At 62.9% G+C, this 57,671-nt stretch carries 52 protein-coding genes and 1 riboswitch (1 of these 53 running past the window's edge); of the genes, 15 read left to right on the top strand and 37 right to left on the bottom strand.

What is annotated here, in order from left to right; genetic code table 11:
- From ACFRFQ_RS21115 to ACFRFQ_RS21035, 17 genes are all read right to left on the bottom strand, one after another.
- Positions 1-206 carry the 5' end (the start) of a YggS family pyridoxal phosphate-dependent enzyme gene (locus ACFRFQ_RS21115; protein WP_378661784.1) on the bottom strand. It extends 553 nt beyond the left edge of the window, so only the first 206 of its 759 coding nucleotides appear in the window; the start codon lies at positions 204-206; the stop codon falls past the left edge of the window.
- Positions 207-215: 9 nt separating this feature from the next.
- Entirely contained in the window at positions 216-971 is a 756-nt protein-coding gene (gene pgeF / locus ACFRFQ_RS21110; protein WP_378662481.1) for a peptidoglycan editing factor PgeF, read from the bottom strand.
- 144 nt (positions 972-1,115) lie between these two features.
- Complete coding sequence (ftsZ, locus tag ACFRFQ_RS21105; protein ID WP_138869098.1) at positions 1,116-2,303, bottom strand: cell division protein FtsZ; 1,188 nt, start codon at positions 2,301-2,303, stop codon at positions 1,116-1,118.
- Between the two features lie 244 nt (positions 2,304-2,547).
- Entirely contained in the window at positions 2,548-3,354 is an 807-nt protein-coding gene (locus ACFRFQ_RS21100) for a cell division protein FtsQ/DivIB (protein ID WP_378661780.1), read from the bottom strand.
- Entirely contained in the window at positions 3,351-4,868 is a 1,518-nt protein-coding gene (murC, locus tag ACFRFQ_RS21095; protein WP_378661778.1) for a UDP-N-acetylmuramate--L-alanine ligase, read from the bottom strand. The genes ACFRFQ_RS21100 and murC overlap by 4 nt, the downstream gene beginning before the upstream one ends.
- Positions 4,865-6,055 (bottom strand): undecaprenyldiphospho-muramoylpentapeptide beta-N-acetylglucosaminyltransferase, encoded by a 1,191-nt coding sequence (gene murG, locus ACFRFQ_RS21090; RefSeq protein WP_378661775.1) that lies wholly within the window; start codon positions 6,053-6,055, stop codon positions 4,865-4,867. The genes murC and murG overlap by 4 nt, the downstream gene beginning before the upstream one ends.
- Positions 6,052-7,428, bottom strand: a complete 1,377-nt coding sequence (gene ftsW / locus ACFRFQ_RS21085; RefSeq protein WP_378661772.1) for a putative lipid II flippase FtsW — start codon at positions 7,426-7,428, stop codon at positions 6,052-6,054. Before ftsW ends, murG begins: the two co-directional genes overlap by 4 nt.
- Positions 7,425-8,948 carry a UDP-N-acetylmuramoyl-L-alanine--D-glutamate ligase gene (murD, locus tag ACFRFQ_RS21080; protein WP_378662478.1) on the bottom strand — a complete coding sequence of 508 codons (1,524 nt, stop codon included), beginning with the start codon at positions 8,946-8,948 and terminating at the stop codon, positions 7,425-7,427. The genes ftsW and murD overlap by 4 nt, the downstream gene beginning before the upstream one ends.
- On the bottom strand, positions 8,945-10,027 hold the full coding sequence (gene mraY / locus ACFRFQ_RS21075; protein ID WP_378661769.1) for a phospho-N-acetylmuramoyl-pentapeptide-transferase: 1,083 nt from the start codon (positions 10,025-10,027) through the stop codon (positions 8,945-8,947). The genes murD and mraY overlap by 4 nt, the downstream gene beginning before the upstream one ends.
- On the bottom strand, positions 10,024-11,523 hold the full coding sequence (gene murF, locus ACFRFQ_RS21070; protein ID WP_378661766.1) for a UDP-N-acetylmuramoyl-tripeptide--D-alanyl-D-alanine ligase: 1,500 nt from the start codon (positions 11,521-11,523) through the stop codon (positions 10,024-10,026). The genes mraY and murF overlap by 4 nt, the downstream gene beginning before the upstream one ends.
- On the bottom strand, positions 11,520-13,151 hold the full coding sequence (locus tag ACFRFQ_RS21065) for a UDP-N-acetylmuramoyl-L-alanyl-D-glutamate--2,6-diaminopimelate ligase (protein ID WP_378662475.1): 1,632 nt from the start codon (positions 13,149-13,151) through the stop codon (positions 11,520-11,522). Before ACFRFQ_RS21065 ends, murF begins: the two co-directional genes overlap by 4 nt.
- A 153-nt stretch (positions 13,152-13,304) precedes the next feature.
- A complete protein-coding gene (locus tag ACFRFQ_RS21060) occupies positions 13,305-15,248 on the bottom strand; it encodes a peptidoglycan D,D-transpeptidase FtsI family protein (protein ID WP_378661764.1) in 1,944 nt (647 codons plus the stop codon).
- Positions 15,245-15,913 carry a hypothetical protein gene (locus ACFRFQ_RS21055; RefSeq protein WP_378661762.1) on the bottom strand — a complete coding sequence of 223 codons (669 nt, stop codon included), beginning with the start codon at positions 15,911-15,913 and terminating at the stop codon, positions 15,245-15,247. Before ACFRFQ_RS21055 ends, ACFRFQ_RS21060 begins: the two co-directional genes overlap by 4 nt.
- On the bottom strand, positions 15,910-16,923 hold the full coding sequence (gene rsmH, locus ACFRFQ_RS21050) for a 16S rRNA (cytosine(1402)-N(4))-methyltransferase RsmH (RefSeq protein ID WP_378661759.1): 1,014 nt from the start codon (positions 16,921-16,923) through the stop codon (positions 15,910-15,912). Before rsmH ends, ACFRFQ_RS21055 begins: the two co-directional genes overlap by 4 nt.
- 158 nt (positions 16,924-17,081) lie before the next feature.
- Positions 17,082-17,513 carry a division/cell wall cluster transcriptional repressor MraZ gene (gene mraZ / locus ACFRFQ_RS21045; RefSeq protein ID WP_033231007.1) on the bottom strand — a complete coding sequence of 144 codons (432 nt, stop codon included), beginning with the start codon at positions 17,511-17,513 and terminating at the stop codon, positions 17,082-17,084.
- A gap of 534 nt (positions 17,514-18,047) precedes the next feature.
- Positions 18,048-18,491 (bottom strand): DUF3040 domain-containing protein, encoded by a 444-nt coding sequence (locus ACFRFQ_RS21040; protein ID WP_378661755.1) that lies wholly within the window; start codon positions 18,489-18,491, stop codon positions 18,048-18,050.
- 239 nt (positions 18,492-18,730) lie between these two features.
- Positions 18,731-19,288: an SAV_6107 family HEPN domain-containing protein gene (locus ACFRFQ_RS21035; RefSeq protein WP_378661752.1), complete on the bottom strand. Its 558-nt coding sequence runs from the start codon at positions 19,286-19,288 to the stop codon at positions 18,731-18,733.
- A gap of 181 nt (positions 19,289-19,469) precedes the next feature.
- Between ACFRFQ_RS21035 and ACFRFQ_RS21030 the strand changes: the two genes are divergently transcribed.
- Genes ACFRFQ_RS21030 through ACFRFQ_RS21015 form a run of 4 tightly spaced genes read left to right on the top strand, consistent with a single transcriptional unit; the run spans position 19,470 to position 23,241 of the window.
- Positions 19,470-20,066, top strand: a complete 597-nt coding sequence (locus ACFRFQ_RS21030; protein ID WP_378661749.1) for a GNAT family N-acetyltransferase — start codon at positions 19,470-19,472, stop codon at positions 20,064-20,066.
- Positions 20,063-21,652 carry a phytoene desaturase family protein gene (locus ACFRFQ_RS21025; protein WP_378661746.1) on the top strand — a complete coding sequence of 530 codons (1,590 nt, stop codon included), beginning with the start codon at positions 20,063-20,065 and terminating at the stop codon, positions 21,650-21,652. The genes ACFRFQ_RS21030 and ACFRFQ_RS21025 overlap by 4 nt, the downstream gene beginning before the upstream one ends.
- On the top strand, positions 21,649-22,470 hold the full coding sequence (locus tag ACFRFQ_RS21020; RefSeq protein WP_378661743.1) for a carotenoid biosynthesis protein: 822 nt from the start codon (positions 21,649-21,651) through the stop codon (positions 22,468-22,470). Before ACFRFQ_RS21025 ends, ACFRFQ_RS21020 begins: the two co-directional genes overlap by 4 nt.
- Positions 22,471-22,497: 27 nt before the next feature.
- Positions 22,498-23,241: an LppM family (lipo)protein gene (locus ACFRFQ_RS21015; RefSeq protein ID WP_378661741.1), complete on the top strand. Its 744-nt coding sequence runs from the start codon at positions 22,498-22,500 to the stop codon at positions 23,239-23,241.
- A gap of 24 nt (positions 23,242-23,265) precedes the next feature.
- On the opposite strand, the gene ACFRFQ_RS21010 is transcribed toward ACFRFQ_RS21015, so the two are convergent.
- Entirely contained in the window at positions 23,266-24,255 is a 990-nt protein-coding gene (locus tag ACFRFQ_RS21010; protein WP_138869111.1) for a methylenetetrahydrofolate reductase, read from the bottom strand.
- A 181-nt stretch (positions 24,256-24,436) separates the two neighbouring features.
- Between ACFRFQ_RS21010 and ACFRFQ_RS21005 the strand changes: the two genes are divergently transcribed.
- Together ACFRFQ_RS21005 and ACFRFQ_RS21000 are read left to right on the top strand one after the other, a co-directional pair.
- The gene (locus ACFRFQ_RS21005) at positions 24,437-25,540 is read left to right on the top strand and encodes a polyprenyl synthetase family protein (RefSeq protein ID WP_378662472.1); all 1,104 of its coding nucleotides are present in this window, start codon (positions 24,437-24,439) and stop codon (positions 25,538-25,540) included.
- Between the two features lie 257 nt (positions 25,541-25,797).
- On the top strand, positions 25,798-27,354 hold the full coding sequence (locus ACFRFQ_RS21000) for an alpha-(1->6)-mannopyranosyltransferase A (protein WP_378661738.1): 1,557 nt from the start codon (positions 25,798-25,800) through the stop codon (positions 27,352-27,354).
- Between the two features lie 176 nt (positions 27,355-27,530).
- Here the strand turns inward: ACFRFQ_RS21000 and ACFRFQ_RS20995 are convergent, their stop codons facing one another.
- The gene (locus ACFRFQ_RS20995; RefSeq protein WP_138869113.1) at positions 27,531-27,899 is read right to left on the bottom strand and encodes an Rv2175c family DNA-binding protein; all 369 of its coding nucleotides are present in this window, start codon (positions 27,897-27,899) and stop codon (positions 27,531-27,533) included.
- Between the two features lie 149 nt (positions 27,900-28,048).
- Here ACFRFQ_RS20995 and ACFRFQ_RS20990 point away from each other — a divergent pair, with 149 nt between their 5' ends.
- Complete coding sequence (locus tag ACFRFQ_RS20990) at positions 28,049-30,106, top strand: PASTA domain-containing protein (protein ID WP_378662469.1); 2,058 nt, start codon at positions 28,049-28,051, stop codon at positions 30,104-30,106.
- A 53-nt stretch (positions 30,107-30,159) separates the two neighbouring features.
- Here ACFRFQ_RS20990 and ACFRFQ_RS20985 read toward each other — a convergent pair whose 3' ends face one another.
- The 8 genes from ACFRFQ_RS20985 to ACFRFQ_RS20950 all read right to left on the bottom strand — a co-directional run bounded on the left by ACFRFQ_RS20985 (position 30,160) and on the right by ACFRFQ_RS20950 (position 36,744).
- Positions 30,160-31,545 (bottom strand): class II 3-deoxy-7-phosphoheptulonate synthase, encoded by a 1,386-nt coding sequence (locus ACFRFQ_RS20985; RefSeq protein ID WP_378661734.1) that lies wholly within the window; start codon positions 31,543-31,545, stop codon positions 30,160-30,162.
- 90 nt (positions 31,546-31,635) lie between these two features.
- Positions 31,636-32,127, bottom strand: a complete 492-nt coding sequence (locus ACFRFQ_RS20980) for a polyadenylate-specific 3'-exoribonuclease AS (protein WP_138869115.1) — start codon at positions 32,125-32,127, stop codon at positions 31,636-31,638.
- 66 nt (positions 32,128-32,193) lie between these two features.
- Complete coding sequence (locus tag ACFRFQ_RS20975; RefSeq protein ID WP_378661730.1) at positions 32,194-32,991, bottom strand: lysophospholipid acyltransferase family protein; 798 nt, start codon at positions 32,989-32,991, stop codon at positions 32,194-32,196.
- Between the two features lie 107 nt (positions 32,992-33,098).
- Entirely contained in the window at positions 33,099-34,097 is a 999-nt protein-coding gene (locus tag ACFRFQ_RS20970) for an ROK family glucokinase (protein WP_378662466.1), read from the bottom strand.
- Positions 34,098-34,167: 70 nt separating this feature from the next.
- Complete coding sequence (locus ACFRFQ_RS20965) at positions 34,168-34,584, bottom strand: hypothetical protein (RefSeq protein ID WP_378661727.1); 417 nt, start codon at positions 34,582-34,584, stop codon at positions 34,168-34,170.
- Positions 34,581-35,807, bottom strand: a complete 1,227-nt coding sequence (locus tag ACFRFQ_RS20960; protein WP_378662463.1) for an ArsA family ATPase — start codon at positions 35,805-35,807, stop codon at positions 34,581-34,583. Before ACFRFQ_RS20960 ends, ACFRFQ_RS20965 begins: the two co-directional genes overlap by 4 nt.
- 29 nt (positions 35,808-35,836) lie before the next feature.
- Complete coding sequence (locus ACFRFQ_RS20955; protein WP_378661724.1) at positions 35,837-36,274, bottom strand: SRPBCC family protein; 438 nt, start codon at positions 36,272-36,274, stop codon at positions 35,837-35,839.
- A 77-nt stretch (positions 36,275-36,351) separates the two neighbouring features.
- Positions 36,352-36,744: a polyketide cyclase / dehydrase and lipid transport gene (locus ACFRFQ_RS20950; RefSeq protein WP_033231019.1), complete on the bottom strand. Its 393-nt coding sequence runs from the start codon at positions 36,742-36,744 to the stop codon at positions 36,352-36,354.
- A gap of 161 nt (positions 36,745-36,905) precedes the next feature.
- Between ACFRFQ_RS20950 and ACFRFQ_RS20945 the strand changes: the two genes are divergently transcribed.
- Positions 36,906-38,717: an AMP-dependent synthetase/ligase gene (locus tag ACFRFQ_RS20945; RefSeq protein ID WP_378661720.1), complete on the top strand. Its 1,812-nt coding sequence runs from the start codon at positions 36,906-36,908 to the stop codon at positions 38,715-38,717.
- Between the two features lie 96 nt (positions 38,718-38,813).
- On the opposite strand, the gene ACFRFQ_RS20940 is transcribed toward ACFRFQ_RS20945, so the two are convergent.
- The 4 genes from ACFRFQ_RS20940 to ACFRFQ_RS20925 form a co-directional block, all read right to left on the bottom strand.
- Entirely contained in the window at positions 38,814-39,941 is a 1,128-nt protein-coding gene (locus ACFRFQ_RS20940; RefSeq protein WP_378661717.1) for a glycosyltransferase family 4 protein, read from the bottom strand.
- A 45-nt stretch (positions 39,942-39,986) separates the two neighbouring features.
- Positions 39,987-41,357, bottom strand: coding sequence for a hypothetical protein (locus ACFRFQ_RS20935; RefSeq protein WP_378661714.1), 1,371 nt, complete (start codon positions 41,355-41,357; stop codon positions 39,987-39,989).
- 69 nt (positions 41,358-41,426) lie between these two features.
- Positions 41,427-42,479, bottom strand: a complete 1,053-nt coding sequence (locus tag ACFRFQ_RS20930; RefSeq protein WP_378661712.1) for an NlpC/P60 family protein — start codon at positions 42,477-42,479, stop codon at positions 41,427-41,429.
- A gap of 328 nt (positions 42,480-42,807) precedes the next feature.
- On the bottom strand, positions 42,808-43,383 hold the full coding sequence (locus ACFRFQ_RS20925; protein WP_138869124.1) for a C40 family peptidase: 576 nt from the start codon (positions 43,381-43,383) through the stop codon (positions 42,808-42,810).
- Between the two features lie 15 nt (positions 43,384-43,398).
- A riboswitch (cyclic di-AMP (ydaO/yuaA leader) is annotated at positions 43,399-43,576 on the bottom strand.
- 525 nt (positions 43,577-44,101) lie between these two features.
- On the opposite strand from ACFRFQ_RS20925, the gene ACFRFQ_RS20920 reads away from it, so the two are divergent.
- Together ACFRFQ_RS20920 and ACFRFQ_RS20915 are read left to right on the top strand one after the other, a co-directional pair.
- Entirely contained in the window at positions 44,102-45,886 is a 1,785-nt protein-coding gene (locus tag ACFRFQ_RS20920) for a DEDD exonuclease domain-containing protein (RefSeq protein ID WP_378661708.1), read from the top strand.
- Between the two features lie 40 nt (positions 45,887-45,926).
- Positions 45,927-46,202: an Lrp/AsnC family transcriptional regulator gene (locus ACFRFQ_RS20915; RefSeq protein WP_033231456.1), complete on the top strand. Its 276-nt coding sequence runs from the start codon at positions 45,927-45,929 to the stop codon at positions 46,200-46,202.
- Between the two features lie 4 nt (positions 46,203-46,206).
- On the opposite strand, the gene trpD is transcribed toward ACFRFQ_RS20915, so the two are convergent.
- Together trpD and ACFRFQ_RS20905 are read right to left on the bottom strand one after the other, a co-directional pair.
- Positions 46,207-47,298 carry an anthranilate phosphoribosyltransferase gene (gene trpD / locus ACFRFQ_RS20910; RefSeq protein ID WP_378661705.1) on the bottom strand — a complete coding sequence of 364 codons (1,092 nt, stop codon included), beginning with the start codon at positions 47,296-47,298 and terminating at the stop codon, positions 46,207-46,209.
- Positions 47,299-47,394: 96 nt separating this feature from the next.
- A complete protein-coding gene (locus ACFRFQ_RS20905; protein WP_378661702.1) occupies positions 47,395-47,883 on the bottom strand; it encodes a hypothetical protein in 489 nt (162 codons plus the stop codon).
- A 128-nt stretch (positions 47,884-48,011) separates the two neighbouring features.
- On the opposite strand from ACFRFQ_RS20905, the gene ACFRFQ_RS20900 reads away from it, so the two are divergent.
- The 4 genes from ACFRFQ_RS20900 (at position 48,012) to ACFRFQ_RS20885 (ending at position 52,350) form a co-directional block, all read left to right on the top strand.
- Positions 48,012-48,626, top strand: coding sequence for a heme-copper oxidase subunit III (locus ACFRFQ_RS20900; protein WP_378661699.1), 615 nt, complete (start codon positions 48,012-48,014; stop codon positions 48,624-48,626).
- 63 nt (positions 48,627-48,689) lie between these two features.
- Positions 48,690-49,541, top strand: a complete 852-nt coding sequence (locus tag ACFRFQ_RS20895) for a c-type cytochrome (RefSeq protein WP_378661696.1) — start codon at positions 48,690-48,692, stop codon at positions 49,539-49,541.
- On the top strand, positions 49,538-50,680 hold the full coding sequence (locus ACFRFQ_RS20890; protein ID WP_378661694.1) for a ubiquinol-cytochrome c reductase iron-sulfur subunit: 1,143 nt from the start codon (positions 49,538-49,540) through the stop codon (positions 50,678-50,680). Before ACFRFQ_RS20895 ends, ACFRFQ_RS20890 begins: the two co-directional genes overlap by 4 nt.
- Positions 50,681-50,739: 59 nt before the next feature.
- Entirely contained in the window at positions 50,740-52,350 is a 1,611-nt protein-coding gene (locus tag ACFRFQ_RS20885; protein ID WP_378662460.1) for a cytochrome bc complex cytochrome b subunit, read from the top strand.
- Positions 52,351-52,427: 77 nt separating this feature from the next.
- Here ACFRFQ_RS20885 and ACFRFQ_RS20880 read toward each other — a convergent pair whose 3' ends face one another.
- The 4 genes from ACFRFQ_RS20880 to ACFRFQ_RS20865 form a co-directional block, all read right to left on the bottom strand.
- Positions 52,428-53,405, bottom strand: coding sequence for a helix-turn-helix transcriptional regulator (locus ACFRFQ_RS20880; RefSeq protein ID WP_378661691.1), 978 nt, complete (start codon positions 53,403-53,405; stop codon positions 52,428-52,430).
- Positions 53,402-53,710 (bottom strand): antibiotic biosynthesis monooxygenase family protein, encoded by a 309-nt coding sequence (locus tag ACFRFQ_RS20875; RefSeq protein WP_378661688.1) that lies wholly within the window; start codon positions 53,708-53,710, stop codon positions 53,402-53,404. The genes ACFRFQ_RS20880 and ACFRFQ_RS20875 overlap by 4 nt, the downstream gene beginning before the upstream one ends.
- A gap of 108 nt (positions 53,711-53,818) precedes the next feature.
- On the bottom strand, positions 53,819-54,235 hold the full coding sequence (locus ACFRFQ_RS20870; protein WP_033231032.1) for a cytochrome c oxidase subunit 4: 417 nt from the start codon (positions 54,233-54,235) through the stop codon (positions 53,819-53,821).
- Between the two features lie 39 nt (positions 54,236-54,274).
- A complete protein-coding gene (locus tag ACFRFQ_RS20865; RefSeq protein WP_378661684.1) occupies positions 54,275-55,339 on the bottom strand; it encodes a cytochrome c oxidase subunit II in 1,065 nt (354 codons plus the stop codon).
- Positions 55,340-55,660: 321 nt separating this feature from the next.
- Between ACFRFQ_RS20865 and asnB the strand changes: the two genes are divergently transcribed.
- Positions 55,661-57,586, top strand: a complete 1,926-nt coding sequence (asnB, locus tag ACFRFQ_RS20860) for an asparagine synthase (glutamine-hydrolyzing) (RefSeq protein ID WP_378661681.1) — start codon at positions 55,661-55,663, stop codon at positions 57,584-57,586.
- Positions 57,587-57,671 lie beyond the last annotated feature (85 nt).

Below are 57,671 nucleotides of genomic sequence, written 5' to 3'. Positions count from 1 at the left end.
TCCTGCTCGCGCGACTCACCGAACTCCCGGCAACCCAGGTCGTACAGAATCCGCGCATCCGACGCTGGGAAGAACTTGGTCACCGGGAGAAGTGTCACCTCGGACACCGGCCGCCCGGCCGCAACACACGCCGCGGCCAGGCGGAACCGAACCGAATCCAGTGCAGCCGAGATCTCGGCCACTCGTGCAGAATTGTCGCCGTTCATGCGAGTGGCCTAGTTGTCTTCCGCAGCGACGATCGGATCCATCCAGATCACCGCAGCCTGACGCCCGGTGAGGGAATCCCGGCGGTGACTGAACAGTGCGCGGTCCTCGATCGTGCAACGAGGATCCTCGGCGACACCCGAAACACCGGCATCGAGAAGTTGCTTGCGGATTCCGGCCCGCAGATCCAGACCGGGCGTGCCCTTTGCAGTGCGAGTTGCACTGCCAGGCAGATGCTTTTCGACATCGGCGCGCATGTCGGCAGGAACCTCGTACTGCCGGCCACTCGCTGCCGGGCCGAGGAAAGCTCCGATCCGAGACACGTCGGCGCCCTGGCGAACCATCTCGGCCAGAACCCGCGGCACGATACCGATACGCGCACCGATCCGGCCGGCATGCACAGCGGCAATGACGCCGGCCTGCTCGTCGGACAGGAGAACCGGTACACAGTCTGCGCTGAGTGTCGCGAGCGCCAAACCGGGGACGGTGGTGACCAAGGCGTCTGTCACCTCGATGACGTCGTCGGTCGGCTCGGTGACCACGGTGACGTTTCTGGAGTGGATTTGTTCCATCCAGACAAGGTGATTCGGCTCGACACCGATCTCACGGGCGAGGCGTCGACGGTTTGCGTCGACGGCTTCGGCGTTGTCGCCGACGTGATCACCGAGATTGAACGAATCGTACGGCGCTTCCGAAACACCGCCGGCGCGACTGGTCACGACACGGCGGACTCGGAAATTGGCGGTCGAGTTCTCGGTACTCAAAATTTTGTGCTCACAAACGTCGAATGTTCACTGCTGCACGGGACATGATCCCGAGGCAGCTTCCGGACAGAGTTAAGGGATCAATCAAGAACAGGGTACCCAGAAAAACTGGATACCCTGCTCTCGAAACCCTGCGCGACGCTCTACTCAGCGACGCATGAAGACGGGAACGTCGACATCGTCATCGCCGTCGTCTTCCTGGGGTGCAACATGGCGCGGTGGAGCAATCGGCGGCAGCGATGCCGACCCGATGGGCTCGCGCGCAACCGGAACCTGCTGCTCCACAGGCGGTTCCGCAGCTACCGGTGAACGTCCGACCTCGCCGGCGCGCCCTGCTCCGATAGCTCCACGGCCGGGCGCCGTGGACTCGACGGGACGACGCGCGGGCGCTCCCCCATCGAAACCGGCAGCGATGACCGTCACACGAACTTCGTCGCCGAGTGAATCGTCGATCACCGTTCCGAAGATGATGTTGGCGTCGATGTGCGCGGCTTCCTGCACGAGCGATGCCGCTTCGTTGATCTCGAAGAGACCAAGGTCACTGCCACCGGCGATGGACAGCAGAACGCCGCGGGCACCTTCCATCGACGCTTCGAGAAGCGGTGAGTTGATAGCGGACTCAGCAGCTTTGATCGCACGACCTTCGCCTCGCGAGGAGCCGATGCCCATCAGTGCACTGCCGGCTCCGGACATGACACCCTTCACGTCCGCGAAGTCGACGTTGATCAGTCCGGGAGTGGTGATCAGGTCGGTGATGCCCTGAACGCCGTTGAGCAGAACCTCGTCAGCGCTGCGGAATGCGTCCATCAAACTGACAGCCGCGTCCCCGAGCTGAAGGAGTCGGTCATTGGGGATGACGATGAGCGTGTCACACGACTCACGCAACGCCTGGATGCCCGTATCTGCCTGGCCACCACGACGCTTACCTTCGAAGGAGAACGGTCGGGTCACGACGCCGACGGTGAGGGCACCCAACTTCCGGGCGATGCTTGCGACGACCGGGGCGCCACCGGTTCCGGTGCCACCACCTTCGCCTGCGGTCACGAACACCATGTCGGCGCCCTTGATGACCTCTTCGATTTCGTCCTTGTGATCCTCGGCGGCCTTGCGGCCGACCTCGGGATCTGCACCGGCGCCGAGGCCTCGGGTCAGTTCACGACCGACGTCGAGCTTGACGTCGGCATCGCTCATCAGGAGGGCTTGCGCGTCCGTGTTGACCGCGATGAACTCGACTCCCTTGAGTCCCTGTTCGATCATGCGGTTGACTGCGTTCACGCCGCCGCCGCCGATGCCGACGACCTTGATTACGGCGAGGTAGTTGTGCGGGGGCGTCATCGGCTCTCGCCTTCCGTGTCGTATTACGCGCTGTTGTCTATTGCTGGGTAAAGCGGGTGAATCTCAACTCTCAACCTCAACCACAGGGTTAGAGTTATGTCAAGTATTCGATCTGAAACCAAACGCTATGCATCGTCGTCACGATCCGCCATTAGGCGCGCCGAAACTTCGGGAAGTATTTGACGTGAGTTCGCACATTCTGCTTCTGAACTAACGCACCGCCTGAACTAACGCACCGCCAGAACTAACGCACCGTCGGAAGGTCGGGACTCGACACGTCGTACGTCTGGCCCGGCTGTGTCAGCAGCGGCAGCGTTACGACCGCTTTGCGATCCGACTTCTCGACACCACCCCAGTTGACGACGCGTCCGTCCACCAATGTCATGGAGACATCCGAAATGGACCGGGCAGCAACCTCTCCCACCTGCATCCGCAACTCCGGCGGCAACGTCCCCAATACCTCGAGCGCTGCCAATGTCGGCGGGTCGTTCCATCCGGGTGTTGCCGTCACCAGCCGGGGCACGCCGGGCGGCGGAACGCCGATCTCGAAGTCGACGCCCTTCTCGTCCAGCAGATGGGTACCTTCCGGCGAATCCACGAACACCAAGGGAACTCGCTCGGTCACCGTCACCCGAATGGTCGACGGATACATCCGCTGAACCCGCGCGGACGCAACCTTCGGAATCGCGGCGACACGTGCCGCCGCTGAACCTGCGTCGACGCGCATCAACGGGGTGCCGGCAGGGATCGCCAATAGTTCCAGGATCTGCTCCTCGGAGACGGTGGTCGCGCCCCTGATTTCGGTGCCGCGGACCGAGAGAACAGGCGACAACCATGCCGTCAGAAAGAGCCCCACCACAACGACAGCCGTCAACGGCACCATCACTACCGGCCGTTTGTACCACGGCGATTTCGGTGTCGGCGCCGGCTTCGGCGTCGTGGTGCGGGACGAGTAGCGCGATTCCGTGCGGGTACTCCGCCGCCGAGTGTTGGTAGCACGCCGGGCTGCCGGATCACGACGACCGCGGCGGCTCCGTGCATCCGAACTCATCGCGACTGCGTGCGCGAAGCCTGATGAGGAACTGCGCGCAACGCGTCGAGGATCTGCTTGCCCAGCATGGTCACGTCGCCGGCGCCCATCGTGATGACGATGTCACCGGGACCGGCGAGACCAGCTACCTGACGCGGCGCGAGCGACAGATCAGGCTGGTAGTGAACGGGTTTGGTGACAGCCTGCGCTACCAATGCCCCGCTGACACCGGGCAGTGGTTCTTCGCGCGCACCGTAGACGTCAAGAACAACGACCTCGTCGGCGAGGTCCAACGCTGCCGCGAACTCGTCGGCAAACGTCGCCGTGCGCGAATACAGGTGCGGCTGGAAAACCACGATCACGCGGCCGGCAGCGGAGTTCGCCACCGACGAATCATCTTGTGGTCGAACAAGATCCGCGGCCGCGCCGAGAACCGCTCGCACCTCGGTGGGATGGTGGGCATAGTCGTCGAACACACGCACACCACGCTCACGACCGGTGAACTGGAACCGCCGGTGTACTCCCCCGAATCCGGCGAGTCCTTCGACGATCTCGTCGATCTCCGCACCGGCATCACGCGCAGCGAGCAGCGCTGCCAGTGCGTTCAACGCCATGTGACGACCAGGGACAGCCATCCGAACAGTTCGCGCGGCTTTTTCGCCGGCCAGTTGGAACTGCAGAACGCCGCCTACGTCATGCGCCCGGAAATCGAGTAGTCGCACACCCACCTCGACCCCGTCTACCGGTTCGAACGCGGCATCGGCAGTATCCGCGGCATCGGCACTGCCGTACCCGATGACTCGAATATCGTCGCGGCCGGCGGCAACGATCCGCTTGGCCAGATCCGCCGAACCCGCATCGTCGAGGCACGCGATCAGCAGGCCACCGGGAGCCAGTCTGTCGACGAAATCGTCGAATACCTGCACGTACTTCTCGACGCTTCCGAAGTAGTCCAGGTGATCGGCTTCGATGTTGGTGACGACAATGACGTCGGGGTCGTATTGCAGCAGCGAGCCGTCACTCTCGTCGGCTTCCGCCACGAAGACGTCGCCGCTGCCGTGATGCGCGTTGGTTCCGGCCTCGTTGAGTTCGCCTCCCACCGCAAACGACGGATCGAATCCACAATGCTGCAGGGCGACAACCAACATCGACGTGGTCGACGTCTTACCATGCGTACCCGACACCAGGAACGTGCGGTTTCCCTCCATCAACGACGCGAGAACCGCCGGCCGGAGAATCACCGGGATCCCACGACGCGCTGCTTCGACCAGTTCCGGGTTGTCCTTGGGGATGGCGGCGTGCGTGGTGACGACCACCGTGGGGCCGCCGGGAAGGAGATCAAGAGCGTCGGCGTCATGGCCGATCCGGACCTGCGCTCCGCGCGCCCGCAGAGCCAACACGCCGCGGCTCTCCTTGGCATCGGATCCTGATACAAGTCCGCCGCGGGACAACAGAATTCGTGCGATGCCGGACATGCCGGCACCACCTATACCCACCATGTGTACTCGCTCGAGGTGGGCGGGCAGCGCGGTCATCGGTTTCCCCTATTTGTGTTGCGTACTGCGGTGTTGTTGCGTGCTTCCGTGTTGCTGATCCGGGCTGTGTCCAGAACGATCCGCGCGATCTCGGTCGCCGCCGTTCGGTGTCCGACACCGGCGGCGGCCTCGCTCATCGCCTGCAACCGCGGCGCATCGGTGAGCAGCGGCACCACGGTGTCGGCGACAAATGTCGGAGTCAGGTCGGCGTCACTGACGATCACCGCGCCACCTGCTGCGACGACGGGCTTTGCGTTCAATTCCTGCTCACCGTTTCCATGTGGCAACGGAACGTACACGGCCGGCAGTCCGACGGAGGACACCTCAGCCACCGTCATCGCGCCGGAGCGGCAGATCGCGGCATCGGCTGCGGCATACGCAAGATCCATGCGCGAGAGATACGGCACGGCAACGTACGGCGCAGCCTCCGAGAACTGCGGGGCGTCGAGAGTGTTCTTGGGTCCGTGCGCGTGCAGCACGGAAATCCCCGCGTCTGCCAATTCCCGGGCAGCGCCGGACACCGCGTCGTTGAGCGACTTCGCTCCTTGCGAACCGCCGAAGACGAGAAGAACCGGACCGCCTTGCGGAAGTCCGAAATACTCACGTGCCTGAGCCCGCAGACCGGCCCGGTCGAAATTCGCGATGGATGCCCGCACCGGAATTCCCACGACGTCCGCATCACTTGCGCCGCGATTCTTCACTCCGGACCCGGGGACCGCAGCCAGAACACGTGTCGCCAGCCGCGCACCGATCTTGTTCGCGATACCGGCACTGGCATTGGCCTCGTGAATGACGATGGGGATGGTGCGACGGCGGCGCAACACCCCACCGCGAGCGGCGAGGTACGCGGGAAGAGCCACATACCCACCGAAACCCACGATGACGTCGGCGTCGACCGCGTCGAGCACCTCACGTGTCTTACGCACCGATGCTCGAATGCGCAGGGGAAGTTTCACCAGGTCCATCGTCGGCTTACGCGGCAACGGGACCGGTGGAATCAGTTCGAGCGTGTATCCCCGGGCAGGAACCAGTGTTGTCTCGAGCCCACGGGCGGTTCCCAACGCGGTAACTGTGGTGTCGGGTGCCAGTGCCTTCACGGCGTCCGCAACTGCCAGAGCAGGCTCGATATGACCAGCGGTTCCTCCACCTGCCACCACTACCGACAGAGCTGAATTATTACCGCTCACCTACGAATTCCTCGCTCTCGAACTTCATGTGCATTGTGTGTCTTGCGCGTCGGCGCCTGCCGACGTCGTCCATTCTGCCCTGCTGGGGCCCTGCGCTTCGATTCCGCGCTGCCGCGGGAGCGGTTCGATTCCGCACTGCCGCGAGGCCGGCTCGGCCTGACCGACTGAAACGGCACCGGCATCGGTAGCCGCAGCAGCTTGGAAATCCTACCGTCCTGACCGGAGTGCAGGGCAGCGATCGCTTCCGGCTCGTGACGCGCAGCGTTGGCGACGACACCGAACATGAACAGCGTGGTCGCCGTCGACGTTCCGCCCGCAGACACCAGAGGCAGCTGCAGACCCGTGACGGGCAGAAGCCCGACGACGTATCCGATGTTGATGAACGCCTGCCCGGTGATCCAAGTCGTCACCGTCGCGGTCAGGATTCGCAGGAACGGATCCGACGACCGCGACGCGATCCGCAGACCGGTGTAGACGAACAGAGCAAACAGGCCGATGACGGCAGCGCCACCGACAAATCCGAGTTCCTCACCGATGATCGCGAAGATGAAGTCGTTGTGCGAGTTGGGCAGGTAATTCCACTTGGCCACACTCTGGCCGAGTCCACGTCCGAACAGGCCGCCGTCGGCCAGCGAGTACATAGCCTGACGGGCTTGATATCCGGAACCCTGCGGATCTGCATCCGAATCGAAGAACGCGCGGACTCGGTCGGAGCGGTAACCCGCGGTCAGCGCAAGAATTGCCACCGACACCACGCCGGTTCCGAGAATCGCGAGGAATAGTTTGACTGGCAATCCGCCGTACCAGAGCAGTGCAAAAAGAATGATGATGAGCGAGACGGTTGTACCGAGGTCGGGCTGCAGGATGATCAACACGAAGACCACCAGCGCTGCCGGAACCAACGGGACGAGGAGTTCCTTGATGGTGGTGATCTCGCCGCGACGCGACGCCAACACATGTGCGCCCCAGATCGCGAACGCGATTTTTGCCAACTCCGACGGTTGCACCGACAGCGGACCGACGACAAACCACCCGCGGGTGCCCTGCGACTCGGTCCCGATTCCCGGAACGAGAACAAGGACAAGCAGCACGACGGTGGTCACGAACACCGGGAACGACATCGCCCGCATGGAACGAATCGGCAACCGCAACGCGACGTAGAACAACACAAAACCCAAGGCGGCAAACATCGCCTGCTTCAAGAACATCGAGTACGCCGACTTGTTTGCGGCATAGGCCTCGACGCTCGACGCCGAGAGAACCATGACCAGTCCCAAGACCGTCAGCATCACTGCGACGGTTACCACCAGGTGGAATGACGCCAACGGCCGCGCCAGCCAGGCACCGATTCGGGTCTTGGGACCCTTGGTCATTCCGCGATCCCAGCCTTGTTCGCGCTTCCCGGCGGACCCGACAACGCGCCGACCGCGGCGGCAAAACTGTCCCCGCGATGACCGTAACTGTCGAACATGTCCAACGACGCCGCGGCGGGAGCAAGAACCACCGCACTACCCGGCGATGCCATTGTGGCGGCTTCTCTCACCACCGCAGTCATCACGGCATCGGCATCCGATCCGGACGGCAGCCGAATCACCCGCGTCGACGAGCTGTGATTTTCACTCACCTTTGCATCGTCCCCCGTCACCACACGAACGACGGGAACCTCGGGCGCGTGTCGCGACAATGCCTGCTCGATGTCGCCGGCGTCGCGTCCGAGGAGCACCACACCGGCAAGTCGGCTGCGGACCTCGGTCACCAAAGCGTCGACACTGGCCCCTTTGAGCAGACCACCCGCCACCCACACGACTCGATCGTGGGCGAGGATCGACGGGCGGGCGGCGTGCGGGTTGGTTGCCTTCGAATCGTCGACGTAGCGCACCGACCCGACATCGCCGACAACTGCGCCGCGGTGCGGCCCGACCTTGTGGGCTGTCAATCCGGCCCGCACAGCGTCGGCGCCGAGTCCCACAGCCCGTGCGAGAGCGGCTGCGGCAAGCGCATCCATGACGCCGGCCGGGCCAGGCGGATCGATATCTGCGGCCTCCGCCAACTGCACGGCGTCGCCGAAGGCGTTGTCGACCAGATTTCCCTCCGCCACCCCCAGCTCACCGCGGGCCGGAACTCCTAACCGGAATCCCGCCACGATGTCGGCCTCAGCGGCAGCACCGAGTTCCGCGGCAATCGCGTCGTCGAGTCCGACTACTGCGACCTTTCCACTGAGAGCCCGGGCCTTGGCTTCTGCGTACGCAGCCATCCCGCCGTGCCAGTCGAGATGATCTTCGGCCACATTGAGGACAACACCGGCGTCCGGGCGAACCGACGGCGCCCAGTGCAACTGGAACGACGACAGCTCGACAGCCAGGTACTCGACCCGCGGGGACGTCTCCGTCAGCGCCGCCAGCACTGGAAGTCCGATATTGCCGCATGCGCGCCCGGCGAGACCCGCAGCCTCCAGGATGGACGCAAGCATCGATGTGGTGGTCGTCTTGCCGTTGGTACCGGTGACCACAAGCCACTTTCGCGGTGGACCGTAGAGACCGGAGTGGTCAACGCGCCACGAGAGTTCGACGTCGCCCCAGATCGGGATCCCGTGTCCGGCCGCCGCTGCCAGAATCGGGGCGTCCGGCCGGAACCCTGGACTCGTGACTACCAGCGCGAACCGCGTGATCGAATCACGATCTTCCTCGATCGAACTGGTCGTGACGGTGGTGTCTGCACCGAGTTCGGCGCAACGATCGGCAAAATCGAGGGTGGAGTCGGCGACCGTCACCGAAGCACCCAGTGCAACCAGAGGTTCGATGGTGGCCTGCCCGGATACCCGGCCACCGGCCACCAGAACACGTTGTCCGCGTAGCCAACTCAGGTCGTTCGCTTCAGCTGCGGTCACGGTCAGCCTCCGATAGCTGCGAGGAATTCGCTGTAGAAGAGTGCAAGACCGATCGCCGACGCAATCGCGGCGAGCAGCCAGAACCTGATGATGACCGTGGTTTCCGCCCACCCGGCAAGTTCGAAGTGATGGTGGAACGGTGCCATCCGGAATACCCGTCGACGGCTGGACTTGAACACTGCTACCTGGATCACCACCGACGCTGCCTCAGCGACGAACAGCGCGCCGATGACAACCATCAAGAGTTCCGTGTTGGTGGTGATCGAGAGTCCGGCAAGCATGCCGCCGAGGGCCAGCGAACCGGTATCGCCCATGAAGATCTTTGCGGGAGCGGCGTTCCACCACAGGAATCCGATACACGCACCGGCACCGGCCGCGCAGATCAAAGCCAGATCGAGCGGGTCACGAACGTCGTAGCAGCCCTTGACCGGACTGGTCTCGCACGAGTTCCGGAACTGCCAGAACGTGATGATGACGTAGGCCCCGAGAACGAAGCTCATTGCGCCGGCCGCGAGTCCGTCGAGGCCGTCGGTGAGGTTGACGGCGTTCGACCACGCGCTGACCAGCAAGTAGCAGAAGGCGATGAAGACAACCGAGCCGAGCGAGACCGTGGCGATGTCACGCACGTAGGACAGGTGGACACTGCCCGGAGTGAGGCCGTCTGCGCCGCGGAACTGCAACGCGAGGATTCCGAAGATCACGGCCGCGACAAACTGCCCGACGAGCTTGGCTGTCTTGTTCAGCCCGAGGTTGCGCTGCTTGCGGATCTTGATGAAGTCGTCGAGGAAGCCGACGCCGCCGAGTGCTGTCGTCAGACCGAGAACCAGCAACCCGGACGCGGTCGGACCCTCGGCCCCGTCGATTCCCATTCCGACGAGGTGAGTTCCGAAGTAGCCCGCCCAGATTCCCGCAAGAATGGCGACGCCACCCATCGTGGGTGTGCCGCGCTTCGCCTGATGACTGGCCGGGCCCTCGGTCCGAATCTCCTGGCCGAATCCCTGCTTTGCAAACGCCTTGATCAGAATCGGCGTGAGCATGATCGAGACCGCAAGCGCAATGCCGGCGGCAAGCAGAATCTGGATCACTCCGACACCTGCTTCTGCGCCAGGACCGCCTCGGCGACCGTCCAGAGACCGATCGACTGCGAAGCCTTGACCAGCACCAGGTCACCTGGCTCCAGTTCCGCTTCGAGAACCTGCAGAGCCGCGGCGGCATCCGGGACAACCATCGACTCGTCTCCCCACGAGCCCTCCATCACTGCGCCCTGGTGCATCGCGCGGGCCGGGCGACCGGTGCCGACGACAATCAGTTTCGTGACGTCGAGTCGCACGGCCAGTCGGCCGATCGCGTCGTGCTCGACTACCGACTCGGGGCCCAGTTCGGCCATCTCACCGAGTACAGCCCAACTGCGACGGCCGAAATGACGGTCCGATCTGGCCATCGAGACCAATGCCTTGAGCGCTGCGCGCATCGAATCCGGATTAGCGTTGTAGCTGTCGTTGATCACGGTAACGCCGTCGCTGCGTTCGCTCACGTCCATACGCCGAGCCGACGCGGCCCTCGTGTCTTCGAGGATGCGGGCGATCTCGGCGACGCTCACACCGTTCTCGAGCGCAACTGCCGCAGCGGCAAGCGCATTCCCGACCTGATGTTCACCGTGAACCGCGAGACGGATTCGCGCAGAACCCTTCTCCGAGTTCAGTGTGAAACTCGCACGGGCCTGATCGTCCACAGTCACATCCGTGGCGCGCACGTGCGCACCGTCGGACTGTCCGACCAGAACCACCCGCGCTGCAGTCCGCGACGCCATGGCCGCAACCATGCGATCATCGGCGTTGAGGATGGCGACGCCGCCCTCTGCCGCCGGCGGAAGTGCTTCGACCAGTTCACCTTTGGTGGTCGCAATCGCCTCACGTGAGCCGAACTCACCGAGGTGCGCCGTACCCACGTTCAAGACGACGCCGATCCTGGGCGGAGCGATCTTCGCCAACTCCGCGATGTGACCGACGCCGCGGGCCGACATTTCCAGCACCAGGAACTTGGTCTGCTCGTCAGCGCGAAGCGCGGTCCACGGGTGACCCAACTCGTTGTTGAACGAACCGGGCGGAGCGACAACCTCACCGGAATCACGCAGTACCGCAGCAACAAGATCTTTGGTGGACGTCTTTCCGGCCGATCCGGTAATCCCCACAACAGTGAGACCGTTCTTCGCCGACAACGTGTCGACCACCGCACGAGCCAGCAAGCCCAACGCGTTCAATACCGCCGCACCGGAGCCATCCGAGTCGTGCTCGAGTGCCATGACCGAACTCGGGCCGGACGTCTGCGTAGGCGTCACAACGATGGCGGGTACACCCACCGGCCGCGCGGCGAGCACAGCTACCGCGCCGGCTGCCACCGCAGCTTCGGCGTGCTCGTGACCGTCGACGCGGGCGCCTGGCAGCGCCAGGAACAGTCCACCCGGACCTATTCTGCGAGAATCGAATTCGACGGTCCCTGTCACTGTTGCCGACGGGTCGTCGACGTCGTGCAGAGTTCCTCCGACGATCTCGGCAATCCGAGAGAGCGTCATCGGGATCATTTCGTGCCTCCATGCGCTGTGTTGATCGCGATCCGGTCGATCGCGTCTCCCAGCACCTCGCGGTCGTCGAACGGGTGCTTGACCCCGTCGATTTCCTGACCTGTTTCGTGGCCCTTGCCGGCCACCAGTACTACGTCGCCGGGCTGTGCCCAACGAACGGCTTGTTCGATAGCTTCCGCGCGATCCCCCACCTCGAGCACAACCCCACGCTCAGATTCCGGGACCGCGAGAGCGCCGGCCATCACCGCTGCGCGAATCGTGGCAGGCACTTCGGTCCGGGGGTTGTCGTCGGTGACGATCAGAAGATCGCTGCCTCGTGCGCCGGCCTCACCCATCAGCGCGCGTTTACCCGCATCACGGTCACCGCCGGCCCCGACAACGACCCCGACGCGTCCGGAAATCTGATTGCGCAGCGTCGCGATGACAGCCTCGAGCGCGGCAGGCTTATGCGCGTAGTCGACCACGGCAAGGAATCCTTGACCACGGTCGATGCGCTGCACGCGACCTGGAACATCTACCGTTCCCACGGCCGCCACTGCCGAGGCCACATCGATACCCGCCTGCGAGCTCACCGTCAGGGCCAGCGCGGCGTTTGCGACGTTGTACCGGCCCGGCAGTCGCAAGGACACCGGCCACGACTGCCCGTTCGGTCCCGAAAGGTCGAACAACTGGGAACCGTCGGCTGCGACATCGACCGATCCGACCTTCCAGTCGCACTCGGCTTCCGTCGTCGCCACCGTCGTCACGTCTGCAGCTGACGCCAGTTCTGCCATCCGGCGTCCCCACACGTCGTCGACGCAGATAACAGAGCTTTCGGCGTGAACCGTCGACTCCGGATCGAACAGACGGGCCTTCGCCGCAAAGTACTCTTCGAAATTCCGGTGAAAGTCCAGGTGATCCTGCGAAAGATTGGTAAACGCTCCGATATCGAATCGGATGCCGTCGACGCGGCCGAGAGAGAGCGCGTGACTCGACACTTCCATCACAACGGTATCGATACCCTGCTCTGCCATCACGGCAAACAAGGCATGGAGATGTGGAGCCTCCGGTGTGGTGAGGGCGCTCGGAACCCGACGTCCATGGATTCTGGTCTCGATGGTGCCGACGAGACCGGGGTTTCGTCCCGCACCCGCCAGTGCCGCTTCCAGAAGATAGGATGTGGTGGTCTTACCCGACGTACCGGTGATGCCGATGACCTGCATCTTTTCCGAGGGTCGGCCGTAAATCTCAGCCGAGATCTCACCGAGGACATCCCGCGGCTTGGGGTGAACGAGAACCATCACCGGCCGGTCGACGCTCGGGTTCAACTGACGCAACAGCGCCAATCCGTCGTCGTCGGTCAAGATCGCGGCAGCTCCGCTGGCCAAGGCGTCACCGGCGAACTGCGCGCCGTGCGCACGGGCACCCGGCAGTGCGGCGAACAAATCGCCGGAGACGATATCTTGCGCACGCAGGTCGACACCGGATACGACAGTGACGGCCTTCCCGGTCCCCGACCACTCGACAGCCAGCCAGTCGAGTCGCGCTCCGGACAACTCCGCCAAGGCCGTGATCGCCGTCTCAATCGGGTTCACCGGTCGTGCGTTCACCACTACACCCGGCTCTGACGATTGCGAACGATTCGGCACTGTCACTCGACTCCTGGCGATTGTCGTTGGTCATGGCAGTCGCAGATTCGAACAACCGAAAACTGCGACGTATGAGATTACCGCGTACAGGAACACCCCGATGACCGCGTGGATCGTGATCCGTGACAAAACCGTGAATCGCGATCCGCTCGATCAGTCTGCCTGCAGCACCAACTTACGACCCGGATCCGGCGACATCGGCACGCTGTCACGCTGCAACATCCACGACGCAATGTTGTGGAACAACGGAGCGGCCGATTGCCCGCCGCCACCATCGACACCGCGAACAGGTGCATCCAGCATGATTCCGATCACGAACCGAGGGTTGTCGGCCGGTGCGATACCCGCAAACGTGATCCAGTAGTTGGAGTTGGAATAGCACTTGCAAACCGGATCGATCTGCTGCGCCGTACCGGTCTTGCCACTGACCTGATAGCCCTCGACCCCCGCGGCCACACCGGTGCCGCGCTGATTTCCGGTGTCGTCCTGCGTGACCGAACGGAACATGTCCCGCACCGTCGCCGCCGTTTCCGGGCTCACCACTTCGATGCCGTCAGGCTGCGAGGCCTCCGTTTGCTCCCCCGACGAGTTCACGGTGGATTTGACGATCCGCGGCGGGATGCGCACACCGTCGTTGGCAATCGCCTGGTACATGCCCGTCATTTGCAGCAAAGTCATGGACAAGCCCTGACCGATCGGCAAGTTGGCGAACGTGCCGCCAGACCACTGGTCACGGCTGGGCACGATGCCTGCGCTCTCGTCGGGAAGTCCGACCTCGGTGCGCTGGCCCAAACCGAACTTGTCGAGCATCTCCGCAAAGCGATCCTCGCCGACCCGCTCCGCGAGCATCAGAGTCCCGACATTGGACGACTTACCGAACACGCCGGTGGAGGTATAAGGAACTACGCCGTGATCCCACGCGTCCTTGACCGTCGCCCCCGACATCGTGATGCTGCCAGGAACCTGCAGAACCTCGTCCGCTGTGGTCAGGCCGTCCTCGATGGCGGCCGCCGCCGTGATGATCTTGTTCACGGAGCCGGGCTCGAACGGGCTCGTGACCGACAGATTGCCGGTCTCGACCGACCGCAGATTGTTTTCGAGGCCGATTCCGGGGTTGAACGTGTTGTCGTTGGCCATGGCCAGAATCTGACCGGTCGCAACGTCCTGGACGACTACCGACGCGTTCTTCGCACCCGACTTGTCCTTGGCGATCTGTACCTGCTGCTGCACGAAGAACTGGAGATCGGAATCAATAGTGAGCTGAACTCCCGAGCCGTTGACGGCAGGCTGCTTGTCGCGCCAACTACCCGGAATCACCGCGCCGTCGCTGCCTCGGTCGTAAGTCTGGGAACCGTCGATACCGGCAAGGGTCGAGTCCATCGAATCCTCGAGACCGAGAAGTCCGTGCCCGTCCCACCCGGTTGCACCGACCATATTTGCCGCGAGAGACCCACCCGGATACTCACGAATATCCTGGCGTTCGAGGCCGACCTCACGGAAGCTGTCCGAAATCTCAGCTGCCACAGCCGGATCGACGCTCCGCGCCAGATAGACAAAGGTCTCCTCGCTGTTCAACTTCGCAAGAATGTCTTTTTCCGGAGCGGCATCACCCAGCTTGGAGTGGACCCCGGCCGCGATCTCGGCGAGCCGCGTCGACACCTCGGGTGGCTGCTGATCTGGTTCCACACCCGCTTCGATGCTCTTGGTCCGGGCTTCTTCCAGCTCTTTGCGAACGGCTTTCGGCTGGAATGTCAGCGCCTTCGCTTCCATCGTGAATGCGAGCGTGGTGCCGTTCCGATCCGTGATCGATCCCCGAACCGCCGGGTCGATCTGAGTAGTCGTACGCTGATTAGCCGACTCCGCAGCCAGACTCGGAGCGTCAACGCCTTGAATCCACAACAACTGCAGCGCCGCAACGGCAAGCGCCCCACACATCGTCCACCGACCTACACGCTGACGAAACGGGAAGGTCGCGGACTTCGATCCGCGAGAACCCTTCTTCCCCCTCGCCGCGGCGGGTTTACGACGTGGATCTCGCCGAGGCGCGTCGTACTGAGGATCTCGGCGCCGCGCGTCGTAGTGCGGATCGCGATTCACCGACGGTCCTCAGTCGGGGACGGCACCACCGTCGTGGTCGGGGACGGCGGAGCGGACGTGACGGGAATCAATTGCTCACTCCGAGCGAGGTTTTGCGGGTTGAGTGGAGCCGGCGTTGTAGTCCCGGCCACCGGGGGCGCCGTAGGCGTGGTTGTTGTCACTCTGGGCGGCGATACCACGACCGGTGCGTCGAGCGGCGGCAACGGTTCGGCACTCGCGGGCGCGGGTGTACCCACGACCTCGACACTGCCGTCCGGGTGTACTACAAGGCGAGCCGGATCCTTCGCCGGAACCATGCCGAGCGCACTCGCCTGATTGGCAAGCTCGGGTGCGGAATTACGCGACTGGAAATCTCGCTCCAGGGCAGCCTTCTGCTCCACCAACGACTGATTGAAAGCGCGGGCATCGCTGAGTTGATAGGAGTCCTCGGCAGACCGGGTCGTCAGGAGCAACGTCACGGCCAAACCGATCGAGAACAACCCGATGATGGAGACCACAAACGGAATTCGTGCCTTGAACTCGCCGCTACGGGAGAGAGCTGTGCCACCGGAAACCGTCGAACCGTGCCCGAGCGCCCGGGCAGTGCGCTTTTCGTAGGCACGCTGCGCCGCACCTGAACGGCGCTTCAGCGAGGATTCGTCCCCCGTGGTGCTCTGCTTCGTCATGCCCGCCTCCTGGCAATGCGTTCAGCGGCACGCAAGCGCACCGGAGCTGCTCGTGGGTTTTCCTCGATTTCCTGCTCCGAAGCTCGCTCTGCGCCACGGGTGAGGATCTTGAACTCCGGCCCCATGCCGGGTAGCTCGACGGGAAGCCCCTCGGGACTGGTCGACTTGGAGCGAGGGACCAACTCCGCCTTGACAACTCGATCCTCAAGCGATTGGTACGACATGAAGACGACGCGGCCGCCAACTGCGAGTGCGTCCAATCCTGCGGGCACCGCGGCACGCAAGGAATCCAATTCGGCGTTGACCTCGATCCGCAGAGCCTGGAACGTGCGCTTGGCCGGATGCCCGCCGGTGCGACGGGTGGCCGCAGGAATGGTCCGATACAACAGTTCGACCAGAGCAGCGCTGGTGGTGAACGGCTCCCTCTCGCGTTGCCGAAGTATCTCGGACGCAATCTTGCCTGCAAAACGCTCTTCGCCGTACGTGCTCAGGATTCGAGCGAGATCGCCGTGACTGTATGTATTGAGAACCTCGGCGGCGGTAAGCCCGACGGTCTGATCCATCCGCATGTCCAACGGTGCGTCGATCGAATACGCAAAACCGCGATCGGCTTCATCCAACTGCATGGAAGAAACACCGAGGTCGAAGAGAATGGCGTGAACCGACTCCGTCGTCGGTAGGCCAGCCTGTTCGAGGGCATCTTCGATGCCGTCATAGGTGGTGTGCACGAAAGTCGTTCGATCAGCGAACGGCGCAAGACGCTCCGACGCGATCGTCAGCGCATTGGTGTCGCGATCGAGACCGATGAGGTGCAGTCCCGGGTACTTCCCGAGGAAGAACTCGGAATGCCCACCCAGGCCGAGGGTCGCGTCGATCATGACAGCGCCGTCGCCGCCGTCACCGACCGCGGTGATAGCGGGACCGAGGAGATCATCTGCGCGATGCAGAAGAACAGGAACGTGCGCGAAGCCGTCGGTGTCCGAGGGTTCGTTCACCTCGCGATCAACCATGTGTGCTCCGGCTCCTACTTTCATGATTCCGATGAAGAATGACTGCTCGAACGGGCGAATGCTCCGAGGTCCCTGCCCGAAGGAGAACCTGGCGCTGGGGAAGTGCGTCAGGGTCTTTCCGGGCAGAGGCCTCGTGGCATTCGCCACAAACTATCCGCCTAGACGATCTCGCTGAGAGATTCGCCAATTGCTTGGGAATAGTCCTCTTCGTTGTCTCCGAGATACCTCTCCCAGGCTTCTAGATCCCAGATTTCGAGGTAGTCGACAGACCCGGTCACTACGCATTCCTTGGAAAGGTTTGCGTAACGCCGATGATCAGCCGAGAGGGTGATTCGCCCCTGGGCATCGGCGTGCTGTTCATCCGTGCCGGCTGCGAGAGCGCGAACATACGCTCGTGCGGCCGGATCATTACGTGGAGCTGCCGCTGCTTTACGAGCCAGCTTGACGAACTCGTCCCGCGGGTAGACAGCAAGGCTGTGATCCTGACTCTTGGTGATCATCAACCCTCCTGACAACTCTTCTCGGAACTTGGCCGGCAAGGTGAGCCGGCCTTTATCGTCGAGCTTCGGCGTGAAGGTTCCGAGAAACACTCGACACCTCCTGCGAGCTTTTGCCGAAACCCTCCCAATTGGGCGAAATACGGCTTCAAGCTCTCCGCCCGCACCCACAGTACCCCACTTTCCCCCACACACAAGGAGCTATCGGGCACTAACCGGGCTGATTTGCTGAGTATTAGCAGCTCAAAGCAGGTGGGGAAAGATGGGGAATTTTCGTCAGGGGTGTCCCGACACCCAGGGTCGGCAGGGTCCGTTCCGCGCCACATACGCCCACATTCGACCTAAAAGTCCAGCTCAACGAACTGGTTCGACTGCCTCAGCCCTACAGCACCCGTCGCGATACCAGAACTGCCTATAGCAGGGGAGGAAAGTGGGGAGGACCATCGTCCCCCTCTTACGCGACAGACGGCCGGCAACCTGTGGTTGCCGACCGTCATGTTTTCGCAAATTAAGTGGCTTGCGGAGGCGCACGACCAGTCCCCCGCAGGCGGAATCACATCAGGTGAAATTGACCACCATGACCCACTCGCCAGCCTGGGCCGACGAGGTCATCGACTTGCGACAGAGCTAGTCCTGCTCGAACCGGCGACGGAAACGATCTTCCATACGGGAAGAGAATCCTCCACCTGACCGCCGACCGCGTGAATGCCCTCGGCCGCTCGACCCACCCTCGCCCGGGGGCCCGGACTGGTGTTCACCGCCCTGAGCGCCGTCCGCAGTTGGTGTCCCTGTCCGTCGGCCGCCGCCCCACAAGAGCATGACGCCGGCGCCGAACATACACAGGAACCCGACCAAGCTGAGAATCGGAAACGAGCCCAGTTTGAGGACTTGAAGGCCTGCAATCAACAGGATCAAGCCCACGACAAAGAGCGCCGCAGCTTGAAAACGCCGTCTACTCGACGGCGCCCTCATACGGCCGCCCCTCACATTAGAGGCGAACTTGGGGTCTTCGGCATAGAGAGCGCTCTCGATCTGATCGAGCATGCGCTGCTCGTGCTCGGAGAGTGGCACGGTACCTCCCCCGGCACTGGAAGTTAGGCAACCACCCCACGGTGTGAGGTGGCGGGTAGTCAACCTGAACGACTACCTGCTTTTTATACTACGAGGAGTTTAGGTCGCGGACCACCACTCTGGGTACGAGTTCTGCCACAAGCGTACGTATTTGCCCGGCCGAACCGTAAATCAGCTCCCATCAGGCCGTAAGAACCTGCAATTTCAGTGAAATCGGTCATCCGCGACACCAGAAAAATTCAGGAAGCTCTCAGATCGATTCGATGAGCCTGGCCGACAAAATCTTCGACCGCGGTCAGAAATCTGCCTACCTCGACGGAAAATCCATCGGCATCAGCGTCGCTGAGGTCCACCTGTATGCCGGTCTCGACCGCCGCCCGGGTATTCGACCAGCCGGCAAAGTAACTCGACCAGGCTCCGAAGGTGGGTGCGTCGGCATCCAAACGGATCCATGCGTTCCCACTCTTCTTCCGGCGGCCACTTCCCGTCGCTCCTACTGCCAGAACTGCGCCGGCCCCACGCAACGCTGCCAGATAGGCGCACCGAAAGCGTTCAGACGCATCGCCGGCTCCGACCGACTCCGCCAACAAAGAATCGGCTTTCCCCAACAGATTCCAGGCGAGTCCGCCTGCGGACCCAGTTCCGGCACACGCAGCGGTAGACGACCGCACTACTCGCTCCGGCATTTTCGCTGATTCCGGGAGCCGCGACAGCGCCGACCGCGAGGGGCACGCCAGTTCCGCCGGCAGCAGCCTTTCGGACTTCGGTGTTCTTTCGGACTTCGCTCGGTCGGACATCCGGGGCACCTCCCGCGCCAAAGGGGATTGCATTCACAAGGATAGAAATCTGGTGCGGTGGGGATGCCCGCTTCCCTTCGGGCATCCCCACCTCGAGTGTCATTTCCAGATCACCCTTATCGAACATCCGTTCGACCTATTCAATATAACTGCACCCACCGACAAGTAGTCAAGAGAAGAGGTGAGACCGGTCGACCCGCAGATCGCCTGGACTCCGCACACGGTCGACCTCGACCGCGAGGAATTCGCGAAACGACTACACGAGGCTTTGTCCGTGTATGTCACCGCGATGGACTATCCACGTGGCACCGAGTTCCACCGCGCGCCCATGTGGACGGAGCATTCGACCAGACCGGGATGGAAAGCCGTCGGCGCATACGCAGGGCAGGCAGACACCGCTTCGCCCCTGATCGGAATCGCCTACGGCTATCGCGGAAGTTCGGATCAGTGGTGGCACCAGCAGGTCTTGCACGGGTTGCGCCGCAGCGGCAGACCGCACTCCGAGATCTCCGCCATTCTCGACGACTACTTCGAACTGACCGAGTTGCACGTCCATCCGAACGGCCAGGGCCATCGACTGGGTGAATCCCTGCTTTGTCACCTCTTGCGTGATCGGACGGAGCGCTCCGTTCTCCTGTCCACACCCGAGGTGTACGACGAGGACAACCGCGCGTGGCGGCTGTACCGGCGACTGGGATTCCAGGACGTACTCAGGCGATTCCGCTTCGCGGGAGACAACAGACCGTTTGCGGTACTCGGGCGGGGATTGCCGTTATGACACCCGTTCTCGACGCAGTGGTAGTCGGCGCAGGACACAACGCATTGGTTTCAGCTGCCTACCTCGCGCGCGAAGGCTGGTCGGTGCAGGTCCTCGAGAAGGACACCGTCCCCGGCGGTGCCGTCTCGACCGTCGAGCGATTTCCTGGACACAAAGTCGACCGCGGTTCGTCGGCGCACATCATGATTCGGCATACCGGAATCATCGAGGAACTCGGGCTTGCGGCCCACGGACTTCGGTACATCGATTGCGATCCCTGGGCGTACGCGCCACCGCCGGCTGGTTCCGATCACCCGGGAATCGTTTTTCACCGCGACCTCGACGCCACCTGCCGATCGATCGAACACGCCTGTGGCGCACGCGATGCCGACGCCTATCGCAGGTTCGTGAACATCTGGTCGGAGCGCAGCGCTCGGGTGATGCGCGCGTTTTCCGCCCCGCCCACCGGACCTAATCTGCTGTCGTCGTTCTGGGGCCTCGACACGGGGAGCGGCGGTAGCGATCTTGCGCGCCAGTTCCTCGCAACCGGCGACGCGCTCCTGGACGAATACTTCGACGGCGAACCGCTCAAAGCCGCGCTGGCGTGGTTCGGAGCGCAATCGGGGCCGCCGATGTCTGAGCCGGGCACCGCGCCGATGGTCGGCTTTGCCGCACTCATGCACATTCTTCCGCCGGGACGCGCCGTCGGTGGCAGCGGCGCACTCAGCGCCGCGCTCATCTCGAGGCTGACGACGGACGGAGCGACCGTGAGCCTCGGCGACGCGGTCACGTCGCTGACTCGCGACGGCGATCACTGGACTGTGAGAACGGCCGGTGGACAACGGGTTCAGGCCCGCACCGTCATCGCCGGCTGCCACATCCTGACAACGCTGGACCTGCTCGGCAACGGCGGCTTCGACGCAGCCGTCCTGGATCGGTGGCGCCGGAGAATCCGCGTCGGTCCGGGAATCGGCATGGTCCTGCGATTGGCAACGTCGTCGCTTCCGCGGTACCCGTCGGCGTCGATGACCGAGAGCACATCGGGTCTGCAACTACTGGTGTCCGATCGCGCGCACCTACGGACTGCTCACGGAGCAGCGCTCGGCGGCGAGCTTCCCCCGCGGCCCGCGGTTCTCGGTATGAGTTTCAGCGGGATCGATCCGAGTATCGCTCCGCCGGACGAGCATCAAGTGACGTTGTGGTCGCAGTGGCAGCCGTATCGGTTGAGCGGAGATCGTGACTGGGCATCGCTCGCGGAGTCCGAAGCCGATCGCGTTGTCGCCGAGATGGAGGCGTCTGCCCCCGGTTTCACCGACAGCATCCGCCACCGGCACATCCAGACTCCGCGCGACATCGAGTCCGAGATGGGGTTGATCGGGGGCAACGTCATGCACGTCGAGATGTCCCTCGATCAGATGATGATGTGGCGCCCCCTGCCCGAGTTGTCTGCACATCGTGTGCCCGGCGCGGAGAGCCTCTACCTCACCGGTGCGTCGACGCACCCCGGTGGTGGTGTGTCCGGAGCGAGTGGTCGGAGCGCGGCGCGTATCGCACTCTCCGACCGCCGCGGAAATTCGATCATCAGCCGGATACGTCGAAAGAAGTGAGACCTCAACGTGTTCCGCTGCTTCTTGCGTTGGCGGCGCTCGGCGCTCAGATTGTGTATCCGTTGGTGGACGGCGGCTCTCGCGATGCCGTCACCGTCGCCGTCGTGGGGTTACTGGCCGCCGCGTCGATCAGCCACGCGGCGATCAACCGCGGCGCGGCCTGGACCGTCAGCCTGATCGCGGTCACCGCGGGAGTCGGGCTGGCGTCGGAGATTGTGGGCACGGCCACAGGAATGCCGTACGGCTGTTACGGGTACAGCGTCGATCGACTCGGGCCCGCGTTGTCCGGTGTCCCGCTGATCGTGCCCTTCGCCTGGACTGCCGGCTTCTATCCGATCTGGTGTGTCGCCACTCGCCTGGTTCGACGATTCACGCCGGCCTCGCGACGAGTGGGTCGCGTCGTGCTCACGGTCACCGGGTTGCTCGGCTGGGATCTCTATCTCGATCCGCAGATGGTGGCCGATCGTCAGTGGACGTGGTGCGTCGACGACGCCGGACTTGCCGGCATCGCACACATTCCGTTGACCAACTACGCGGGGTGGATCGTGGTCGGTCTGATCATGGCCACGATCATGGAGGTGATCGCGAGTCGATACGAAAAGCCGACGCTTTCCGACGCCGTTCCCTACGGGCTGTTTCTGTGGACGTGGCTCGGTTCTGCCCTCGCGCATGCGGTCTTCCTCAGTGCACCAGAGCTGCGCTACTCGGCGATGTACGGGTTTGTCGTGATGGGCATTCTCGGTGTCTGGCTACTGGCCACCTTCGCCCGTCGCACTCGCCCGGTATCGGACTTCCCACGCCGACACACCCCCTCGTAGCTGACTACCGATGCAGCGGCTGGCACGATGACGACTGTGCAACAGTCCACGGATGACACCACGCGGCCGCGACGTCGGAAGCAACTCCTTGCCACGACAGCGCTCGCGCTGATGCTGGTGCCGCTGCTCGCTGGCTGCCTACGGGTCCAGGTCTCGATGGGCGTCTCGGCCGATGATCGGGTGTCAGGACAGATCGTCGCGGCCGTGATTCCGGAGAACGAAGCCGATCCCGGGCCGCAACTGGTACCGCCTACATCGCTCGCGGAGAACATCCGGGTTCAGGAATACAAGAAGGACGGCTACGTCGGTTCACAGGTGTTCTTCTGGGATCTCAGCTTCGGCGACGTCTCGCAACTGGCCGCGATGACGGACGAAGGCGCCGGTTCCTTCCAACTCACACTTCAGCGCAGCGGTGACACCGTCGCGCTGGACGGAAAGGCCGACCTCAAATCCCTGCCTGCCCAGGGATCCGACATCCAATTCAGCATTGCCTTCCCGGCACGCATCTCCACGACAAACGGCAACCGCGACGGCGACTCGCGGGTCTCGTGGACGCTGCCCGCCGGCGAGGTATCCACTGTTCGCGCAGAAGTGAACTACGCCGATCCGAGCACCCGCAGTTTCGCAGGCTGGGCCGGGATCATGGCCGGCCTCACGCTCGGTGTCGCGATAATCGTCGGCGCGATGGCCTGGATGGTGCGCAATCGCGCACCCGTCTCGCCGGCACCGACGAGTCCACAACCGACAAAGGCCGACACGCACTCACCGTAAGTTCCGCGCGTGCGGTCGGTGGCGCTAGACGCTGGCCTGCGTATCGGTCGACACATCCGACGTCAGTCCCAGACGTTCCAGAACCTCGCTGGTGGCTCGGGCGAAATTCAGCGTGATGAAGTGCAGGCACGGAGCGCCTTCGGCGATCAGACGCTCACCCATTTCGGTAGCGAGGTCGATCCCGAGTTCACGCACTGCTGCTCGGTTCTCCTGTGAGCCCGAACCAGCGGCGGCGTCGAACCGGCGCTCGAGAGCGGGCGGCAACGAAGATCCGGACAGTTCGAGCATGCGCCGCACTGATCGCAGTGACGTGACCGGCATGATCTCCGGGATGATCGGCTTGGCGCCCTGCTCGGGGTCGAACGCGCTCACCCGATCGCGTAGACGCAGGTAGTCGTCGACGTCGAAGAACATCTGCGTGATGGAGTACTCGGCTCCCGCGCGCAGCTTCGAGACGAGGTACTTCGTGTCGTGGGCCAGGTCAGGCGCTCGGTAGTGCCCTTCCGGGAACGACGCGACGCCGACGTGGAAGTCACCGAGATCGCGGACCATCCGGACGAGTTCCTCGGCGTACTCGACGCCGTCCGGATGTTTCTTCCATTCACCGAGAGGATCACCTGGAGGGTCACCGCGCAGAACGAGGATGTTGCTGATCCCACGATCGGCGTAAGCGCCGACCATGGATCGGAGTTCGTCGATGCTGTGCGACACCGCGGTGAGGTGTGCAACGGGCAGCAACGTGGTCTCTTCGGCCAGTTCTCCGGTTACGCGCACCGTGCGGTCGCGAGTAGAACCTCCGGCGCCGTAGGTCATCGACACAAATGCCGGACCGAGCCTCTCGAAGGTGCGAACGGCACGCCACAGACGCGCCTCGGCTTCAGCGTCGCGCGGCGGTGAGAACTCGACCGAGAACGGAATCCGACTCCCTGTGGAAGATGTGATCCGATCGACGATCGATGGTGTTCGGCTGGCCCAGCCATCGCTGGAGCGTCCCCTGACTGCATCGAATGTCACGAGGTAAGCATATGTTTTGTCGCAGCAGAACGGAGCATCGCGTCCGTGAACACGTCCCGGATACCAGGATCGTGCAGTTCACGGCCCACACCGGACATCGGTAGGTACCCCACTAAGCTGGACTCTACGCTCACTGCCTGGCCCTGTTCGCCGGTATGAGAAGTTACCGACCTTGGAGGCCATCCTGTCCACGCGAACCGACGCCGCCTATCCGTCCTCGCTCGAGTTGCCGGCGTTGTTCGAACAGAACTTGCGTGACTTCTTTGCCTCGAGGCGCGAAGCAGTGGAGACCATCGGCGGCGGATACGAAAACGCCGTCGACACTCTCGAGAACTTTGTCCTTCGCGGCGGCAAGCGGGTGCGCCCGGCGTTTGCGTGGACGGGTTGGCTCGGCGCCGGCGGCGACCCCCACGGCGACGACGCCGCCGGAGTCATGCGCGCCTGCACAGCGCTCGAACTGGTCCAGGCGTGCGCACTGGTGCATGACGACATCATCGACGCTTCCACGACGCGCCGCGGATTCCCCACCGTGCACGTCGAGTTCGAGAACGTGCACCGCGCCGACAACTGGAACGGCGACGGTGCTCACTTCGGCGAGGCGGTCGCAATTCTGCTCGGCGATCTGGCACTCGCGTGGGCCGACGACATGATCCGTGAATCCGGCATCGGCGCTGACGCCGCTATCCGGATCAGCCCCGTGTGGTCGGCGATGCGCACCGAAGTACTCGGTGGTCAGTTCCTCGACATCAGCAACGAAGCTCGCGGTGACGAGAGCGTCGAGGCAGCGATGCGCGTGAACCGGTTCAAGACCGCGGCGTACACGATCGAGCGCCCGCTGCACTTGGGTGCTGCCCTCTTCGGAGCCGACACGGCACTGATCGACGCGTACCGGAAATTCGGCACAGACATCGGTATTGCATTCCAACTCCGGGACGACCTGCTCGGAGTGTTCGGCGATCCGTCGGTGACCGGCAAGCCGTCCGGCGACGACCTCCGCACCGGTAAGCGGACAACATTGTTCGCCGCCGCGCTGGCTCGCGCCGATGAGACCGATCCTGCTGCGGCGCAACAACTCCGATCCGGTATCGGCGCGGAGTTGACCGACTCCGACGTCGATACGCTGCGCGCCCTGATCACTGATCTCGGCGCGGTGGACGACGCCGAAGCGCGCATCGTCGCACTGGTCGAATCTGCGGCGGCCGCACTGGAATCGAGCAGTGCAACCCTGGAGGCCAAGACACGGCTCAGCGAGATGGCCCTCGCAGCCACGTCGCGAACGTACTGACAGCATCGACGATTGATGAGTGATCCGTCACTGTTGGACGCCGAATCGGCCGTCATCAACCCCGGATGCCGGAGTTCCGACCGTATTTCCGCCGATGCAACCAACCTCCGAACGCGTCACCGGCGCGCGCAAACGAGTCGACGGCAGGGTTCGGCCCCGGGAGCAACTAAACTATCCCCTCGTAACCGACTATTCGCCAGCAATTCACCACGTACGCGCCACCGCATCCGAACACCTCGGGGGAGGAAACTGCACTCATGACGCCCTCTGCCGCAGCCACCACACCAGCGTGGCATCGAAGGGCCGCTGATTTCCTTCGCACACCCGAAGGGCACAGCGCTCTACTCGGATTCCTCGGTGCCGCCATGATCATGTTCGGCGGCTTCGGCGCAGGTAGCGTCCGGCGTGAGGACCCGTTGCTCGAGTCGATGCATCTGTCGTGGCTCCGATTCGGGCACGGTTCGATTCTGTCGGCAGCGATCGTCTGGATCGGCGTGTTGTGCATGATCGGCGCCTGGGCACGACTGGGTCGCTCGGCACTACGAGGTGACGTCGGGTTGCGCGGGTTGCGATTCATCGTGCCGCTGTGGACGTTCCCGCTGCTCTTCGCCGTTCCGATGTTCAGTCGTGACGCTTTCTCGTACCTCGCGCAGGGCGCTCTGCTGCGTGACGGCTTCGACCCGTACGAAGTAGGACCGGTGGTCAATCCCGGCATCCTGCTCGACAACGTCTCCAACGTCTGGACGACCACCACAACCCCGTACGGTCCGGTTCATCTGCTGCTGACTGATGCCATTGTTCGCCTGACCGGTGACAACGTCATCGCCGGCACGATGTTGCTACGCATCACCATGCTGCCCGGCCTGGCGTTGATGATGTGGGGTGTCCCCCATCTCGCGCGCAAACTCGGCGGAAACCCCGCAATTGCCCTGTGGCTCGCCGTCCTCAATCCACTCGTCCTGATCCACCTGATCGGCGGCGTGCACAACGAGATGTTGATGGTCGGCCTGATGGTCGCCGGAATCGCACTCGCCCTCGAACGCAAGCACATGTTCGGAATCGGCATGATCGCCTTTGCCGTAGCCATCAAGGCAACGGCCGGGGTCGCTCTGCCGTTCGTGGTCTGGATCTGGATGATTCACGAACGCGAGGACGCCGCGGCGAGAGGAACGGAAGCACCGAACCCGATCCGATCATTCATCCGCACCGCCGGTAGCGGATTTGCGATGTTTGTTGTCGTGCTCGGTTCCACGTCGTTGATTGCCGGCGTCGGACTCGGGTGGACGACGGCGCTCTCCGGCTCCAACAAGATCATCAACTGGCTGTCGTTGCCGACCCTCGTCGCGCACCTGTCCACCGTCGCGACGTCGTGGTTCGCGGGCAATCACTTCAACGACATACTCGAGGTCACCCGAGCCGTCAGTGCAGTCGTTCTCATCGGAATCATCGCAGTTGTCTGGTGGCGATTCCGCACCACCGAACGCGACGCCGTGATGGGCATCGTGATCGTCATGGTTGCCATCGTGATCCTGTCCCCGGCGGCGCTCCCCTGGTACTACTCGTGGCCGCTGGCTGTTGCTGCCGGCTTTGCGCTCTCCCCGACGACTCTGGCAATTCTGGTGGGTCTGTCCAGTTGGCTCATGCTGATCTTCCAGCCGGACGGATCGATCGGCATGTACTCGTTTCCGCACGTCGCATTGGCAACGCTCGCCTCCGTCATCGCGGCAATGTCGCTCCGGACGGAAGACCCACTGCGCCTGCGCGGACACAGCCCGGAGAAAGTCAAGGCAGAAGCGACCTCGACGGCATCGTGAATTCGGTTGTTCTCACGAGCTGTCGGCCTCACGCTGTAATTCACTTCCGGTAATTCACTTCCGGTAATTCACTTCCGGTAATTAACACCCGGTAAGTCACACCCGCACGCGCCTGTGTATCGCCGAACCGGCACCGGTCCGGTCGGCGACCTTACACACCAGGCTCTGGACCAGACTCAGAAAGCCATTGCCTGTGCGCGGCGGATAACCTCGCGGGCGAGATGACCGTGCAGAGCGTCAACGGGGCGTCCCGGGAGGGAATCGTCAGCCTGGAATAGCCAGCGCAGCGACGCTACGTCGGAATATCCACCGTCATGCAGAACTGCCAGCAAACCGGGAAGCCACTTCACGATCTGGCCGTCTTCGTCGAAGAATTCCTCGGGAACCCCGAGAACCCCGTTGCGCTTGACTGCAATGATCTTGCGATCGCGGAGCAACTGGTGCACTTTCGCGACCGGCAATCTGACGCTCTTCGCTACATCGGCCAACTGAAAAAGGGATACCGAGGAATCCAGGACATCATCACAATAAGGAATCGCGCTCACCACGGAAGTTTATCGGGTCGGCCTGTCGCCCGGCACGTGGGTGGAACTTTCAGTCGGCAGCGCTGGCTACGATGGACGAGGCGGATGCGACCACAGATTTTTACTGCATCACAGATTTTCACAACGGAGGTCAAGGGTTGATCGGCGAAATGCTCGAACGCCGCTATCGCGTGGATGCGCCCATCGCACGCGGCGGAATGTCGACCGTGTATCGAGGTCTCGATACACGGTTGGATCGGCCTGTCGCTATCAAGGTCATGGATCCGCAGTTTGCCGCCGATCCCGCTTTTCTCACACGTTTCGAGTTCGAGGCACGCGCCGTCGCACGCCTCAAGCACCCGGCCCTGGTTGCCGTGTACGACCAGGGCAGCGATCGCGGGCATGCCTTCCTCGTCATGGAATTGGTCGACGGCGGCACCTTGCGCGAGTTGCTGCGCGAGCGTGGCCCGATGCCGCCGCACGCGGTTGCCGCCGTAGTCGGACCGGTCCTCGACGCATTGGCAGTTGCACACCGGGCCGGGTTGGTGCACCGCGACGTCAAACCGGAGAACATCCTGATCTCCGATACGGGCGAAGTGAAGATCGCCGATTTCGGCCTGGTGCGCGCCGCTGCTGCCGCGACCACAACGTCCAACAGCGTCATTCTCGGCACCGCCGCCTACCTCTCCCCCGAGCAGGTCACCTCCGGAGTGGCCGATCCTCGCAGCGACGTTTACTCCACCGGCGTTCTCATGTTCGAACTCCTCACCGGTACAACACCTTTCACCGGAGACACCTCCCTCTCGATCGCGTACCAGCGAATTCACGACGACGTCCCGCCACCGGGTTCGCGGATCGCCGGCGTACCGGCGCAGTTCGACCGCCTTGTCACGCAGGCCACCAATCGTGAACCTGCACATCGGTTTACCGATGCAGGTGAAATGGCAGCCGCCCTGCGCATCGTGTGCGAACAACTCGAACTGCCTGCGTATCGCGTGCCCGCACCGCGGCGATCGGCACAGCATCACAGTGCCGCCGCAGCGCCGGCGCCCCAGCCGCGGCCCGCAACACCCCGCCCCGCAGCCCCGGGTTCGCCGGCCACCACCGTTATCGGTGGCGCCGGTGCACCAATGGGCGCCTCCACCACGGCCTTTGCGGCCGGCGCACAAGCTCCACCGACTACTGCCCTCACTCCCGCGACAACAGCTCTGTCGCCGCACGCGCCGCCGGACGGAATTCAGCACACGCGCGCAGTCACCGCTCAAACCGTCCGTCCGCCCGTCGCTGACGCGGACGACGACTCGGCCGAGATCGACGACGATCCACTCGACCACTTTTCGCAGGACCGACGACGCTCTCGCCGAACCACTCTCATCTGGCTTCTTGTCGTCGCGTTGCTTGCGCTTGCCCTGGGGTTCGGCGGATGGTGGATGGGCTCGGGCAGATTCACTGCGGTCCCGCAGATCGGTGGGCTGAACAAGGATGCGGCAGTCACAGCACTTCAGGATGCCGGACTGTCGTCAGAAGTGCGTGGAACATACTCGGACACCGAAGTTCTCGACACTGTGACCGGTACCGATCCCGAGGCCGGCTCGCGGATTTCGCGCGGTTCGAGTGTTGTGCTCTTCACCTCTCTCGGGCGTCCGACTGTACCGCCGATACCAGCGGGCGGCGCCGTCGACGCCACCCGAGATCAGCTCACCGCGCGCACCCTCGTTGCCGTCGACGGTGGTGAGACGTTCAGTTCCAAGATCCCCATCGGTGGTGTCGCGGCTCTCGACCCGGCCCCGGGAACCACAGTGCCGGTCGGTTCTTCGGTCAAAGTTGTCACCTCCAAAGGATCACCGCCCGTTGACGTTCCCGACGTGAAAGGCATGTCGGAGAACGCCGCCCGCGCTGCTCTCGACAAACTGGGGATCACCGTCAGCGAAACCCGATCTTCCTTCGACGACGGCGTCGACGGCGGCAAGGTCATCGGCACCGACCCCGCTGCTGGTTCGTCGGTCAACGCCGGAACTTCCGTTGCACTTCTCGTGTCCGACTCCGTGAAGGTTCCCAACCTGCTGGGCCGTAGCGTCGCGTCGGCCCGCGAGGAACTGACCCGCCTCGGTCTCACCCTCACCGTTCGCCAACTGACTCAGAACGACAGCTCACTGATTGTCAGTCAGAGCGACAAGAACGATCGTGTGGAGAAGGGCTCCAACGTCACCGTTGTAGCGATTCCGTAAAACGCCCCCACCCGCGCACGGCGAGTGAGGGCGTTCGATACAACCGGTAAGCGTCAGCCACGCAGCATTTCAGCAACGAGGAACGCAAGCTCCAGCGACTGCTGAGTGTTCAGGCGGGGATCGCAGGCCGTCTCGTAACGACCCGACAGGTCACCGTCCGAAATATCCTGCGCACCACCGAGGCACTCGGTGACGTTCTCGCCGGTCAACTCGACGTGAATTCCGCCCGGGTGGGTGCCGAGACCATTGTGGACCTCGAAGAATCCCTGCACCTCGTCGACGATGCGATCGAAGTGACGCGTCTTGTAACCGGTGGAAGCCTCGTGCGTGTTGCCGTGCATGGGATCGCACTGCCAGATGACCTGATGGCCGGTGGCCTGGACCTTCTCGATGATCGCTGGCAGGAGGTCACGGACCTTGCCGTTGCCCATCCGCGAGATCAGCGTCAGGCGACCGGGCTTGTTGGTCGGGTCGAGGCGCTCGACGTATTCGACAGCCATCTCGGGAGTTGTCGTGGGACCGATCTTCAAGCCGATCGGGTTGGACACCAATTCCGCAAAGGCGATGTGGGCGCCGTCCAGCTGACGCGTGCGGTCGCCGATCCACAGGAAGTGAGCGGAGAGGTCGTAGAGCTTGGGATGATCACTGTCGTTGTCGAGACGCAGCATCGCACGCTCGTAGTCGAGGACCAATGCTTCGTGGCTCGCGAAGATCTGAGCCTGGTGCAAGCTCGGATCGGTGACGCCGCAGGCATTCATGAACTGCAGACCACGATCGATTTCCGACGCGAGCTGCTCGTAGCGGGCTCCTGCGGGAGACGCTGCGACGAACTCGCGGTTCCAGTCGTGGACCTTGTGCAGATCGGCCATACCGGCACCGGTGAGCGCACGAACGAGGTTCATCGCGGCACTGGCATTTGCGTACGCCCGTACCAAACGTGACGGATCGTGTGCGCGAACGGTCTCGTCGGCGACAATCGAGTTGACCATGTCACCGCGGTAGGACTTGAGGCCCAGCGAGTCGATATCGGCAGACCGGGGCTTGGCGTACTGACCTGCAATACGTGCAACCTTGACCACCGGCATGGACGACCCGTACGTCAAGACGACAGCCATCTGCAGCAGAGTGCGGATGTTGCCCTTGATGTGCGGCTCGGTGTTGTCGGCAAACGTCTCGGCGCAGTCGCCGCCCTGCAGCAGGAAGGCTTCGCCGCGCGCTACCTGCGCAAGGCGATCCGACAATGCCTCGACTTCGCTTGCCACAGTGATCGGCGGCACGCTTTCGAGGACAGTGCGCATCGCGGCCGCCTGATCAGCGGGCCACGAAGGCTGCTGCGCGGCAGGTTTCGCAAGGGCCTCGTCGAGCTGCTGACGCAGTCCGGCGGGCAGCGGCGGAAGTTCGGGCAAGCGGTCGATCGGCACGTCGACAGTCCAGTTCACTAGTACAGGATATTCGCTTACCTACCCGCGCGTCACACAGGCTCTCGTTAGCGCACGATCTTGTCTAGCCGACTTCAGCGTCATAGCAGGTCAACGAAGTGATCGGACACGGGCAATCGCGTCGAACTTCACGAGGTTGTGCCTCGCATCCGCAAGTGCGTCGTGTGCGTCAGCAGGTGCCGGCGGCAACGCCGGACTGCCGTTGTCCTCCCAGAACTGGCGCAACTCCCGTGTGTATCGCGGCAACGACTGCGGCAGCTCGGTCATGTCTCCCCACAACTGACACAGCGCGACGTGGTCGTACGCCGCGACCCACGCCCACAGCTCCGGAACCACCATCGGCCGCGGAACGAAGAATTTCAGAAGATCGTCACGAATCTTCTCGCGTGACTTCCAGAGCGGAGACGACGGCGCGGGAAGTTTCGGCAGAACGTTCTTGCGCACCCAACTTCCGGCCCGCGCCGGATCGAATTCCGTCGAGACGGCGTAGTACTCACGGCCGTCCTCGCAGACGACGCCGATGGACACGAGGTCGATGGTTCGACCGTCTTCGATGAATTCACAGTCGTAGAAGTAGCGCACAGATCGAAACTATGCCGCACAGCCCGGCCCGAGAGCCAATGTGAGGGCAGCGGTTGTGGGAAATCTCTAACTGGCGCGTGTGTCCGGGACGTGCGGCCCATCCGTCTGCTCGGTATCGGGGTCGGCAACGGCAGCAAGCGGGGCGGCGGGCTCGTCGGACTCGACAGTCTGCGGATCCTCCGCCTTGGCCGGCTTCGGGTTCTTCAGACTGGCCGCATAGATATCGACGTATTCCTGGCCTGACAGCTTCATCAGCTTGTACATGACCTCGTCGGTAACAGCCCGCTCCACGAAGCGGTTGCCCCCCATACCCTCGAAACGCGAGAAGTCGATCGGTTCCCCGACGATGACGGTGACCTTGGCCGGACGCCACATCTTCGAACCGATGGGGTTCATCTTGTCGGTGCCGACCATCGCCACCGGGATCACCTTGACACCGGATTCGAGTGCAAGACGAGCCATTCCGGTCTTGCCTTTGTACAGTCGACCATCCGGCGAGCGAGTGCCCTCGGGGTAGATACCGAGCAGCTTGCCGCCGTCGAGAACCCGCAGACCGGCGTTAAGCGCGTCCTGGGCTGCGTCGGCACCGGTGCGGTCGATCGGCACCTGGCCAACAGCTGTGAAGAACCACCGTTGGAACGCACCCTTGAGTCCGCTCCCGGTGAAGTACTCACTCTTCGCGAGGAACGTGATTCGACGGTTCGAGCGCAGTGGAAGATAGAACGAGTCCAGAACCGCTTGATGGTTACTCGCGAGAATCGCCGCACCGTCAGTGGGAATGTTCTCGTGCCCCTTGATCGTCGGACGCCCGAGCAGCAGGAGAATCGGCCCCAACAACACATACTTGAAGAGCCAATACCACACGGCGTCCCTCCCATTCACAACCCGAATTGCCTTGTGCACGACCTTACTGCGCGCCGGTTACCCTCGCTACACATGCCCCGACCGGACATGGTGACCACACGTGTGGCTCAACGCCGGACAGGCGAAATGATGCCTGGAACCACCGAACGGGCCAATGCTGCCGCCCCCACCATTCCCGCAGCCTCTCCCAACTGGGCGGTGCGAATTCGGGCGAGGGGTCGATACTTCGCACCGGTCAACAACGTTGCGTACTGCTCGCGGGCGTCATCGAGAAACAGCGGCGCCGAACTCGCCACGCCACCGGCGATCACCACGACATCGGGGTCGTACGCGTCGGCGACCATCGCCAGACCGACCGCCAGCCAATGCGTGAACTCCGCCATCGTCGCCAGCGCGAGCGGGTCACCGTCGTACGCGGCGTTGGCGATTCGACGCCCGGTCAACCCGCCCGGGTCGACGGCAACTTCTCGCGCCAGAACAGTGGATGCTGCCGGGTCTTCGGCCAGGAGTTCAATTGCGGTGTCCACCAATGCAGTTCCGCTGCAATACCGCTCCCAGCAGCCGCGTTTGCCACACGCACACGGCCGGCCGTCCGGCACGACCTGGACATGACCGAACTCCGGCGCAACACCGTAACTCCCCCGGTACAACTCACCTCCGATCAGCAACGCCCCACCGATGCCTGTCCCGATCGCCACCGTGACGACGTTCCGGCCACCGGCCGCGGCACCGAATCGATACTCCGCGTACGCCGCCGCATTGGCATCGTGTTCCAGAACAACCGGTAACCCCAGCCGTGCGCTCAGGTCCTTACCGACCGGCGCATTCACCCACGGCAGGTGCGGAGCAAAAAGCACGACCCCGTGGTCCGAGGTGACAAATCCGGCGACGGCCAAACCCACTGCGGCTACGTCGTGTCGGCTCACCAGTTCACGGACCACCCGATCCAGCGCATCCTCGAGCGACCGCGCGGATTGGGGCGTCGGAGCCTGCATGGTATCGAGCACCTGGCCGTCGACGTCGACCACCGACGCTCGGATACTGGTGCCGCCCACATCTATTCCGACGGTCAGGATGTCGGCATTTGCGCTGCGCTTGGTGATCATCCGGTCCACACTCCACACTCGGTACGCCTTCTTGACGATTGTGCCCACGAACGGCACCGAAGTTCCAGCTTTACCGTTTGACGGTCACGGTGATCGGAACGAAGGACGACGAACGGGACTTTGCCTGTGCGGTACCGTCCGGCGCCGGCACGCCGCCGTCAGGACCACCGTCCGGATGGCCGCCCGGTTTACCCTGCCCGCCGAAAAACTCGTCCAACAGCTCACGCAGCACTGCCAGGAGAACGGCCACATGCCCCGCCAGGACTGCCAGTAATTCGTGATGCTCGCCCCGCATCAAGGCAGCAAGAGCGCACACCGGACACCAACTGCAGCCACTGAATGCAGGCAATTCTTCCGAGGACTCGAGATCGGTGGATGTGTTCGTGCGTCCCTCCGCCATCTGTGCCACGATCGGCTCGACTCGGGAAAGGACGGTTTCGGCCAACACCCGAAACTCGGCGAGGAGCTTGGTGTGATCGTCGTTCATGCAGGCCACACCGCGGGATCCGGTGAGAAACGAACGATCAGATGGGCGCCGTCGAGTTCGGCACCGGTCACGACGCATCGCCGCAACACCGACGCAAGTCTCACTCTCCGTCGCACCCCGTCCGCTCCCACCAGCACATCGTCCTCCACCCGGCCCAACGTCAACGACGACGGATCGACGAGCGGCAGATACATCCGCATCGCATAGACCGACTCCAATCCCGTCCCCGATTCCAGCGTCACCGCTATCGGATCGAGATGGCGGATCGGCTGCGCGGCGGCCCCGTCGCCCCGTGCAACGGTAATATCGCCCAGTGCATCGGCAGGGTCGCCCAGCGCAACTGCAATGTCGCCCAGGGCCGCCAACCCTACCGGTTCGGTGCCGACATGTTCGACAACCGTGACGGCAATCCCATCGGCCGCGTCGCGAATTGCTTCGAGCACCGACAACTGTGCGACACGCATCTTCGACAACCAGCGCGAACCCTCATCTGCGAGTTCCTGCGAAACAAATTGCGGAACAACACTATTGACAAGTACCCGCGCAACCGGGAGGGCAGAGAGTGCCAGACCGGACAGTGTGCGCCGAGTCGCCAGCGCCGCGGATTCCTGCGCCGAGGTCACAAGATGAACCTCGGTGTGCGAAGAGTCGGCGAGGAACGCCGAGATCTCGTCGACCGAGGAGACAATGCGTTCGATCACCGACACCAGGAGCATCAACCGCACGTCGGTCGCCGCCACCGCCGCAAGCCGTCGGTGCCGCGGCCACAGCCGCTCGAGGTACTCGGACACCATCGCGGGAGCGCCGAAAATCCGCAACGCCTCCGGCGACGACGGACAATCCACGACCACGACGTCGTAGCCGCCGCTCGACGCCATTCGCACTACCTCGGCAAGCGCCAGAATGTCCGCGATGCCGAGCGAACCCGTCAGTTCCTCAGGCTCCAAGGTCTGGAGCGACGAACCGTGCTCGTGGGAACCGGCGGCATCGAGTAGCGCTGACACGCCACGGAATTTGTCCTCGACAAGCGCCAACGTGTCGAGCTGCCAGACATCCACCTGTTCGACCAGTGGAGTCACTACGTGCGGAACCGGTATCGCCAGCACATCCGCGAGCGAATGAAGCCGATCGATCGACATCAGCAGAACCTTGGAACCGGAAGTCGCCGCCGACAGCGCCGCGGCCGACGCCAGCGTCGTCGTTCCACTGCCACCCTTCCCGATGAAGAGTTGAAGACGGGCCCGCGCGGCGTTCAGCCCTCGACTCGCTTCTTCAGTTCCTTCAATGCCGTATCCGTGATGATCTTCTCGGCCTTGCGTTTGAACAACCCGATCATCGGGATGGTCAGGTCGACCGTCAGCTCGTAGGTAACCGACGTGCTTCCACCCGGCTCGGAACGCAAAGTGTACGAACCGGATTGGGACTTCTGAATTTCCCCGCTCACCAGTTTCCAGCTCACCGACATGCCGTCGGGCGCCCACGTGTACGACAGCTCGTACTTGTCCTTCACAACTCCGGCATCGAGAACGAACCGCACCCGGTTCGCGCGACCATTGCTGCCCACGTCCAGAACCTCGACGGACTTGGCCGCCGCAACCCACGCGGGGTACTCCTCGAAATCGGCGATCACGGCCATGACAGCGTCAGGCTGAGCGTCGATGCTGATCAACCCCTTGGTTTTCTCGGCCATCCGACTACTCTTCCTTCCCTCGAGACTTCGTCGTCCCCGCAATTCTCCCCGAATGCGGGCGTAAAACTGTTACCGCGTCACACAGATTCCGGAGCGACACCTGCGGGGCGCCCCGCTTCCAGCTCACGCTTGAGTTCGAAAGACATCACCTTGCCGTCGACGCGCCGCGCGCGGTTCATCGCGGCCAGGTCGAGATCGGCCAGCCCGGACGGCGACACACCCACCGGTTCCGCGTGCAGGAAATAGTGAACGATGGCGCCGTCCATGACTGGTTCGAGCCACACCTCCATGGTGCCGACAAGGCTGCCGGACACACCCCACCGGAAGCCTGCGGGACCGCGGTCCTCACGCACCTCGAGCTGGAGATCTCGCCACCACCGGCGCCACTGCGCGCGCGAAGACAACAGTTCGGCGACACGCTCGGGCGGTGCCGCGATGAAAGTCTGGTCTGCGACCTGAATGCTGCTCACGACAGTTAGCTTCACATATCGCGTCGACGAGCGAGCGCACGGTGTCACACCACTGCAAAACGGACAGACTGTAAGCCGGGCCACAACTATGCCGGACGTGCGACTACAGTGAATAGAGTCAAACCCTACTCGTCAGTATTTCGCAGTGTCGGAGGTATTTCGTGCCTGAATACAGCGCACCCCAGACGTTCACGATTCCCGAGGATGCCTCTGCGGTCGACTCGGTGTTCGCATTTGCGAAGACGAAGCCTGCGGCCGTCGTCTACAAGCGCAAAGTCGGCTCCGCGTGGGTCGACGTCACTGCCGGTGAGTTCGCCGCCCAGGTAACCGCAGTTGCCAAAGGCTTGATCGCGATCGGCGTCAAGCAGGGCGATCGCGTCGCGCTGATGTCCGCGACCCGCTACGAGTGGCCACTGATCGACTACGCGATCTGGGCTGCAGGCGGTGTGACGGTTCCGATCTACGAAACATCCGCCGCCGAGCAGGTTCGCTGGATCCTCGAAGATTCCGACGCCATCGACCTCGTTGTCGAGAACGACGCCCACGCAGCCACCGTCAAGGACGTCGCAGAAGCCTCGCCGGCGCTGCGCACCGTGTACCAGATCGAGGCCTCCGCCGGTGGACGCGGCGCAGTCGAGGAGCTGTCGGCCCTGGGCGCCGACATCTCCGACGACGAGGTCCAGACGCGCATCGACGCTCTGAAGGCCTCCGATCCCGCAACCCTGATCTACACCTCCGGCACTACCGGCCGCCCCAAGGGTTGCCAGCTGACGCACTCCAACCTCATTGCAGAGTCGAAGGGAATCCTCGACTCCAACCTCGGCGATCTGCTCAAGACGCCGGGGGTCCGCACCCTGATGTTCCTGCCCCTGGCCCACGTCCTGGCGCGTGCGGTCAGCATCGCCTCGTTCGACGCCGGTGCCACCCTCGGACACACCAGCGACATCCCGAACCTCGTCCCCACCTTCGGCGAATTCAAGCCCGACTTCATCCTGTCGGTACCGCGCGTGTTCGAGAAGGTCTACAACAGCGCCCGCGCAAAGGCCCACGGCGAGGGCAAGGGCAAGATCTTCGACGCGGCCGCGGAAACCGCGATCGCGTGGAGCGAGGCCCAGGACAAGGGCGGCGCCGGCATCGTCCTCAAGGCCAAGCACGCACTGTTCGACAAACTCGTCTACTCCAAGCTGCGGGCAGCACTCGGCGGACAGTGCCAACTCGCCATTTCCGGCGGCGCTCCGCTCGGTGCCCGCCTCGGCCACTTCTTCCGCGGTATCGGCGTCACGATCTACGAGGGATACGGTCTCACCGAAACCACCGCAGCATTTGCCGTGAACACCATCGGCTCCCAGAAAGTCGGATCCGTCGGAAAACCGTTGGCCGGCAACTCTGTTCGCATCGCCGACGACGGCGAGATCCTCCTCTCCGGCCCTGTGGTCTTCACCGGATACTGGCGCAACGAGAAGGCAACCGCAGAGTCGATCGAGAATGGCTGGTTCCACACCGGCGACCTCGGAACAGTCGATGCGGACGGGTTCATCACGATCACCGGACGCAAGAAGGAAATCATCGTCACGGCAGGTGGAAAGAACGTCTCCCCCGCCCAACTCGAAGACTCACTGCGTGCGCATCCGCTCATCAGCCAGGCAATCGTGGTGGGTGATCAGAAGCCGTTCATCGGCGCACTGATCACCATCGACGCCGAAGCTCTGCCGGCCTGGAACGAGCGCAACAACAAGGCAGCCGGCACCACCGCGGCCGATCTGGTCAGCGACGGCGAACTGGTCGGCGAGATCCAGGACGCGATCGACGAGGCCAACAAGCTGGTCTCGCATGCCGAGGCAATCAAGAAATTCAAGATCCTGCCGGTCGACTTCTCCGAGGACACAGGCGAACTCACCCCGACGATGAAGCTCAAGCGCAACGTCGTGCACACCAGCTTCGCCGCGGAGATCGAGATGATCTACGCGAAGTAACACCCTGCACAATGCGCTGTGGCCGCCACACTCTTCCGAGGTGTGGCGGCCACAGCGTTGTGGTGATACCGAGCTTCGAGTGCTTCGGTTCGAGTCTCAGCCGAGCAGAGCCTGCAACTTCGACGCGAGGGTGTCCCACTTCCAGTCGCTTGCCACCCAGTCCCGACCGGCGGCGCCCATTGCGGCAGCTCTGTCACGGTCTGACAGGATCTCGATCACCGATGCAGCAATGTCGGCAACCGACGTACCGTCGACGACCAGCCCGGTCTTGTTCTGCTGCACCGTTTCCGGGGCACCGCCACTGCGACCCGCAATGACGGGAACACCCGTCGCCGACGCTTCCAGATAGACAATCCCAAGTCCTTCGACGTCGAGTCCTGCACCGCGCGTACGGCAGGGCATCGCAAAAACATCCGCGATGGTGTGGTGGGCTGCCAATTCTGCTGCGGGCACGGTGCCGGTGAACACGACGTGATCGTCCATCCCCGTCTTGCGGGCGAGTTCACGTAGCTTCTCGTCGTACGGCCCACCTCCGACTATGACAAGTACCGCGCCGTCGATGCTCGCTCGAATAGTCGGCAGCGCCTTGATCAACATGTCCTGTCCCTTGCGCGGCACCAGTCGCGACAGGCAGAGAATCGTCGGGCGCTCCCCCAGGCCGTACCGCGTCCGCAGTTCTGCGCGAGCGGCCGAATCAGGGTGGAAGACAGACGTATCCACTCCTGACGGCAGATGCTCCAGCGCTGCCTGCGGCCCGAAGGCCGCCGCGAAACGTCCTCGCGTGTATTTGCTGACAAAAGTAACCGTGTCGGTGTTTTCACCGATTGTCCGCAACGACTGCCGCGCGCCCGGAATCATCGACCACCCCACTTCGTGACCGTGAGTACTCGCGATCACTCGCGACGCACCGGCCCGGCGGACCACAGGCGCCAACAGTGCAAGGGGCGCCGCCGCCCCGAACCACACGGACTCGCAATCATGTTTCTTGACCAGTTTCGCGGCACGTCTGGCGACAAACGGCGTCGGAAGCATCAATGTCGTGGGATGCCTTACCACCTCGAAAGGTTGAGCGGCATCGAACTTCTTGTGCGAATCACCGCGCCACCGCGGCGCGTAGACAACCAACTTGTCGGCTGGAAGGTGCTTCGCGAACGTATGTAGATACGACTGGATCCCGCCCGGTCGGGGCGGAAAATCATTGGTCACCAAAAGGGTCCGGCGCATTGGTCCACCGTAAGGCACGGGCGAGTTGGCGCCCGCTGCGGCCTTTCAGCCCAGTGTGCGGTGCAGCCAATCGGCCCAGCCGTCGCGCAGGTCGTCAATGCTCACGCCGAGTACGTCGACGATGTGCTGGTTGATCTCTTCCGATGTCGACGGACCCACGGACAGCGAGCGGAACAGTTCCGTCAGCTTGGGTTCGCCGAAACGATCAGCCACATAGGCGTTGATCGACCACGCCGATTCGTACGCAAGGGAACTCACGACCGGCACGCCCCCGAACTGTGAATCCTCGGGAAACCCGGAGGGCACGTCACCGGAACGGACCGCGGCCGCAAGGGTCGGCGCGATCTCCCGCGCCGCCCGCCCGGAACTGCGGTTGCCGGCGTACTCCGCATACCCTTCGAGAACCCACATGGGCGATCCGTCCCGGGTCTGGGATCGCGCCGCGATATGCATCATCTCGTGGCGAAGTACCGCCTGTCGCGTCGTCGGAGTCAGGCGCGATGCGGCGGCCGGCGAGAATATGATGCGCTGGCCACTCACCTCACTGGCCCCGTCACGCACCGTATCCGCCACCGACACAGCCGCAATGGACGATCCGTCGTGTTGCGAACCGACCATCGCCGTGAACTCCTCGGGCGAACCGGCGACCATCACAACGGCACGCTCGGACCAGCCATCACCCCACAATTGCGTCGTATTCTTCACAGCCCCGTCGAGATCCGCAGCCAACGCATCGACAAATGCCTGCTGGCCGGGATGCCCGACGACTATCGAATCTTCCGCCGCGTTGGCCGCAACCGCGAGTGGACCGAAATCCCATGGACCGTGCCACGAGTCGACGCTCAATTCCGAACCGGTCGAGGCAGAACCCAGGACGTCGACAATCGAGCCGTCCGCGAACACGAACCACGCGCCGTCACGCTCCGCAAACGTCATCAACACGGACTTACGCGTCGGCGCGGCGTCCACACCGTCGAGTGCATAGCGCAAGATCACCTGAGCGCCCCACAACGTGACGCCCTCGGGCGACCCGGTGCGGGAAGCCTCGACAAGAGTTCCCGGCGAGACCTCGTATGCCCAATCCGAAAAACTCAGTGCACCAGCGGCTGTGGCGCGTCGTATCTCTGCGTCGAGCAACCCTGGGGTCGCAGCAGCGTCTACGAACTGTGCCAATGACGTCGGATCGTCGGACATCTGGGCGCGTGCCCACGAATCGAGAAGAGCCTGAACCTCGTTGACTCGCGCGACATCGGCTTCTGCAGCAGAGCGCTCGGACGATCCTGGGGTGTCGGTCAGAACAACGGTCAGTCCGAGAATCACCACGACGGCACACCCGAGCGCGATGAGAGCTGGATACTCCCAACGGCGCTTGCGGTTCGTCCCGGCTCCGGGGGACGTCATGGGGTCACTCGACACGATGCCGAGTGTAGGAGACGGAGTGAACCCCCAGTCGCAGCGGCCGAGCCACTTGCGAGGATGCGCTGGTCAGTAACGGCGAGCAGTCGAGAACGGCATACCTGCCATCGACTCCACCTTCACCGGTACGCCGAACGTCGACGCGTGGAGGATGTTGCCGTCGCCGGCGTAGATACCGACATGCGAATTGTCGCTGTAGAAGGTGACGATGTCGCCGGGCTGCAACTGGTCACGCGATATCGGTGTACCCCCGGCTGCCTGCGCTTGGCTGGACCGCGGCAAAGTTTTGCCGATCTGCTTGTACGACCACACGACAAGACCGGAACAATCGAACTCGTTGGGGCCGGTAGCTCCCCAGACGTACGGATCACCGATGCGGGTCAAACCGGCCTGCAATGCCGCGGTGCCAGACCCCGGAGTCAAGTTAGCTAGAATTTTGCCGGCGTCGACGCCGTCCGGAAAGGTCGACCCGCTCAACTGCACACGTTCGGCGTCGGTCAGATCGTCGAACGCCTTGGTCACCTCGGCAACCTGAGCCTGAAGTTCACTCTGTTTGCGCTGCAAATCGTCACTGAGCGCCTTCGCCTGATCGGCCGCAACTCGTGCCGCATCCGCGGACTGCTGCGAAGCATCCGCCGCCTGTCGAGCGTCGAGCGTCGCTTCGTTGAACTGGCGGACCTGCACCGCCGCGTCGTTGGAGATGACATCGAGTGCGGACATCTGATCGAGCAGCTGCTGCGGCGAATCGCTGACCATCAAGGCAAAGAGCCGATTAGTCCGCGCGCCCTGGTAATTTGCCGTCGCAATACGGTTCACAGCGGGCGCGACCTCGGCAACCTTGGCCTTTGCCACGTCGTACCGTCCCTGATCCTCGGCAAGTCGAGCTTCCGCGTCGAGCTGCACGGACGTCTTCGCGTCGAGATCGATCTGGGCGTTGTGCAAAGCCTCGTTGGTCTGCTCGGACACTCGGGCGAGTTCACCGAGCTTCTCGAGCGCCTCGGTGGGATTCGTGATCGCCGGGTCTGCAGTGGCGGGCATCGAGGGCAATGCGACAAGCCCGATGGCCAGCGCACCGACCGTCAGTGCGATGCGAACTCGGCTGTACTTACTCGATGAAACCACGGAACGCGACTCTCCGTCTCATGTCTTGTGATGCCTGCTGGTGATACCTGCGGGAGCGGGTCGGAATCTGTTAGCCAGATGTCAACTACACACACTACCCGTCCGCGGCGCCTAATGTCTCGATCAGGTTACGGAATGGCATACGTTTGTGTCTACTCGCCAGTAGCGATAACGGTGTGAAGAACCCGTCGGCTTCCGACCCCAGAACCGAAAAACAGATGTGGGCCTCGAATCAGCTGATTCGAGGCCCACATCTGCGCAGAGTGGAACTGCCCCTTTTCAAGTGGATCAGGTCGACCTTCACAGGTACCCGATCAGTGACACCGGATCAGAAGCGGCGAGCACCGTCGTACGGCATGGACGACACGGGTGCAAGCTTCACGGGCTGACCCGCGGTCGAAGCGTGGATGACATTACCGTTGCCCGCGTAGATGCCCGAGTGCGATCCGCCGTAGAAGGAGATGACGTCACCGACACGGAGATCGGACTGTGCGACTGCGACACCGGCAGCAGCCTGGTCGTAGCTCGTGCGGGGGATGTTCAGGCCGGCCTGCTTGTAAGCCCACTGGATCAGACCGGAGCAGTCGAACGCGTCCGGGCCTGCCGCGCCGTACACGTACGGGGCGCCCAGCTTGCTCTCTGCGGCGCGAACAGCCTGCTCACCAAGGGTGGAGATGGGAGCGACGGGTGCGGCCTGTGCGATCGGTGCAAACGCGGGGTTGTCCGTGACACCGGGGATCACGGGAAGTTCGGGGATCGAGACGCCCGGGATGTCGAACGTACCGACACCGGGGATGGTGATGGGGTCTGCCGAGGCAGGCGCAGCGGTGGTAGCGAAGGCTCCGGCTGCAAGTGCGCCGGCGACAACCAGTGTTGCCGAACGCTTCAAACTTTGTGACGCCACTTTAAGGGGTGCTCCATTTCTTCCATTCGTCCGCCGACCGAGTTAGCTGACGGGTTCGGGCTGGGAAGATCAGCCCTACCCGCGTGGTCCGTAGCGATAACGCTTGCTACGCCCCAGGCGGGATTCACCCCAGTGAAACTTGGGTTCCCGGTTCGGGTTCCTCGCGGAGATCCCGATTAGGCGGTTCCTGACGATGCCGGTCCTGTGTGGCCCGGCAAGACTTCGTTAGGTCTCAGGAAGATTACGAAATGATCGCGGCGATGTCGACCGCATCGCCGAATTCGCGCGCGATTCATCCGAATTTGCGCGCAGTCGCGCTCGATACGCCAAAACGGTCACAACGGGATAACGATACGTCCGGTTTCCGTGACGCCATCCCTCACTTCTTACGAATCGCACCAATTCGATCAGGGTCGGCAATCCGGGGTTTGTCCCAGATCAGCACTACTTACGTACCGGTAGGCCCCTTTTCGTCCGACGCGGATTACACGTCGGCACACGGCAGGCAACACCGGCAGATCCACCTCACCCGAAGGCGGGACCGAAGGCACTGGCGAACGTCGAAAATCGCCCAACTGTGACGCTCGTCTCTTTTGTGTCACGGGCGACCAAATGCCGGAGTGTGTCCGACGCCCGATAGTCCCGAATTCAACTTTCGGAGGTCCTTCCAGCCACGGTGGCCGATTCGTGTCGGACCATCCCTCTACTGTCCTGCGCTGTGAGTCATGCCGACGCTGTCACCGCCGCCGCCGCTGACGCCGATCCGGCTATCGGCCGTCAACTGTCGTTCGACGAACTGGACACTCCGCTCAGCGAGACGACGTTTGTGGTCGTCGACCTCGAGACCACCGGTGGAAGCGCTGACACCGATTCGATCACCGAAATCGGTGCCGTCAAGATTCGCGGCGGCCAGATACTCGGCGAGATGGCAACCCTGGTCGATCCCGGGCGGTCGATCCCGCCCTACATCGTGGAACTGACCGGCATCACCGACGCAATGCTGATCGATGCTCCGCGCATCGATCGCGTCCTTCCCGCCTTCCTCGAGTTCGCGAAGGGTTCTGTTCTCGTTGCCCACAACGCTCCCTTCGATATCGGGTTCCTCAAGGCGGCTGCCTCCCGCACGGCCCGGCCGTGGCCGCCGTTCCAAGTCCTCTGCACCGTCAAACTCGCCAGACGTGTCCTGACCCGCGACGAAGCCCCCTCCGTGAAGCTCTCGGCGCTCGCGCATCTGTTCCGCGTCTCCACCCAACCGACGCACCGAGCGCTCGACGACGCCAGAGCCACTGTCGACGTGCTCCACGGCTTGATAGATCGGGTCGGCAATCAAGGCGTACACAGTTACAGCGAGCTGATCGACTATCTCCCCAACATCTCGGCTCACCAACGCGCCAAACGTTCCTTCGCCGCAGACCTCCCACGAAGGCCCGGCGTCTACCTCTTTCGTGGCCCGTCCGACGAAGCTCTGTACATCGGGACGGCAGTGGACCTCCGCCGCCGCGTCCGGGGCTATTTCACCGGTTCCGAGACGCGTGGCCGGATGAAGGAGATGGTGGCCTTGGCCACCCGGGTCGACCATGTGGAGTGTGCTCACGCTCTCGAAGCCGGCGTACGGGAACTCCGACTCCTCGTTGCGCACACCCCGCCCTACAACCGACGCTCCAAGTTCCCCAAACGCGGATGGTGGATCGTCCTCACGGACGAGGCCTTTCCCCGCCTGTCCGTGGTGCGTACCCCCGCCCCACACTCGATCGGACCGTTCACCTCGCGCGCGAGCGCACAGGAGATCGCCGAGACAGTGTGCGAGTTCACCGGCCTGCGAACCTGCACCAAGCGGATCCCCCACGGCGCGGTTCACGGGCCTGCCTGCCCCGCACGCGAACTCAGCTCGTGCCCGGCACCTCGAGACGACACCGCGGACCGATACGCAGTCACAGTCGCAGAAGTTCGAGAGTTCTTCGCCGGCGTACACGACACACCTCTTCAGCGAATGAAGGAGCGCATCGAGCAACTCTCGGACACCGCGCTGTTCGAGAACGCGGCAAGACTGCGCGACCGGACGGCCGCAGTTGCCGCAGCAGTGCGACGCACCCAAAAGCTTGCCGCCGTCGCTGCACTGGATCAGTTGGTACTGGCGCGACCCGCGCCGGAAGGCGGCTGGGAATTGGCCGTCATCCGCGCCGGCAGGCTCGCCTCCGCCGGCCTCGCCCGTGCCGGCACCCATCCCATGCCAGTTGTCGACGCTCTCGTCGCGTCGGCCGAGACCGCACTTCCCGACAACTCACCACTTCGCGGAGCGCCACCGGAGGAACTGGCGCTCGTGGTGCGCTGGCTCGGATCGGACGGCGTCAGAATCGTCTCCGCCTCGTCGGGCTACACCGAGCCCGCATTCGGCGCGGGGAGTTGGGAGGACTGGTGCCGACTCGCCAAGGCCGGAACCGAATCCGAGCCGACAGACAACCGTCGTGATGCCTGGCACGGACGCACCGACACGAGGACATAAGCTCGACCGCAGCACTGCCCAGCGCGACTAGAGGAGCGACATGATCAACGCGATCGTCATGATCCACGCCGAATCGGCCCGGATCCCGGAGACGGCTCAGGCCGTCGCCGACATCCCCGGTGTCAGCGAGGTGTACTCCTGCGCAGGCGACGTCGACCTCATCGCAGTGGTCAGGGTCCGCGACCACGCCCAGATCGCAGAGGTCATCACCGGCCGCATCAACAAGGTTCCCGGAGTGACGCGAACCGCCACCCATATTGCGTTCCAGTCCTTCTCCAGCGCCGACGTCGAGGCTGGGTTCTCACTCGGTGAGTGACGGCTCAGGCGCCTTCTGTCAACGCCGTGGTGAGCGATGCCCACCTACGCAACAGTTCCGCGGCCGCGCCGCTGTCGATAGCGAGCGCGGCCGAGGCCATTCCAGCAGCAATCGCCGCTTCCAGGTCGTCACCGACACCGTTGAAGGCCGCAATGGCCGCACCCGCGTTGAGTAGTACCGCATCCCGGACCGGGCCGGGCTGGCCGGACAGGAACGTGCGCGCGATCTGAGCGTTGACGTCAGCGTCGCCGCCTCGCAATTCGTCCAGCGGCACCCGCTCGATGCCGAGGTCTCGCGGATCCAACGTGACGGTACGCACGGCTCCGTCGGCAACGACGTACACCGTCGACGTCGTGGATGTCGTCAGTTCGTCGAGGCCGTCGTCGCCGCGAACCACCAATGCCGAATTACCGCGCTGCGCAAGAACTCCAGCGACAACGGAGATCAGCTTCGGGAAGGCACAACCGATCAATCCGGCACGGGGCCGGGCGGGATTGGTCAGGGGTCCGAGCACGTTGAAGGCCGTCGGGATACCGATTTCCTTACGTGGCACCGCCGCAAAACGAAGTGCCGGGTGGAAAACCGGCGCAAAACAGAAACCGATGCCAACCTCGTCGACACATCGCGCCACGTCTTCCGGACCCAGGTTGATCCGAACACCGAGAGCCTCGAGCACGTCGGCGCCGCCACTCTTCGACGACGCTGCCCGGTTGCCGTGTTTGACCACTCGAATTCCCGAGGCGGCCACCACGATCGAAGCCATAGTCGAGATGTTCACGGTGTTGGAGCGGTCGCCGCCGGTTCCGACGATGTCGACCACATCGGAATCGACCGGCACCGCTTTGGCATGTTCGAGCATCGCGTCGGCGAGGCCCTGCAACTCGGCCGGTGTCTCGCCCTTCATCTTCAACCCGACACCAAATGCGGCTATCTGCGCCGAACTTGCGTTGTCGGACATGATCTCGCCCATCGCCCAACGGGAATCGTCGCTCGACAGATCGCGCCCGTCGGTGAGCTGACCGAGAATCATCGGCCAGGACCGCACTACACCGCTCGAATCGGAGTTCACAGCGTTGGTTGCGTCGGTGCCGGCCATCTACTTCGGTCCCCTAGGTTCAGTCGAATCAAGTCGTGGTGTATCTGACCCATGCAGCCTAGTCAGTCACCGTGCGGCGGTCGCGAATTGGTCCACTCACACTGTGCGTCGGCCCTTCCCGGAACCTGACTGCGCGGCGCCCCTCGGCTGCAGCGCATCCCAACCCGCGACGGACCCACCCAGCCGCTGAGCCAAACCAGCCATCCGCGATCGCTCCTGCGAGCAGTGCAACGCGTCCAGAACCTGTACACGTTCGAAGACCACGCGAACCGTGCCGTCGTCATCGCTTGCCCCGTCGCCTGCAGCTGACGACGCGCGCCGATATCCGTCTTGTGCAACGATCGACTCCGCATCCTCGAGCGCGACCGCCGGAAGATCGAGATGGTGGCGCAGCACCGCTTCCGAATCCGGTTGCCAACGCGGCTCGACGGACGCACCCCGCTCCAACGCCGTCGAGCACGATTCAACGTCGTCGAAACCTTCGGCGACGATCTCGAGATCATGCCTCGACGGATCGAGCGGGGGCGAAACTTTTCTGTTGAAAATTCTCAGGTACCAACGTCTACTCTGGTGTGTAGCTGCCATCGCGTCAGCATATTCACAGTGCCGCCACCTGCGCGTACGCCGACCGAAATCGCGATCTCGAGCCTTACGACGCGCCGATGGCAGACCCGAGTGGCCGTCTCTTACGACGAAGCGTCATACTTCTGTCTGTGACGAGCGCAGTAGGGACTTCAGGATCGGCAATCACCCAACGCGTGCACTCGCTGAACCGGCCGAATATGGTCAGCGTTGGCACCATCGTGTGGTTGTCCAGTGAGCTCATGTTTTTCGCAGGGCTCTTCGCCATGTACTTCGTGGCACGGGCGCAGGCACCGGAGGGCCATTGGCCGCCGGAGCCGACCGAATTGAACCTGTATTTGGCTGTACCGGTGACGTTGGTGCTGATCGCATCGTCGTTCACCTGCCAGATGGGTGTATTCGCGGCCGAGCGCGGCGACGTCTTCGGACTTCGTCGGTGGTACACGATCACCTTGGCAATGGGAACGTTCTTCGTCGCCGGACAGGCGTACGAGTACATCCACCTCGTCGATCACGGCACCACCATCTCCAGCAGTGTGTACGGCTCGGTGTTCTACATGACCACCGGTTTCCACGGCATGCACGTCATCGGCGGTCTTATCGCCTTCGTTTTCTTGATCGCACGCACCCGAGTCAGCAAGTTCACGCCGGCTCAGGCAACCGCAGCGATCGTCGTTTCGTATTACTGGCACTTCGTTGACATCGTGTGGATCGCGCTGTTCGCAACGATTTATTTCATCCGTTAATCAGCTGAACGCCACAGGCAGCCCCTGACGTCCAGTCCGTCCCGACATACCAAAGGGATACAGATGAGTTCATCCCCCCCTCCCACATCCGATACAACAGCGATCGCCGCGAAGACGCGTCGCCAGCGGAAGATCCGCCGGCGTGTCACCGGAGCGCTCGTACTGATGATGGGATTGATCAGCGCAGGTTTCCTCGCCTCGGCACTGACACCCGCTCCGCAGGTCGCTACTGCTAGCGACGATTCAGCCGCGCTTATCCGCGAAGGCAAGCAGTTGTACGACACGTCGTGCATCACGTGCCACGGCGCCAACCTTCAGGGCGTCGCGGACCGCGGTCCCAGCCTTATCGGTGTCGGCGAGGCGGCGGTGTACTTCCAGGTTTCGACCGGTCGTATGCCTGCAGCACGCAACGAGGCACAGGCTCAGCGCAAGGACCCCAAGTTCGACGCTGCACAGACCGATGCCCTGGGTGCATTCATCCAGGCCAACGGCGGTGGCCCGACGCTCATTCGTGACGAGAACGGCGAAATCGCTCAGTCCTCGCTTCGCGGTGGCGACATCGGTCGAGGCAGCGAACTGTTCCGCCTCAACTGCGCGTCCTGCCACAACTTCACCGGTCGCGGTGGCGCACTGTCCTCGGGCAAGTACGCACCAGTCCTGGATCCGGCCAACGAGCAGCAGATCTACGCCGCTATGGTCACCGGCCCCCAGAACATGCCGAAGTTCTCCGATCGTCAGCTGACGCTCGAGGAAAAGAAAGACATCATCGCTTACGTGAAGTCGTCCGGAGAGGCCAAGAACCCCGGTGGTTACGGTCTCGGCGGCATCGGTCCGGCCTCTGAAGGTCTCTTCATGTGGGCCGCCGGAATCGTCGCTGTCGTTGGTGCAGCATTGTGGATCGGAGCAAGGTCATGAGCGACGCTGGCCAGCAGGGCGGCGATACGCCAAAGAAGTACACGGATGAGGAACTCGACGCGATGACTCGCGACGAGTTGGTCACCCTTGGCACCAATCTCGACGGCGTCGACGTTGTCTACCGTCGTGACCGTTGGGCCGTCGAAGGCACCAAGGCCGAGAAGCGCGCCGAGCGGAATGTTGCATTCTGGTTCGGCCTCGCCGGTGTCTCCGCGATCGCATTCATCGCGATCTACCTGTTCTGGCCCTGGCAGTACGCCGGCGCCGGTGACGAGAACTACGGCAAGTACAGCCTGTACACACCGTTGATCGGTCTGACCATGGGTCTTGCGATCCTCGGTGTCGGAATCGGCGCGGTGCAGTTCACCAAGAAGTTCATCCCCGAAGAGGTGTCCATTCAGGACCGCCACGACGGTGGATCGGCTGAGGTGGATCGCCGCACGATCGTCGCCGAACTCGGTGACACGTTGGAGACGTCCACCTTCCCCCGCCGCAAGGCCATCAAGCGCAGCTTGATGTTCGGTGGTGGCGCGCTCGGCGTCATGCTGATCATGCCTCTCGGCGGACTCATCAAGAACCCGTGGGCCAAGGGTGACGATTCTCCGCTCTGGGTGTCCGGCTGGACCCCGAACTACCCGGGCGAGACCATCTACCTTCGTCGTGACACCGGACGCCCCGAGGACATCGTTCTCGTACGCCCGGAGGATCTCGACGCCGGTTCCATGGAAACGGTCTTCCCCTTCCGTGAATCCGATCGTGGCGACGAGCACGCACTGCTCGCAGCTCTGCGCGGTATCCGCAACTCGGTCATGCTCATCCGTCTCCGCACGGAAGACACCCAGCGGGTCACGAAGCGCAAGGGCCAGGAGAGCTTCAACTACGGCGATTACTTCGCGTACTCGAAGATCTGCACGCACCTGGGTTGCCCCACCTCGCTCTACGAACAGCAGAGCAACCGTATTCTGTGCCCCTGCCACCAGTCGCAGTTCGATGCACTGCAGTACGGCAAGCCGATTTTCGGTCCCGCTGCTCGCGCACTTCCGCAGTTGCCTATTACAGTGAACGAAGAGGGCTTCCTGGTCGCCGATGGTGACTTCATCGAAGCACTCGGCCCGGCATTTTGGGAGCGTCGACCGTGACCACAACCACCACAAAACCGACAAAGATCGCCGCTGCTGCAGCAGGTCAAGCGGAGGCAATGGACTCGCGCTACCACCTCGCTGCAGGTATGCGCCGTCAGATCAACAAGGTCTTCCCGACCCACTGGTCCTTCATGCTCGGCGAGATCGCGCTGTACAGCTTCCTGATCCTGCTCATCTCGGGTGTGTTCCTGACGCTGTTCTTCGATCCGTCGATGGCACACGTCACTTACCAGGGCGCATACCAGCCGCTCCGTGGTGTGACCATGTCACGCGCATACGAGACCACCCTGAACATCTCGTTCGAGGTTCGCGGCGGTCTGTTCGTTCGCCAGATTCACCACTGGGCTGCACTGATGTTCGCCGCGTCGATCATCGTGCACCTCGCCCGTATCTTCTTCACCGGCGCGTTCCGACGCCCGCGTGAGGCCAACTGGGTCATCGGCTGCTTGCTGCTGGTCCTGGCGATGTTCGAAGGCTTCTTCGGCTACACCATCCCTGACGACCTGCTTTCCGGCACCGGCCTCCGCGCCGCATTCGGTGGTATCACGATGAGTGTTCCGATCGTGGGCACCTGGCTGCACTGGATGATCTTCGACGGCGACTTCCCCGGCGATCTCATCATCCCGCGTCTCTACGTTGCTCACGTGCTGCTCTTCCCCGGCATCATCCTTGCGCTGATCGCCGGCCACCTCGCACTGGTCTGGTACCAGAAGCACACGCAGTTCCCCGGCCCCGGCCGTACCGAAGAGAACGTCGTCGGCGTTCGTATTCTTCCGGTCTTCGCCATGAAGGGTGGCGCATTCTTCGCCATCACGTTCGGTGTGCTCGCACTGCTCGGTGGTCTGTTCCAGATCAACCCGGTGTGGAATATCGGTCCGTACAACCCATCTCAGGTCTCCGCTGGTTCTCAGCCTGACATTTACATGATGTGGACGGACGGACTTGCACGACTGTGGCCCGCCTGGGAGATCTATCTGTTCGACCGGTACACGATCCCCGCAGTGTTTGCCGTCGCCTTGATCATGGGCCTCGTCTTCGGCCTGCTGTTCGCGTACCCGTGGATCGAGAAGCGTCTCACCGGGGACGACGCTCACCACAACATCCTGCAGCGTCCCCGCGACGTTCCGGTTCGTACCGCAATCGGCGCAATGGCTATCGCGTTCTACGCAGTGCTGACGATCTCCTGCATCAACGACATCATCGCGTACCACCTGCATATCTCGTTGAACGCAATGACGTGGATCGGCCGCATCGGCATGATCGTTCTTCCGCCGCTCGCGTACTTCATCACGTACCGCTTCTGCATCGGTCTGCAGCGCAGTGACCGTGCAGTGCTCGAGCACGGCATCGAAACCGGCATCATCAAGCGGATGCCGAACGGTCAGTACATCGAAATCCATCAGCCGCTCGGACCCGTCGACGATCACGGTCACCCGATCCCCCTCGAGTACCAGGGTGCAGCTGTTCCGAAGAAGATGAACAAGCTCGGCCTCGCCGGCAAGCCCGGCTCAGGCAGCCTCACCAAGGCAGACCCGGTGGAGGAGAGCGCAGCTCTCGAAGCCGCACAGCACGCCGGTGAGCATGAGCAGCTTCAGATTCTGCTCGACTACCAGAACCGTATTCACGGCAACGGCAAGTCGGACGATTCCACTGGAGAACTCCACTAGATCGTCGCAAGAAAACGAATAACGACAAGGTCGCCGCAACACTCTCGTTGAGAGGTTGCGGCGACCTTGTTCTATGCCTAGTGGCGGTCGCGTGCGGCGTTCCAGGCGGCGCCGAGCGAGAATTGGCTGGACACACCGTAGTGGCGCATGGCGTCGGCGACCCGACGCCTCCCTGTCCTCGGAGTTAATCCCAGGGTGATCGACGCGGACTCCATGGTCAAACCGGCATTCATCAGTTTCAATATCGGATCCCACGGGTTTTCCCACGAGTGGCCGTGCCCGAGCACCGGAACTGATTCCTCCCACACTCGGTGGTAGATCCAGGTCATGATGGATGCGAACGTCGGGGACTGAACGGCCATCACGCTACTGGGCCACGCCTCTCCCCAGTTGAAAGGCATTCCCACGGTCTTGTGATCGAGAATCCAGAAGAAGCTCGGTGGATTCGGATGCATCCGAACCTGAGATCCGGCATCGATTTCATCCGCGAGCTGATTGCGACACAGATCGGTGTTCGCGTCGGCAGTGCTGACGATAAGGCGGATGTCGTGGTTGGGTCCGCCGTTCTCCTTCCAGTACGACCCTGGCTTCTTCTCGGCCAGCACCGTATACAGCGGCACCGTGTCAGGCATACACGCGTATGAGGCTATGGGCTTCGCACGTGACGCCTGTATTTTGTACATGTCCGGGGCGGCAAACGGCCCGTGCATCACGTCGACGGGCAAACCGTGGACATCGGCGTCACCGTGCTCCCAGGCCTGTATCAGTTTGGGTAGCAATTCGAGTACCCCTTGGGTCCTCGCAATACCGGACTCGAGATCGTGCGTCACGCCGGCCAGGATGCGCTGCGTGACATCGGCGATGGTGGCGTCAGGGCGTCGGTAGGTGATGACTCCGTCTGCGAGAGAGAGGAATCCGAACTCTTCGAGTCGCGCTACAGTCTTTTCCGTCGTATCCATCGACCCGCCGGTCACTTCGGCAAGGTCGGAGACGCTCTCGATCCGACCGCGTAACGCGATATCGAGGAACTCAGCCAGTTCGGTGGTCCGGTTCATGTCCCGGCCCCTTCCTCGAACACCGTCTCGTAGTGCTCGACAGTCGGAAAGGGGTCGTAGAAGCGATGGAGAAGCTCGCGCCACCGCTGGTAGCCCTCGGACTGCCGGAAGACCACCGTGTGCGCTTCAAGGCTCTCCCACTCCACGAGCAGTAGGTATTGCTGCGGCGATTCCATGCAGTGCGACAGACGCAGACGGATAAAGCCCGGCACTGCAGAGATGATGGCTTTTGCCGTAGCGAACGCATTCTCGAATTCTTCGGAGAGGGCCGGATCAACTTGAAGCAGTGCATGTTCGAGGATCATGTGTCGAGTGTCGCAGAGATCAGCGGCACCTCTCGTACTCCCCCACCGAAACACAAGAGGCGCCGAACCCCGCGAGGGATTCGGCGCCTCTTGTAGAGAGCGTTTGTGTCAGTGCTTCTCAGGTCCGACGTGGTACTCGAACACGAGACCGGCGGCGGTCGCGATGATGAGGACAACTCCAACCACGATCATCCAGGGCTGGAAGTAAGCCAGTGACACCGCGGCGATGGCAGCAGAAGCAGCCAGCAGCATGGGCCAGAAGCTACCGGGGCTGAAGAAGCCCAACTCGCCTGAACCATCCGAGATTTCAGCGTCGTCGTAATCTTCGGGACGAGTGTCCAGACGACGGGCGACGAAGCGGAAGTAGGTTCCGACGATGAGGGTCAGGCCCGCGGACAGAACGATGGCCGTGAGTCCGGCCCACTCGATTCCCGTGCGGGACAGAGCAGTGAACACACCGTAGATGATCGCGACGAGGATGAAAAACAGCGTCAGGATCTCGAAGAGCTTGGCTTCGATCTTCATATCAGCACTTGTCCTTGTTCAGTGAGGAGGCTGGCCGGCTCAGTTGCCTGCGGTGGCGACTGTTGCCTGACGGTACTCGCGGTCGGTGTTGAACGGCGTGGTCGACGTAGCCACCGGCGACTGACCGATTGCCGACAATGCCTCAGCGGTGCTCAGACCGCCGTTGCCCTGATCGTCACCCTTGCGCAGTTCGATGTACTTGGCAAAGTCCTCGGGAGAAACCGCACGAACCTCGAAGTTCATCATCGCGTGGAACGTGCCACACATTTCTGCACAACGCCCGACAAATGCGCCTTCCTTCTCGATCTCACTGATCTGGAAGATGTTGTCGGAGTGGTTTTCCTTGGGGTTCGGCATGACGTCGCGCTTGAACAGGAACTCGGGAACCCAGAATGCGTGAATCACGTCGGAGGAAGCCAGTTCGAACTGGATGCGCTTGCCCGTCGGGAGAACGAGAATCGGGATTTCGGAGCTGGTTCCGACCGTCTCGATCTTGTCGTAGTGCAGGTAGCTCAGGTCCTGGACGCTGTTGCCGTGAATCGGTCCGGGGACCTCCTCGCCGTGGGCGTCGACCGTGGTGCTCTCGGCCTTTGCTGCCTCTTCGGCTTCGAGATCGATGCCGTTGTACTTGGCTGTTCCGTCACCGAACTCGATGGAGCGGTAACCGAACTTCCAGTTCCACTGGAATGCGGTGACGTCGACAACGACGTCGGGGTTCTCCGTGCGCTCGAGAACATGGTTCTGGACCACAACGGTGAAGTAGAACAGAACCGCGATGATGACGAACGGAACTGCCGTGTAACCGAGTTCGAGAGGCACGTTGTATGCCGTCTGACGCGGGAACTCCGGCGAGTCCTTCTTCTTACGGTGGAAGATTACGGCCCAGAAGACCAGTCCCCACACCAGCACACCCATGAAGAGGGCGGCGACAACCGACCACGTCCACAGTTCTCGCATGCGCGTCGCTTCAGGAGTGATGCCCGAGGGCCACCCGAAACGAAGCACTTCATTGTCGATGGAGCAACCCGACAGCAGCAAGGCAGCAATGCCCAAAGATACTGCCAGCCCAGCTCGCCGAAGGATCCGACCTTGCGCCACGTTCACGCCTTCCTGATCGCCGCAAAATTCAACTAGGGCACCTCGAATGGAAGGCCCAATTACTACGCAGCGTAGACCAAAGGTGGCCGGTATCCATCCCCGGGTCCTACACCGTGTCGCGTCGGACGTCACACAAATCTCTCAGGCGCAGCTCAGGAACAGGTCAGGCATCGTCAGCGACCTACATCACTGCAATTCGCTCGCCGCTGATCGGCGCACGGACGGATCTGCGGCATACTTTCCAGGAAGAGTTCGTTGACCTCTCCCCGATGCATACGTCCGGGAGCCTTCTGCAATAAAAAATTCTGAATCGAGGAACCGGACGCTGTGTGTGGACTGCTCGGGCTACTGACATCTGGCGGAACCAGCGACGACGCCGTCGCGCAGGTCGACCAGGCACTGCACTGCCTGCGTCACCGCGGACCCGACGAACAGGGGACGTGGCATGACGACCACCTTGTGTTCGGTTTCAATCGACTGTCGATCATCGACATCGCGCACTCGCATCAGCCGCTGCGCTGGGGGCCGCCGGAGAATCCGGAGCGTTATGCACTGACGTTCAACGGTGAGATCTACAACTACCTCGAGATCCGCGCGGAACTCGCGAAGGATCACGACGCCAAGTTCTTCACCGAGGGCGACTCCGAAGCCATCGTCGCCGCGTTTCACTACTGGGGCGAGGACGCGGTACGACGCCTCCGCGGAATGTTTGCGTTCGCGATCTGGGACACCGATACGCGCGAGCTGTTCATCGCTCGCGACCCCTTCGGCATCAAGCCACTGTTCATCGCGACGGGCACCGGCGGCACCGCATTCGGCAGTGAGAAGAAGAGCCTGCTCGAGCTGACCGATCTGATCGGAATCGGCACCGAGCTGGATCCGCGGGCGATCGAGCACTACACGGTTCTGCAGTACGTTCCGGAGCCGGAAACTCTGCACAAGGAGATTCGCCGGCTCGAATCGGGCAGTTTCGCGCGGGTGCGTCCGGGTGAGCAGCCACAGATCACGCGATACTTCACGCCCAAGTTCCCAGCCAAGCCGTTTGCGCCTGGCACAGAGAAGGCGCGGTACCAGGAGATCGCAGAAGCGCTCGAGGATTCCGTCGCAAAGCACATGCGTGCCGATGTGACGGTCGGTTCGTTCCTGTCCGGCGGTATCGACTCGACCGCGATCGCCGCACTGGCCATGCGCCACAACCCGAACCTCATCACCTTCACGACCGGTTTCGAGCGCGAGGGTTACTCCGAGGTCGACGTGGCAGCCGAGTCGGCCGCCGCAATCGGCGCGAAGCACATCGTCAAGGTGGTCTCCCCTGCCGAGTTCGCTGCGGCGATCCCCGAGATCGTGTGGTATCTCGACGATCCCGTCGCAGACCCCGCGCTGATCCCCCTGTGGTTCATCGCGAAGGAAGCACGCAAGCACGTCAAGGTCGTCCTGTCCGGCGAAGGTGCGGACGAGCTGTTCGGCGGCTACACGATCTACCGTGAACCGTTGTCCCTGAAGCCGTTCGAGTATCTCCCCAAGGGACTGCGCCGAGCGGCCGGCAAGTTGTCGGAGCGAATCCCGGACGGTACACGCGGCAAGAGCCTGCTCAACCGCGGTTCACTGACACTCGAAGAGCGGTACTACGGCAACGCGCGCAGCTTCAACGACGCCCAGTTGCGGGCCGTTCTGCGCGACTTCCGTCCGGAGTGGACGCATCAGGACGTCACGGCGCCGATCTACGCGCAGTCTCGCGATTGGGATCCGGTTGCGCGCATGCAGCACCTGGACCTGTTCACCTGGCTGCGCGGCGATATCCTCGTCAAGGCCGACAAGGTCACGATGGCGAACTCACTCGAACTACGAGTGCCTTTCCTCGACAACGAGGTATTCGACGTCGCCTCTCGGGTGCCGCTGGATCAGAAGATCACCAAGGACACTACGAAGTACGCGTTGCGCCAGGCCCTCGAAGGCATTGTGCCGCACCATGTTCTGCATCGCGCGAAGCTCGGATTCCCCGTGCCGCTACGCCACTGGCTGCGCGGAACCGAACTCTTCGATTGGGCGCATCTGCAGATTGCCGAGTCCGGCACCGATCACATCTTCGACAAGGCAGCGGTCGTGAAGATGCTCAACGACCACCGTGACGGCGTCTCCGATCACAGTCGTCGCCTGTGGACCGTGCTGACCTTCATGGTGTGGCACGGAATATTCGTGGAGAAGCGGATCGTTCCGCAGATCCAGGAACCGATGTACCCGGTCAACCTCTAGGTCGTTCGGCATCAGGGGTGGCGTTTACGGGATTTGTCACAAACAGGAAAATGCCCCCAAATGGGATACCCCAACGCCCGGGAGA

Origin of the sequence: Rhodococcus sp. NPDC056743 (assembly GCF_042790355.1) — a bacterium.
GTDB lineage: Bacteria > Actinomycetota > Actinomycetes > Mycobacteriales > Mycobacteriaceae > Rhodococcus_F.
Note: the sequence above shows the minus strand (reverse complement) of the source record. Positions and strands in the feature narration are given on the sequence as shown.

Excerpts from the sequence above, each read along its gene's own strand:
- ACFRFQ_RS21100 (WP_378661780.1), bottom strand. The coding sequence starts at position 3,354 with ATGAGTTCGGATGCACGGAGCCGCCGCGGTCGTCGTGATCCGGCAGCC.
- ftsW (WP_378661772.1), bottom strand. The coding sequence starts at position 7,428 with ATGACCAAGGGTCCCAAGACCCGAATCGGTGCCTGGCTGGCGCGGCCG.
- ACFRFQ_RS21015 (WP_378661741.1), top strand. The coding sequence starts at position 22,498 with ATGACGACTGTGCAACAGTCCACGGATGACACCACGCGGCCGCGACGT.
- rsmH (WP_378661759.1), bottom strand. The coding sequence starts at position 16,923 with ATGGTTGATCGCGAGGTGAACGAACCCTCGGACACCGACGGCTTCGCG.
- murC (WP_378661778.1), bottom strand. The coding sequence starts at position 4,868 with ATGACCGCGCTGCCCGCCCACCTCGAGCGAGTACACATGGTGGGTATA.
- ACFRFQ_RS20955 (WP_378661724.1), bottom strand. The coding sequence starts at position 36,274 with ATGGCCGAGAAAACCAAGGGGTTGATCAGCATCGACGCTCAGCCTGAC.
- ACFRFQ_RS21000 (WP_378661738.1), top strand. The coding sequence starts at position 25,798 with ATGACGCCCTCTGCCGCAGCCACCACACCAGCGTGGCATCGAAGGGCC.
- ACFRFQ_RS20965 (WP_378661727.1), bottom strand. The coding sequence starts at position 34,584 with ATGAACGACGATCACACCAAGCTCCTCGCCGAGTTTCGGGTGTTGGCC.
- ACFRFQ_RS20875 (WP_378661688.1), bottom strand. The coding sequence starts at position 53,710 with ATGATCCTCGAACATGCACTGCTTCAAGTTGATCCGGCCCTCTCCGAA.
- ACFRFQ_RS20870 (WP_033231032.1), bottom strand. The coding sequence starts at position 54,235 with ATGAAGATCGAAGCCAAGCTCTTCGAGATCCTGACGCTGTTTTTCATC.
- ACFRFQ_RS21035 (WP_378661752.1), bottom strand. The coding sequence starts at position 19,288 with ATGTCCGACCGAGCGAAGTCCGAAAGAACACCGAAGTCCGAAAGGCTG.
- ACFRFQ_RS20890 (WP_378661694.1), top strand. The coding sequence starts at position 49,538 with ATGAGCGACGCTGGCCAGCAGGGCGGCGATACGCCAAAGAAGTACACG.
- ftsZ (WP_138869098.1), bottom strand. The coding sequence starts at position 2,303 with ATGACGCCCCCGCACAACTACCTCGCCGTAATCAAGGTCGTCGGCATC.
- ACFRFQ_RS20905 (WP_378661702.1), bottom strand. The coding sequence starts at position 47,883 with ATGGCAGCTACACACCAGAGTAGACGTTGGTACCTGAGAATTTTCAAC.
- ACFRFQ_RS20990 (WP_378662469.1), top strand. The coding sequence starts at position 28,049 with ATGCTCGAACGCCGCTATCGCGTGGATGCGCCCATCGCACGCGGCGGA.
- ACFRFQ_RS20970 (WP_378662466.1), bottom strand. The coding sequence starts at position 34,097 with ATGATCACCAAGCGCAGCGCAAATGCCGACATCCTGACCGTCGGAATA.
- murF (WP_378661766.1), bottom strand. The coding sequence starts at position 11,523 with ATGATCCCGATGACGCTCTCTCGGATTGCCGAGATCGTCGGAGGAACT.
- ACFRFQ_RS21055 (WP_378661762.1), bottom strand. The coding sequence starts at position 15,913 with ATGACGAAGCAGAGCACCACGGGGGACGAATCCTCGCTGAAGCGCCGT.
- ACFRFQ_RS20895 (WP_378661696.1), top strand. The coding sequence starts at position 48,690 with ATGAGTTCATCCCCCCCTCCCACATCCGATACAACAGCGATCGCCGCG.
- ACFRFQ_RS20885 (WP_378662460.1), top strand. The coding sequence starts at position 50,740 with ATGGACTCGCGCTACCACCTCGCTGCAGGTATGCGCCGTCAGATCAAC.
- ACFRFQ_RS21025 (WP_378661746.1), top strand. The coding sequence starts at position 20,063 with ATGACACCCGTTCTCGACGCAGTGGTAGTCGGCGCAGGACACAACGCA.
- trpD (WP_378661705.1), bottom strand. The coding sequence starts at position 47,298 with ATGGCCGGCACCGACGCAACCAACGCTGTGAACTCCGATTCGAGCGGT.
- ACFRFQ_RS20915 (WP_033231456.1), top strand. The coding sequence starts at position 45,927 with ATGATCAACGCGATCGTCATGATCCACGCCGAATCGGCCCGGATCCCG.
- ACFRFQ_RS20940 (WP_378661717.1), bottom strand. The coding sequence starts at position 39,941 with ATGCGCCGGACCCTTTTGGTGACCAATGATTTTCCGCCCCGACCGGGC.
- ACFRFQ_RS20880 (WP_378661691.1), bottom strand. The coding sequence starts at position 53,405 with ATGAACCGGACCACCGAACTGGCTGAGTTCCTCGATATCGCGTTACGC.